Origin of the sequence: Kineosporia sp. NBRC 101731 (genome assembly GCF_030269305.1) — a bacterium.
Taxonomy (GTDB): Bacteria; Actinomycetota; Actinomycetes; order Actinomycetales; family Kineosporiaceae; genus Kineosporia.
In genome coordinates this window covers 1-57,671 of record NZ_BSTC01000006.1, presented here as the reverse complement: position 1 = coordinate 57,671, position 57,671 = coordinate 1, and the positions used below count along the sequence as shown (strand labels likewise).

49 protein-coding genes and 1 pseudogene (1 of these 50 running past the window's edge) are annotated in these 57,671 nt (G+C 70.7%); 26 read left to right on the top strand and 24 right to left on the bottom strand.

The genetic code is table 11. The annotated features are described in order from the left end of the window. Together glgX and treY are read left to right on the top strand one after the other, a co-directional pair. A protein-coding gene (gene glgX, locus QSK05_RS18120; RefSeq protein WP_285598419.1) for a glycogen debranching protein GlgX crosses the window boundary here: on the top strand, positions 1-187 show its end. The gene continues 2,123 nt to the left of window position 1, outside the view; 187 of the gene's 2,310 nt are visible here — the last part of the coding sequence; its start codon lies beyond the left edge, outside the window; it ends in the stop codon at positions 185-187. 9 nt (positions 188-196) lie between these two features. Beyond that, positions 197-2,599, top strand: a complete 2,403-nt coding sequence (treY, locus tag QSK05_RS18115; protein WP_285598418.1) for a malto-oligosyltrehalose synthase — start codon at positions 197-199, stop codon at positions 2,597-2,599. A 108-nt stretch (positions 2,600-2,707) separates the two neighbouring features. Here the strand turns inward: treY and QSK05_RS18110 are convergent, their stop codons facing one another. Next, complete coding sequence (locus QSK05_RS18110) at positions 2,708-3,586, bottom strand: PPK2 family polyphosphate kinase (protein ID WP_285598417.1); 879 nt, start codon at positions 3,584-3,586, stop codon at positions 2,708-2,710. Positions 3,587-3,599: 13 nt separating this feature from the next. Beyond that, positions 3,600-4,361: an SDR family NAD(P)-dependent oxidoreductase gene (locus tag QSK05_RS18105; protein WP_285598416.1), complete on the bottom strand. Its 762-nt coding sequence runs from the start codon at positions 4,359-4,361 to the stop codon at positions 3,600-3,602. A gap of 56 nt (positions 4,362-4,417) precedes the next feature. Between QSK05_RS18105 and treZ the strand changes: the two genes are divergently transcribed. After that, positions 4,418-6,202 (top strand): malto-oligosyltrehalose trehalohydrolase, encoded by a 1,785-nt coding sequence (gene treZ, locus QSK05_RS18100; RefSeq protein ID WP_285598415.1) that lies wholly within the window; start codon positions 4,418-4,420, stop codon positions 6,200-6,202. 2 nt (positions 6,203-6,204) lie between these two features. Next, positions 6,205-6,645 carry a DUF4231 domain-containing protein gene (locus tag QSK05_RS18095; RefSeq protein WP_285598414.1) on the top strand — a complete coding sequence of 147 codons (441 nt, stop codon included), beginning with the start codon at positions 6,205-6,207 and terminating at the stop codon, positions 6,643-6,645. Between the two features lie 21 nt (positions 6,646-6,666). Here QSK05_RS18095 and QSK05_RS18090 read toward each other — a convergent pair whose 3' ends face one another. From QSK05_RS18090 to QSK05_RS18070, 5 genes are all read right to left on the bottom strand, one after another. Next, a complete protein-coding gene (locus QSK05_RS18090; RefSeq protein ID WP_285598413.1) occupies positions 6,667-7,494 on the bottom strand; it encodes a class II fructose-bisphosphate aldolase in 828 nt (275 codons plus the stop codon). Positions 7,495-7,504: 10 nt separating this feature from the next. Continuing rightward, positions 7,505-8,533, bottom strand: coding sequence for a 1-phosphofructokinase family hexose kinase (locus tag QSK05_RS18085; protein ID WP_285598412.1), 1,029 nt, complete (start codon positions 8,531-8,533; stop codon positions 7,505-7,507). Next, a complete protein-coding gene (locus tag QSK05_RS18080) occupies positions 8,521-9,642 on the bottom strand; it encodes an N-acetylglucosamine-6-phosphate deacetylase (RefSeq protein ID WP_285598411.1) in 1,122 nt (373 codons plus the stop codon). Before QSK05_RS18080 ends, QSK05_RS18085 begins: the two co-directional genes overlap by 13 nt. Then, the gene (locus QSK05_RS18075; protein ID WP_285598410.1) at positions 9,639-10,523 is read right to left on the bottom strand and encodes an ROK family protein; all 885 of its coding nucleotides are present in this window, start codon (positions 10,521-10,523) and stop codon (positions 9,639-9,641) included. Before QSK05_RS18075 ends, QSK05_RS18080 begins: the two co-directional genes overlap by 4 nt. Before the next feature lie 72 nt (positions 10,524-10,595). Further along, positions 10,596-11,483: an SIS domain-containing protein gene (locus QSK05_RS18070; RefSeq protein ID WP_285598409.1), complete on the bottom strand. Its 888-nt coding sequence runs from the start codon at positions 11,481-11,483 to the stop codon at positions 10,596-10,598. Between the two features lie 133 nt (positions 11,484-11,616). On the opposite strand from QSK05_RS18070, the gene QSK05_RS18065 reads away from it, so the two are divergent. The 5 genes from QSK05_RS18065 to QSK05_RS18045 all read left to right on the top strand — a co-directional run bounded on the left by QSK05_RS18065 (position 11,617) and on the right by QSK05_RS18045 (position 17,521). Next, the gene (locus QSK05_RS18065) at positions 11,617-12,405 is read left to right on the top strand and encodes a DeoR/GlpR family DNA-binding transcription regulator (protein WP_285598408.1); all 789 of its coding nucleotides are present in this window, start codon (positions 11,617-11,619) and stop codon (positions 12,403-12,405) included. Between the two features lie 813 nt (positions 12,406-13,218). Continuing rightward, complete coding sequence (locus tag QSK05_RS18060) at positions 13,219-14,406, top strand: Gfo/Idh/MocA family protein (protein ID WP_285598407.1); 1,188 nt, start codon at positions 13,219-13,221, stop codon at positions 14,404-14,406. Then, positions 14,403-15,707: an ABC transporter substrate-binding protein gene (locus QSK05_RS18055; protein WP_285598406.1), complete on the top strand. Its 1,305-nt coding sequence runs from the start codon at positions 14,403-14,405 to the stop codon at positions 15,705-15,707. The genes QSK05_RS18060 and QSK05_RS18055 overlap by 4 nt, the downstream gene beginning before the upstream one ends. A gap of 7 nt (positions 15,708-15,714) precedes the next feature. After that, entirely contained in the window at positions 15,715-16,656 is a 942-nt protein-coding gene (locus tag QSK05_RS18050) for a carbohydrate ABC transporter permease (RefSeq protein ID WP_285598405.1), read from the top strand. Further along, positions 16,649-17,521, top strand: a complete 873-nt coding sequence (locus tag QSK05_RS18045) for a carbohydrate ABC transporter permease (RefSeq protein ID WP_285598404.1) — start codon at positions 16,649-16,651, stop codon at positions 17,519-17,521. The genes QSK05_RS18050 and QSK05_RS18045 overlap by 8 nt, the downstream gene beginning before the upstream one ends. Before the next feature lie 42 nt (positions 17,522-17,563). Here the strand turns inward: QSK05_RS18045 and QSK05_RS18040 are convergent, their stop codons facing one another. Continuing rightward, positions 17,564-19,762, bottom strand: coding sequence for a TerD family protein (locus QSK05_RS18040; protein WP_285598403.1), 2,199 nt, complete (start codon positions 19,760-19,762; stop codon positions 17,564-17,566). Between the two features lie 294 nt (positions 19,763-20,056). Continuing rightward, a complete protein-coding gene (locus QSK05_RS18035; protein WP_285598402.1) occupies positions 20,057-22,906 on the bottom strand; it encodes a glycoside hydrolase family 2 TIM barrel-domain containing protein in 2,850 nt (949 codons plus the stop codon). A gap of 82 nt (positions 22,907-22,988) precedes the next feature. On the opposite strand from QSK05_RS18035, the gene QSK05_RS18030 reads away from it, so the two are divergent. Together QSK05_RS18030 and QSK05_RS18025 are read left to right on the top strand one after the other, a co-directional pair. Further along, entirely contained in the window at positions 22,989-23,456 is a 468-nt protein-coding gene (locus tag QSK05_RS18030; protein ID WP_285598401.1) for a SufE family protein, read from the top strand. Further along, entirely contained in the window at positions 23,453-24,238 is a 786-nt protein-coding gene (locus QSK05_RS18025; RefSeq protein WP_285598400.1) for a pyrimidine reductase family protein, read from the top strand. Before QSK05_RS18030 ends, QSK05_RS18025 begins: the two co-directional genes overlap by 4 nt. A 25-nt stretch (positions 24,239-24,263) precedes the next feature. On the opposite strand, the gene QSK05_RS18020 is transcribed toward QSK05_RS18025, so the two are convergent. Beyond that, a complete protein-coding gene (locus QSK05_RS18020; protein ID WP_285598399.1) occupies positions 24,264-25,556 on the bottom strand; it encodes an alpha/beta hydrolase family protein in 1,293 nt (430 codons plus the stop codon). Between the two features lie 200 nt (positions 25,557-25,756). Between QSK05_RS18020 and QSK05_RS18015 the strand changes: the two genes are divergently transcribed. Continuing rightward, the gene (locus QSK05_RS18015; RefSeq protein ID WP_285598398.1) at positions 25,757-26,242 is read left to right on the top strand and encodes a hypothetical protein; all 486 of its coding nucleotides are present in this window, start codon (positions 25,757-25,759) and stop codon (positions 26,240-26,242) included. 83 nt (positions 26,243-26,325) lie between these two features. Here QSK05_RS18015 and QSK05_RS18010 read toward each other — a convergent pair whose 3' ends face one another. Together QSK05_RS18010 and QSK05_RS18005 are read right to left on the bottom strand one after the other, a co-directional pair. Continuing rightward, entirely contained in the window at positions 26,326-27,117 is a 792-nt protein-coding gene (locus tag QSK05_RS18010; protein ID WP_285598397.1) for a hypothetical protein, read from the bottom strand. A 100-nt stretch (positions 27,118-27,217) separates the two neighbouring features. Continuing rightward, complete coding sequence (locus tag QSK05_RS18005) at positions 27,218-27,808, bottom strand: CGNR zinc finger domain-containing protein (RefSeq protein WP_285598396.1); 591 nt, start codon at positions 27,806-27,808, stop codon at positions 27,218-27,220. Between the two features lie 44 nt (positions 27,809-27,852). Between QSK05_RS18005 and QSK05_RS18000 the strand changes: the two genes are divergently transcribed. From QSK05_RS18000 to QSK05_RS17985, 4 genes are read left to right on the top strand one after another with little or no spacing between them, the layout of a single operon-like run. Continuing rightward, positions 27,853-28,536: an AzlC family ABC transporter permease gene (locus QSK05_RS18000; RefSeq protein ID WP_285598395.1), complete on the top strand. Its 684-nt coding sequence runs from the start codon at positions 27,853-27,855 to the stop codon at positions 28,534-28,536. Beyond that, positions 28,533-28,838, top strand: coding sequence for an AzlD domain-containing protein (locus tag QSK05_RS17995; RefSeq protein ID WP_285598394.1), 306 nt, complete (start codon positions 28,533-28,535; stop codon positions 28,836-28,838). Before QSK05_RS18000 ends, QSK05_RS17995 begins: the two co-directional genes overlap by 4 nt. A 40-nt stretch (positions 28,839-28,878) precedes the next feature. Then, on the top strand, positions 28,879-29,307 hold the full coding sequence (gene msrB, locus QSK05_RS17990) for a peptide-methionine (R)-S-oxide reductase MsrB (RefSeq protein WP_285598393.1): 429 nt from the start codon (positions 28,879-28,881) through the stop codon (positions 29,305-29,307). A gap of 49 nt (positions 29,308-29,356) precedes the next feature. Further along, positions 29,357-29,839, top strand: a complete 483-nt coding sequence (locus QSK05_RS17985) for a GNAT family N-acetyltransferase (protein ID WP_285598392.1) — start codon at positions 29,357-29,359, stop codon at positions 29,837-29,839. Here the strand turns inward: QSK05_RS17985 and hemQ are convergent. The 3 genes from hemQ to hemE form a co-directional block, all read right to left on the bottom strand. Next, positions 29,823-30,542 (bottom strand): hydrogen peroxide-dependent heme synthase, encoded by a 720-nt coding sequence (gene hemQ, locus QSK05_RS17980; protein WP_285598391.1) that lies wholly within the window; start codon positions 30,540-30,542, stop codon positions 29,823-29,825. The two genes, QSK05_RS17985 and hemQ, sit on opposite strands and share 17 nt — an antisense overlap. Positions 30,543-30,559: 17 nt before the next feature. Further along, positions 30,560-32,047, bottom strand: a complete 1,488-nt coding sequence (gene hemG / locus QSK05_RS17975; protein WP_285598390.1) for a protoporphyrinogen oxidase — start codon at positions 32,045-32,047, stop codon at positions 30,560-30,562. Positions 32,048-32,186: 139 nt separating this feature from the next. Continuing rightward, positions 32,187-33,272, bottom strand: coding sequence for a uroporphyrinogen decarboxylase (gene hemE, locus QSK05_RS17970; protein ID WP_285598389.1), 1,086 nt, complete (start codon positions 33,270-33,272; stop codon positions 32,187-32,189). 176 nt (positions 33,273-33,448) lie between these two features. Here hemE and QSK05_RS17965 point away from each other — a divergent pair, with 176 nt between their 5' ends. The 6 genes from QSK05_RS17965 to QSK05_RS17940 all read left to right on the top strand — a co-directional run bounded on the left by QSK05_RS17965 (position 33,449) and on the right by QSK05_RS17940 (position 41,173). Then, complete coding sequence (locus QSK05_RS17965) at positions 33,449-34,018, top strand: DUF3000 domain-containing protein (RefSeq protein ID WP_285598782.1); 570 nt, start codon at positions 33,449-33,451, stop codon at positions 34,016-34,018. Between the two features lie 224 nt (positions 34,019-34,242). Beyond that, positions 34,243-34,842: a response regulator transcription factor gene (locus QSK05_RS17960; protein ID WP_214155468.1), complete on the top strand. Its 600-nt coding sequence runs from the start codon at positions 34,243-34,245 to the stop codon at positions 34,840-34,842. A gap of 472 nt (positions 34,843-35,314) precedes the next feature. Further along, positions 35,315-36,523: an HRDC domain-containing protein gene (locus QSK05_RS17955; RefSeq protein WP_352301878.1), complete on the top strand. Its 1,209-nt coding sequence runs from the start codon at positions 35,315-35,317 to the stop codon at positions 36,521-36,523. Between the two features lie 253 nt (positions 36,524-36,776). Continuing rightward, positions 36,777-37,994: a thiolase family protein gene (locus QSK05_RS17950; protein WP_285598387.1), complete on the top strand. Its 1,218-nt coding sequence runs from the start codon at positions 36,777-36,779 to the stop codon at positions 37,992-37,994. After that, positions 37,991-40,114, top strand: coding sequence for a 3-hydroxyacyl-CoA dehydrogenase NAD-binding domain-containing protein (locus QSK05_RS17945; RefSeq protein WP_285598386.1), 2,124 nt, complete (start codon positions 37,991-37,993; stop codon positions 40,112-40,114). Before QSK05_RS17950 ends, QSK05_RS17945 begins: the two co-directional genes overlap by 4 nt. Before the next feature lie 240 nt (positions 40,115-40,354). Further along, a complete protein-coding gene (locus QSK05_RS17940) occupies positions 40,355-41,173 on the top strand; it encodes a hypothetical protein (RefSeq protein ID WP_285598385.1) in 819 nt (272 codons plus the stop codon). Positions 41,174-41,304: 131 nt separating this feature from the next. On the opposite strand, the gene dxs is transcribed toward QSK05_RS17940, so the two are convergent. The 9 genes from dxs to QSK05_RS17895 all read right to left on the bottom strand — a co-directional run bounded on the left by dxs (position 41,305) and on the right by QSK05_RS17895 (position 55,194). Beyond that, positions 41,305-43,209 (bottom strand): 1-deoxy-D-xylulose-5-phosphate synthase, encoded by a 1,905-nt coding sequence (dxs, locus tag QSK05_RS17935; protein ID WP_285598384.1) that lies wholly within the window; start codon positions 43,207-43,209, stop codon positions 41,305-41,307. A 202-nt stretch (positions 43,210-43,411) separates the two neighbouring features. After that, positions 43,412-43,777, bottom strand: a complete 366-nt coding sequence (locus tag QSK05_RS17930; RefSeq protein ID WP_285598383.1) for a hypothetical protein — start codon at positions 43,775-43,777, stop codon at positions 43,412-43,414. Further along, positions 43,774-44,979, bottom strand: a complete 1,206-nt coding sequence (locus QSK05_RS17925; RefSeq protein WP_285598382.1) for an ROK family protein — start codon at positions 44,977-44,979, stop codon at positions 43,774-43,776. The genes QSK05_RS17930 and QSK05_RS17925 overlap by 4 nt, the downstream gene beginning before the upstream one ends. Continuing rightward, positions 44,976-46,238 carry a sugar ABC transporter permease gene (locus QSK05_RS17920; protein ID WP_285598381.1) on the bottom strand — a complete coding sequence of 421 codons (1,263 nt, stop codon included), beginning with the start codon at positions 46,236-46,238 and terminating at the stop codon, positions 44,976-44,978. The genes QSK05_RS17925 and QSK05_RS17920 overlap by 4 nt, the downstream gene beginning before the upstream one ends. Further along, positions 46,235-47,038 carry an ATP-binding cassette domain-containing protein gene (locus QSK05_RS17915; RefSeq protein WP_285598380.1) on the bottom strand — a complete coding sequence of 268 codons (804 nt, stop codon included), beginning with the start codon at positions 47,036-47,038 and terminating at the stop codon, positions 46,235-46,237. The genes QSK05_RS17920 and QSK05_RS17915 overlap by 4 nt, the downstream gene beginning before the upstream one ends. A gap of 82 nt (positions 47,039-47,120) precedes the next feature. Further along, positions 47,121-48,242, bottom strand: a complete 1,122-nt coding sequence (locus QSK05_RS17910; protein WP_285598379.1) for a sugar ABC transporter substrate-binding protein — start codon at positions 48,240-48,242, stop codon at positions 47,121-47,123. A 393-nt stretch (positions 48,243-48,635) separates the two neighbouring features. Next, positions 48,636-51,416: an aconitate hydratase AcnA gene (gene acnA / locus QSK05_RS17905; RefSeq protein ID WP_285598378.1), complete on the bottom strand. Its 2,781-nt coding sequence runs from the start codon at positions 51,414-51,416 to the stop codon at positions 48,636-48,638. 213 nt (positions 51,417-51,629) lie between these two features. Then, on the bottom strand, positions 51,630-53,147 hold the full coding sequence (locus QSK05_RS17900) for a class I SAM-dependent RNA methyltransferase (RefSeq protein WP_285598377.1): 1,518 nt from the start codon (positions 53,145-53,147) through the stop codon (positions 51,630-51,632). Beyond that, the gene (locus QSK05_RS17895; protein WP_285598376.1) at positions 53,140-55,194 is read right to left on the bottom strand and encodes an APC family permease; all 2,055 of its coding nucleotides are present in this window, start codon (positions 55,192-55,194) and stop codon (positions 53,140-53,142) included. The genes QSK05_RS17900 and QSK05_RS17895 overlap by 8 nt, the downstream gene beginning before the upstream one ends. 191 nt (positions 55,195-55,385) lie before the next feature. On the opposite strand from QSK05_RS17895, the gene QSK05_RS17890 reads away from it, so the two are divergent. From QSK05_RS17890 to QSK05_RS17875, 4 genes and pseudogenes are all read left to right on the top strand, one after another. Further along, on the top strand, positions 55,386-56,054 hold the full coding sequence (locus QSK05_RS17890) for a potassium channel family protein (RefSeq protein ID WP_285598375.1): 669 nt from the start codon (positions 55,386-55,388) through the stop codon (positions 56,052-56,054). Beyond that, positions 56,054-56,716 (top strand): potassium channel family protein, encoded by a 663-nt coding sequence (locus tag QSK05_RS17885; protein WP_285598374.1) that lies wholly within the window; start codon positions 56,054-56,056, stop codon positions 56,714-56,716. The genes QSK05_RS17890 and QSK05_RS17885 overlap by 1 nt, the downstream gene beginning before the upstream one ends. Further along, positions 56,713-57,006, top strand: a pseudogene (locus tag QSK05_RS36390) (GNAT family N-acetyltransferase); the annotation flags it as partial. The gene QSK05_RS17885 and the pseudogene QSK05_RS36390, both read left to right, overlap by 4 nt. 145 nt (positions 57,007-57,151) lie before the next feature. Then, positions 57,152-57,532, top strand: a complete 381-nt coding sequence (locus tag QSK05_RS17875) for a GNAT family N-acetyltransferase (RefSeq protein ID WP_285598372.1) — start codon at positions 57,152-57,154, stop codon at positions 57,530-57,532. The last annotated feature ends 139 nt before the right edge of the window (positions 57,533-57,671 follow it).

The window sequence follows — 57,671 nt, the reverse complement described above, 5'->3', positions numbered from 1 at the left end:
CCCGACGATCGACGTGAACACCGCCGGGCACCAGATGGCCACCTCGAGGCGCGGTTCCGGCGCCGGCGGCAATACTGTGTCGGCGAACAGCGAACAGTCCGCCGGATTCGGGCAGCGGCCGATCGACATGGTGCCAAGGGCGGCGCCCCGGCTGACCCCGACCCCGGCCCCCCGCGTTGGAAGGTAGACGACCCGAGTGAGCGTGCCCGTCAGCACTTATCGTTTTCAGGTCCGCGACTCCTTCGGGTTCGCGGACGTGGGTGACCGGGCGGCCTATCTGGAGCGGCTCGGGGTGACCCACGCGTACCTGTCCCCGATCCTGCGGGCCACCCCCGGCTCGGCCCACGGGTACGACGTGGTGTCACACGCCGAACTGAGTGAGGACGCGGGTGGGCGCCCGGCTTTCGACGCGATGGTCGCGTCGTTGCGGGCCGCCGGGCTGGCGGCCGTCGCCGACGTGGTGCCCAACCACATGGCCGTGCCCACCCCGGCCCGGCTGAACGCACCGTACTGGTCGCTGCTGCAGCACGGCCCGGAGTCGGAGTTCGCCTCCTGGTTCGACGTGAACTGGGCGCCCGGGCGGATCATCGTGCCGGTGCTCGGCGACCGGCTGCCGAAGGTGCTCGCAGCGGGCGAGATCGCGGTGGACGGTTCGGTGGTGCGCTACTTCGACCACGAGTTCCCGATCCGGCCCGGCACCGAGAACCTGCCGCTGGAGGAGCTTCTCGAGGCGCAGTGGTACCGGCTGGCGTTCTGGCGCACGGCCGACGAGGAGCTGAACTACCGCCGCTTCTTCGACGTCACCACGCTGATCGCGGTGCGGGTCGAAGACCGCTCGGTGTTCGACGCCACGCACGAGCTGATCGCCTCCCTGATCAAGGACGGCTCGCTGGCCGGTCTGCGGATCGACCACCCGGACGGTCTGGCCGACCCGCGGGGCTACCTGCGCGACCTGGCCGAGGCCACGGACGGCGCCTGGGTGGTCGTGGAGAAGATCCTCGAGGGCGAGGAGACCCTGCCGTCGGACTGGCCCTGCGCCGGCACCACCGGGTACGACGCCCTCAACCGGATCGGTGGCCTGTTCGTCGACCCGGCCGGCGCGGCCCCGCTGTCCGACCTGCTGACCGAGTTCACCGGCGACGAGCGCACCCTCGAGGAGATCGTCGGGGCCTCCAAGCGGCAGATCACCGACTCCAGCCTGAACACCGAGGTGCGGCGGCTGGTCGACCTGCTCGAGGAGATCTGCGACGCCGACCGCGATCTGGCCGACTTCACCCGCCGCGGGCTGCACGCGGCCGTGGTCGAGCTGCTCGTGGCGATGGACCGCTACCGGGCCTACGTGGTGCCGGGCGAGGCCGCCCCGGCCGAGGCCGTCGCGACCGTCGACCGGGCCTACGCGATCGCCGCCCAGCGGGTCGCCCCAGAGCTCGTACCCGCCCTGGACCTGGTGAAAGACCTTCTGCTGGAAGGCGTCGCGGCCGGTTCGGATCCGGTGCGGGCCGAGCTGGTGGCGCGGTTCCAGCAGACCTGCGGCCCGGTGATGGCCAAGGGCATCGAAGACACCACGTTCTACCGCTACCACCGGCTGATCGCCCTGAACGAGGTCGGCGGCGAGCCCGCCCACTTCGGGGTGAGCACCGACGAGTTCCACGCCTTCAGCGCCCGCCTGGCCCGCGACTGGCCCGGCACGATGACGACGCTCTCGACGCACGACACCAAGCGCTCCGAAGACGCCCGGGCCACTCTGGCCCCGCTCAGCGAGATCCCGGCGGAATGGGCGCAGGCCGTGCGGGAATGGTCGGCGTCGGCCGCGAAGTACCGGTCGTCCGGCGGCTACCCCGACGCCTCCACCGAATACCTCTTCTGGCAGACGCTGCTCGCGGTGCCGGGCATCTCGCCCGAGCGCCTGACCGACTACCTGTCCAAGGCCACCCGCGAGGCCAAGCAGCTCACCACGTGGACCAGCCCGAACACCGAGTTCGACGAGGCCGTGGCCGCGTACGCGCGCTCGGTGCTGGCCGACACCTCGATCCTGGAGGCGGTCGCGCGGTTCAGCGCCCGCACCGCCCCGGCCGTGCGGGCGACCGTGCTGGGCCAGAAGCTGGTGCAGCTGACCATGCCCGGCGTGCCCGACGTGTACCAGGGCACCGAGGTCGTCGACCACTCCCTCGTCGACCCGGACAACCGTCGCCCGATCGACTACACCTACCGGGAGCGGCTTCTGGACCTGGTCGAGTCCGGCTCGCTGGGCCGGCTCACCGGTGAGGAACTGGCCGACGCGGAGAAGCTCCTCGTCACCCGCGCCGCCCTGCACCTGCGCCGCGAGCACCCGGACTGGTTCACGGGCGGCTCGTACACCCCGATCCCCACCTCCTCGTCGCACGCCGTGGCCTTCGGCCGGGGTCCCGACGCGACGGTGAAGGCGGTCACCGTCGCCACCCGCCTGGCGTTGTCCCTGGGCGAATGGGGCGACGCGGTGGTGGTGCTCCCGGAGGGCACCTGGACGAACAAGCTGACCGGACAGGAGTTCCCGGGCGGTTCGGTGAAGCTGGCCGAGCTCCTGGGCACCTACCCGGTGGCCCTCCTCACCACCCCCTAAAACCTTCCGTGATCATGCACAGTGTCCCCGGAGTTCTAGAACTGTCGAGCGAAGAGCTCTAGAACGCTGGGGACACTGTGCATGATCACGAACGAGGTTTGCCGAGCTTCAGTCGGCCGCCAGCAGCGCCTTCAGGCGCGCCCGCTCCGCCTCGACGTCGAACTTCGCGGCCGGCCACTGCGGGTCCAGTGCGGTCAGGGCGTTGACCAGCAGACTCTGAACAGCCCAGCGGGCGTACCACTTCCGGTCGGCGGGCACCACGTGCCAGGGCGCCACCGCGGTCGAGCAGCGGGTCAGGGCCGCCTGGTACGCCTCCTGGTACGAGTCCCAGTAGGCGTGCTCGTCCAGGTCGGCCGTGCTGTACTTCCAGTACTTGTCCGGCCGGTACAGCCGCTTCTCCAGCAGGCGCAGCTGCTCGGCCGGGGAGATGTGCAGCATCACCTTGACGATCGCCGTGCCCTGGGCCGCCAGCTCGGCCTCGAACGCGTTGATCGTGTCGTAGCGGGTCTCCCACTCGCGGGCGGGCACCAGGTCGTGCACGCGCACGATCAGTACGTCCTCGTAGTGCGAGCGGTCGAAGACGCCGATCAGGCCCGGCTCCGGCACCCGGGGGCGTACCCGCCAGAGGAAGTCGTGGGCCAGTTCTTCCGGGGTGGGCGACTTGAACGCCGTGTGCCGCACCCCCTGCGGGTCGACCGCCCCGACGACGTGACGCACGATGCCACCCTTGCCGGAGGTGTCCATGCCCTGGATGATCAGCAGCACCCGGTCGGCCCTGGTGCCACTGAAACCCTCGGCGAAGAGCCGTTCCTGCAACTGCGAGAGGACCTGCGCCCCAGACTCCAACGCAGCCTCCCCCTCGACCTTCGATCCGGAGAATCCGGGCGTGCCCGAAGAATCCGTCGAGGCAAGGTCGAAACCCTCACCCACCCGCAATAACTCGGAAAGCTGGGCCGGCTCGTGCGTCTGTTGCTCGTTCTTCGCCATGGAACCGATCCTCTCAGGTACGCGACCGGCCACCCGGCCGGGCCGCGACGAAACGCGTGACGGACCGGGGCACCAACCGGGAGACCGTGACCAGCGCCCGGTAGCGCCGACTGGGGATCGAGACCACCGCGTCCCTCTGCAGATCGCGCAGCCCCTGGTCGACCACGTAGTCGGCGTCGAGCCAGAGCAGGTCGGGGACCCAGGCGATGTCGATACCCGCGCGGGCGTGGAACTCGGTGTGGGTGAGCCCGGGGCACAGGGCCAGCACCCGCACGCCGGTGCCCTGCAGGCTGTTGGCCAGGCCCTCGCTCAGCGCGATCACCCACGCCTTGCTCGCGGTGTAGGTGGAACCCCGCCCGGGAGTCAGCCCGACCACACTGGCCACGTTGATCACTCCCCCTGCGCCCCGCTGCTTCATGCCGGGCAGCACCGCGTGGGTCAGCTCCATCACCGCGGTGACGTTGAGCTCGAGCTGGTGGTGCAGCTTCTCGAAGGGCGTGGTCCAGAACTCGCCCTGCCCGCCGATCCCCGCGTTGTTGACCAGCAGATCGACCGGGCGAGTGGCGTCACCCAGTCGTTCCACCACGGCCCGGCGCTGCTGCGGATCGCCGAGATCGGCGACGATCACCTCCGCGTCACCCAGTTCCGCGCGCAGGGCCTCCAGCCGGCCGGCGTCGCGCGCGACCAGAACGAGGTGGTAGCCGTCCCGCGCGAGGCGACGTGCGAAGGCGGTACCGATACCGGCGGTGGGGCCGGTGACGAGTGCGGTGGGCATGCGCCACCGTAACCTTTGGGCGGGTGTTGCGGCCGATCTTCTGAGAGGCTGACCCCGTGCACGAGTTCACCCTCTGGGCCCCCGGCGCCAGTCGCGTCATGTTGCACCTGCCCGGCCTCGATCGGCGTGAGCCTCTACGGCTCGTGGCCGACCCGGCTCTGGGGCAGGAGGCGACTCCCGAAACCGCCGGTCTCTGGCACGCATCCGTAGCGGAGGCGGGGCACGGCACGGACTACGCGTTCGCCCTCGACGGCGGTGACCCCCGTCCCGACCCGCGCAGTGCCTGGCAGCCGGAGGGCGTACACGCCGCCAGCCGGGTGTTCGACGCCGAGCGCCACGCCTGGTCGGACGGATCCTGGCCGGGCCTGGACAGCCGCGGAGCCGTGTTCTACGAGCTGCACATCGGCACCTTCACGCCCGAGGGCACCCTCGACGCCGCGATCGGCCGGCTCGACCACCTCGTCGACCTCGGCGTGCAGATGATCGAGCTGCTGCCGGTCGCCGAGTTCTCCGGAGTGCGGGGATGGGGGTACGACGGGGTCGGCCTGTACGCCGTGCACCACTCCTACGGCGGGCCGGAGGCGCTGCAGCGGTTCGTCGACGCGGCGCACGGGAAGGGCCTGGGCGTCTGCCTCGACGTCGTCTACAACCATCTCGGTCCCGACGGTAACTACCTGCGCGAGTTCGGCCCGTACTTCACCGACGCCCACACCACGCCCTGGGGCGAGGCCGTCAACCTCGACGACGAGGGCTCGCACGGTGTGCGCTCCTGGATCGTCGACAACGTGCTGCGCTGGTTCCGCGACTTCCACATCGACTGCCTGCGGCTCGACGCCGTGCACGCGCTGGTCGACTCCTCGCCCCGGCACATCCTGGCCGAGATCTCCGAGCGCACCGCCGACCTGTCGAAAGAGCTTGCCCGCCCGCTGGGCCTGATCGCCGAGAGCGACCTGAACGACCCGTTCATGATCGAGCCGGTCGCCGGGGGCGGGCGGGGCCTGACCGGGCAGTGGGACGACGACGTGCACCACTCGATCCACTCCTTCGTCACCGGTGAGACCCAGGGCTATTACGTCGACTTCGGCACCGCGTCGGTGCTCGCCCGGGTGCTGAAAGAGGCCTTCCGGCACGCCGGCGACTACTCCACCTTCCGCGGGAAGCACTGGGGCAAGCCCATTTCCCCGGACAAGCACCGCGGGCACCAGTTCGTGATCGCCACCCAGAACCACGACCAGGTGGGCAACCGCGCCACCGGCGACCGGCCCAGCGCCACGATCGCCCCCGGCCGGCTGGCGGCCTCGGCCGCGATCATGCTGACCAGTGTCTACACGCCGATGCTCTTCATGGGTGAAGAGTGGGGCGCGCTCACCCCCTGGCAGTTCTTCACCGCGTTCGAGAGTCCCGAACTGGCCGACGCGGTGCGCCAGGGCCGGCGCGCGGAGTTCGGCTCCCACGGGTGGGCCCCCGAAGAGGTCCCCGACCCGCAGGCCCTCTCGACCCGCGACGCGTCCGTGCTCGACTGGTCCGAGATCGGCCGGGTGGACGGCGAACTCGACCATGGCGCGATGCTGCGCTGGTACCGCGACCTGATCGCCCTGCGCGCCGCCTCGCCCGACCTGCTGAACGACTCGTTCGACGCGGTGACGGTGACCCACGGGGAGGGCTGGATCGCCATGCGGCGCGGCTCGTTCACCACCGTGGTGAACATCGGCCCGGAGGCCGACATCGTGGTGGCGGCCGGTTCGGTGCCGCGGCTCACCTGGGGTTCCATCGAAACAGTGGACGAGGAAACCGTGCGGCTCCAGCCGGATTCTGTGGCCGTGCTGCAGGTTCAGGGCTGATCTTGGACGGCGCCTCCTACGCGGCCGCGCTCGCCGATGAGTCGTACGAGCGGTACCGGCGGCACGCTGACCGCTCCCGCAACCGGTACCGCCTGACCGAGATCCTGTTCGTGGTGCTCTCGGCGGCGATCCCGGTGGCGGCCGTGATCGTGCCCGGCGTGCCGGTCGTGCCCGCGGTGCTCGGCGCCTGCCTGGTGCTGCTGACCGGGCTGCGCAACCTGTTCCAGTGGCACGAGAACTACGTGCGCTTCAGCCGGGCGCGTGAGGCTGTGAACGCCGAACGCCGTCTCTACGCCATCGGTTCCGCGCCGTACGACTACGACTCCAGCCGCGACCGGTTGCTGGTCGAGACGATCAACCGCATCGAGCAGGAAGAGATGGGGCAGTGGGTCCGGGTGATCACGCAGCGCGCCCCCGACCCGGTGCGCGATACCCCGTCTTGACGAAAAAGCGGGAAACCTACCTCACCGGCCGGCCAGGAGCTTGAGCAGACGTTCCACCTCGTGGGCCACGGCCTCACGGCCCGGGGCGATGTACTTGCGCGGGTCGACGAGCTTCTCGTCGGCCTCCAGACGCTGCCGGATCGCCCGGGTGAACAGGCCGTTCAGGTGCGTGGAGATGTTCACCTTCACCAGCCCGGCCCGCACCGCCCCGGCCAGCTGGTCGTCGGAGACCCCGGACGAACCGTGCAGCACCAGCGGCACCGGCACGGCCTTCGCCAGGTCGGCGATCAGGTCGAGGTCGAGCTGGGCCGTGCGCTCGGTCATCGCGTGGGAGCTGCCGACCGCCACGGCCAGGCTGTCCACGCCGGTCGCGGCGACGAACGACACCGCATCGGCCGGGTCGGTGCGGGCGCCGGGGGCGTGCACGCCGTCCTTGCCCCCGACCTCGCCGAGCTCCGCCTCGATGTGGACACCGGCCGCGTGGCAGAACTGCGCCATGGCGGCGGTGCGGCGCACGTTCACGTCGTAGTCGTCGTGCGAGGCGTCGAACATGACGCTGTGAACGCCCAGCTCGACGGCCTCCCGCACCAGGTCCTCGCTCTCGGCGTGGTCCAGGTGCACGACCGCGTCGACCCCGGCCCGGCGGGCCACCGCGAGGGTGCCGGCCAGGATCGGCTCGAGCGCGCCGTGGTAGCTGACGCAGTTCTCGCTGATCTGCAGGATCACCGGAAGGCCGGCCGCCTGCGCCCCGGCCACGATCGCCTCGGCGTGCTCCAGCAGGATCACGTTGAAAGCGCCGACACCGACCCCGTTCTTCCGGGCCTGCTCCAGCACCACGGGCTTGCTCATCTGAAATCCTCTAGTCCGCTGACAGTTGCTGGTCGAACGCCCGTACATCGGCGAGATCGACCTCGCCCGCCGTGGGCTGCTTGACGGCGGCCGCGCCGAGCACGGCGGCCTGCCGCAACGCCGTTTCCATCGATTCGCCCCGGGCCCAGGCCAGGGCCAGCCCGGCGGTGGCGGCATCGCCCGCGCCGGTGGGGTTCCCGGTGACGCCCCGCACGGCCCGCTGGGTGATCAGGTCATGATCCGGGCTGAACGCGATCAGGCCGTCAGCTCCCTGGGAGACGACAACTGTTGAGGCACCGAGACTCTGAAGGTACTGAACAGCCTGCCGCAGGCGAGTCCCGCCGGACCGGCCGTCCACGTTCCTCACCGGTTTCGGCGGGAGCCTGTTATCGCCAATATCCGGGGAAGCAGGCGGAGCAGGCACCGGCTCGTGCCCGGGCGTGCCCAGCTCCGCCTCCATCGCCTCGATGGCCTCCGCCGCATTGGGTTTGAGGAGGTCGGCCCCGGCCCGGGCAGCCGCGACCAGCGCCGGTCCGGAGGTGTCGACCAGCACCCGGGCGCCCGCCCCGCGCACGGCCCTCACCAGTCGCCCGACCCAGTCCGCATCCACGCCCCGCGGCAGCGATCCGGAGACCACCACCACGCAACCCGGCTCACAGTGCTTCACGGTGGCCTCGATCAGGCGGTCACCCTCGGCCGGTGACAGCGCCGGGCCGGGTTCGCTGAACAGCGTGGGATGCCCGACCGGATCGACGATCGCCACCGTGCTGCGGGTCTCCCCGTCCACGGTGACGACCTCACAGGCGTGGTGTTCCTCGTCCATCATCGACGCGACCCACCGCCCCGCGGACCCGCCCAGCGGGAGCACCGCGACGGCCTCCTCGCCCAGCGTGCGCAGCACGCGCACCACGTTGAGCCCCTTGCCGCCGGGACGCCGCTGCACCTGCGAGACCCGCACGGTGGCACCGACGTCGAAGGCCGGAACGCGATACGTCACGTCCACGGCCGGATTCGGCGTGAGCACGATCAGCTGAGCCATATACCCCTCCGGGCCACCCGGGCGACCTCCGCGACACCGTCGGGGAAGTGCAGTTCGATCAGGTCAGCGGGCTCACCGGGCAGCAGGGAGTGTCCGCCGAGCCCGAAGACCCCGGCCGCGGTGGCGCTGGACACCGCGACCACCTCGGGCAGCGGCACGCCCCGGTTCAGCAGCGAGACCGCCGCCCGCACCAGCTCGGTCGTGCTGCCCGCCAAGGAATTTCCTTCTTTCAGCACCGCGACGCCACCCGCCACGACGACCTCCGAGCCGGCCAGGTCGTACGACCCGTCACCGAGACCGGTCGCGGACATCGCGTCGGACACCAGCACCATGCGCCCGGTCGCGGCCCGGCGGGCGACGTCGATGACCTCGGCACTGACGTGCTCACCGTCGCCGATCAGCTCGACGGTGACACGGTCGTCGCTCAGGGAGACGCCGACCGTACCGGCCTGGCGGTGATGCATCGGCGCCATGCCGTTGAACAGGTGGGTGGTGACGCGGGCCCCGGCGTCGACGGCGCGGTGCACGGTGTCGGTGTCCGCGTCGGTGTGCCCGATCGCGACCACCACCCCGGCGCGGACCAGTTCGTCGATGGCGTCGAAAGCGCCGGGCAGCTCGGGCGCGATCGTCACCATCCGCACGGCACCGTCACCCGCGGCGAGCAGGTCGGCCACGTCGGCGCGGCTGGGTTCCCGCAGCAGCGCCGGGTTGTGGGCACCCCGCCGGGCCTGGGAGATCCACGGCCCCTCCAGATGCAGCCCGGCGAGCCGGCCTTCGCCGACGAGGGGGGCGAGTTCCCGCACCCGGGAACGGGTGTCGTCGATCCGGCCGGTCGCCAGCGAGGCGATGAGCGTGGTGCTGCCCGCCCGGTGATGGTGGTCGAGAGCCGGCTGCGGATCGACGCCGGGTGTGGCCAGGTCGATACCGACGGCCCCGTGCATGTGCGTGTCGACGGCACCGGGGACGACCACGTCGAGCGTCTCCACCGGTGCCGACGGCGGCTCGCCGTCGCCACGTTCGGTGACCACCCCGTCCTCAATGCGCAGCCAGCCCGGACCGTCGTGGCTGACCGCGTCGACGAGCCGACGGATCGCGAAAATGCCGTTCATGCGGCCACCTCCAGGCCCAGCAGGGCCGCGCCGACAGCCGCGGCGGCATCGCCGTGCGCGGCTGCGACCAGCTCGGGCACGCGCAGACCGGGCAGCAGCCGGGCGAGTTCTTCGCCGAGCGGGCCGATCAGCTGGCGTCCGGCCAGGGCCAGACCGCCCCCGATCACGATCACCGACGGCGCGACCGTGGCGCTCAGACCGGCCAGGGCCTGGGCGAGCACCTCGATCGTCTCGTTCCAGACCTGCTGCGACACCGCACTTCCGCGAGCGGCGGCACTGGCCACCTCCCGGGCGCTGGCCACCCCGGCGCGCAGGGCCGTGGCCCGGGCCGAAGCCACCTCCTCCACCCGCCGGCCGGCGAAGTCGCCGTGGGTGATCAGCAACTGACCGATCTCCCCGGCCCAGCCACCGGACACCACGGGACGGCCGTCGACGAGAACGGCAGCCGCGATGCCGGTACCGATGGGCACGAACGCCACCACGCCGGGGACGTCGCGCGCAGCCCCGGTACGGGCCTCCGCGACCCCGCCGGCGCGCACGTCGTGCGACAGCGCGACCGGGGTGCCGAGCCGCTTGACCAGCAGGTCGTGCATCGGCAGGTCCTGCCAGCCGAGGTTGACGCTGAACACGGCCAAACCGTGCTCCTCGTCCACCACACCCGGCAGGGCGACACCGACCGGCACCCCCAGATCGCCGGTCAGGGCGTCGCGCACCTGCGCCACGGTCTCGACCACGCCTTCACCGGTGGGGTCGGGGCTCGGGGTGGGCAGCCGGTGGACGGCGAGGATCGAGCCGTCCTTCCCCAGCAGCACCCCCTTGATCGAGGTGCCCCCGACATCGATGCCGACGGACTGCCCGTCACTGCTGGCGTCACTGCTCATGCCATTCATGCCATTCATGTCGCTGATCGTTCCACCTGCGCGCCGGACGCCCTCAGCCGATCCCGAACACTCTCAGCCGAGGATCACCGAGCGGGTCAGCGACCGCGGGTTGTCGGGGTCCAGACCCCGCGCGTGCGCGAGCCCGATCGCGAACCGCTGGGCCACCACCAGGGCGGCCAGCGGGTCGATGTCGTGGTGCACGAAGGTCGCGCCGGTGGCGGCGACGTCGTCGGCCAGCCCGTCGGGCACCTCACCGAACGCCCAGACCAGGCGGCCGGGCTGGGCGATCGCGATCGGGCCGTGCCGGTAGTCCATCGCCGGGTACGACTCGGCCCAGAACTGGGCGGCCTCGCGGGTCTTCAGTGCCGCCTCGCTGGACAGGCCGACCGTCCAGCCCCGGCCCAGGAAGGTGACCTGGCTCGCGCCGAGCAGCTCGTCGATCGGCACCGCCAGCGCCTTGGCCCCGTCCGCGGCGAGCGCCGTCAGGTCGGGACCGGCGGTGCTGCCGCTCAGCGAGCTGCGCAGCAGCACCAGCGCGCTGGTGGCGAACCGGGTCTGCACCACTGACTGCTCGTCGGCGAAGGGCATCCCGATCACGGCGCCGGCGTACTGGGCGGCAGGAGCGTCGGGCACGGCGGTGATCAGGGTGCTCGGGGTACTGAGCCCCTGCAGCAGCTCGATGATCTCGGTCGTGGTGCCGGAGCGGGAGATCGCGATCACCCGGTCGTACCGGCGGCTCGCGGGGTACTCGGAGCCGGCGAAGGCGTCGGTGACGCCCTCCCCCGCGCTCTCACGCAGGACGGCGTAGCTCGCGGCGATGAACCAGCTGGTTCCGCATCCGACGACAGCCACCCGCTCGCCGCTCTTCGGCAGGTCGTTCGTGACGGTGGAGGCGAGTGCGCCCGCGAGCTGCCAGACGTCCGGCTGCGAGGCGATCTCGGCATCGACGAAGGTGGTCATGCCCTCTTCCCAGGTGTCGGGGGAATTGATATCAGACTAGTTCTGATCAATATTGAGCCATACGATCAGAAGTGAACAGAGCGAGTCAACCCCTCTCCGCGTGAGAGCATGGACGACCCCCGGATGGAGAGAGATGACGGCCCAGCAACGGCTCAACAAGGTTCTCGAGTTCGTCACCGAACGCGGCAACGTCTCGATCGCCGACGTGGCGCAGGCGCTCGACGTCTCCCCCGCGACTGTCCGCCGCGACCTGAATCTGCTCGCGCAGCAACGACTTGTCACCCGTACCCACGGTGGCGCGTCGGCGCTCGGCTCGGGGTACGAACTGCCGCTGCAGTACAAGCTGGTGCGGCAGGCCGAGGGTAAGACGGCGATCGCGAAGGTCGTGGCGGCGCTGGTCTCGCCCGGCGACTCGGTGGGGCTCAACGGGGGCACCACCACCAGTGAGGTCGCCCGCGTGCTCGGTTCGAGCGAACGCCTGCTCGCCCGCGGCTCCACGCCGGGCATCACGATCGTCACGAACGCACTGAACATCGCCTACGAACTGAGCGTGCGCGAGCACGTGAAGATCGTCGTGACCGGCGGCGTGCCCCGGGCCCAGTCGTACGAGCTGGTCGGCCCTCTGGTCGCGGCGTCGCTGCGGGAATTCAGCCTCGATCTGGCCGTTCTCGGCGTCGACGGACTGACCGGCCGCTTCGGTGCCACCACCATCCACGAGGGCGAGGGCGAGGCCAGCCGGCAGATCGCCGCCGTCGCCCGCCGCGTGGTGGTCGCCGCCGACTCGACCAAGCTCGGCAAGACCACCTTCGCCCGTATCTGCCCCCTGGAGCAGATCGACACCCTGGTCACCGACCTCCCCCTGACCCCGGAACTCGCCGCCGCGATGGAGACCGCCGGCGTGGAGGTCCTGGTAGCAGGCTGACCTGCGGCTCAACGGTCAACCCGCCATGGTGGACGCCCATCACGGGCCCTGCCCGCCGGTCCCGTCAGCGGGGCAACCCACCACCCCTTCCGTGATCATGCAAAACCTCCCCGGAGTTCTAGAACTCGCGCGCCCTCAGCTGGGGCAATTGCCTGGCAACGAGGGGAAGGCCAGGGTTTCGCAGCCGCACCTCGCCGCATGGTGTGGTGGCCACGAACCTTCACTGGTTCCGCTGTGTTCGCGATCAGAGCATCCCCCAGTTCCGGCCGGGAGGTGACCCCCGTTCGCCGGGGAAGGTTTGCCTGATCACGATCAAGAAGGTGGTCACCGCAGGGGCGGACAAGCCCTGCACCTCTCGTAGCGTCCGTCCCCCCGCGCAGGCACTCGAGCGCGGCATCACTTTCCCCCGCGTGGACACCACCCTCCCCGCGTTGCCGCTGCTCCCTCCGCGTCGCCGAGGCCCCATCCGCGTTGTCGCCGCCCCATCCGCGTTGCGCCCCTCTTTCCCCGTGATCATGCACATGCTCCCCAGTCCTCTAGAACTCTCACCCTCACAGTTCTAGAACTCCGGGGAGGTTTTGCATGATCACGGGGAAGAGGGGGCGATCCAGAGCTGACGAGCACCCCACGCGCCCCTTTCGTACTGCTTGCGTGCCCCCTTCGCCCCGTTCAAGCCCTCTTATGTTGCGCGCGCGTTACTTCTGCGGATCCAGCACGGGAACACCCCTAGGCGGACCAGAGATTCGCCGCTACTGTCTATTCACGCTCATTCGGAGCCATGATCAGTCAAAATCGCTCAGGAGCTTGCGCAGGATGATCACATCAGGCCTCTCGGTAGCAGTCATCGGCTGTGGCGCTCGCTCGGTCATCGGGCTGCACGTGCCCGACGTGCGACCCGGCTCGCGGGTCACGGCCGTGGTGGACACCGAGCCGGAGGGGCGGCGCCGGGGTGCGGAGATCTTCCCCGGGGCCCAGGTGCTCGACAGCGTCGAGGCCCTGATCGCGCTGGGGGTGGACGCGGCGGTCGTCACCACGCCGGACCACACGCACGCGGACATCGCGGTGGAACTGCTGCGCGCGAAGATCGCCGTGTACCTCGAGAAGCCGCTCGCCACCACGCTGCCCGACGCCGACCGGGTGCTCGCGGCGGCGGCCGCGACGAACACACCGCTCTACGTGGGCCACAACTTCCGGCACGCGGGCGTGGTCCAGGGACTGCGCCAGGTGGTCGAGCGCGGTGAGATCGGCGAGGTGAAGGCCGTGTGGGTGCGGCATTTCGTCGGTAACGGCGGTGACTACTATTTCAAGGACTGGCACGCCGACCGCTCGAAGACCAACACCCTGCTGCTGCAGAAGGCCAGTCACGACATCGACGTGGTGCACTACCTGGCCGGCGGTTACACCCGCCAGGTGTCCGGGATGGGCGGACTGGTGATGTTCGGGGGGATCACCGACCGCCGGGAACGGCCGGGAGAGACCATGCCCGACTGGTTCTCGTTCGACAACTGGCCGCCGGCCAGCCACACCGGGCTGAACCCCGTGGTCGACGTCGAAGACGTCTCGATGATGCTCATGACCCTGGACAACGGGGTGCTCGCGAGCTACCAGCAGTGCCACTTCACGCCGGACTACTGGCGCAACTACACGGTGATCGGCACGCACGGCCGGGTCGAGAACTTCGGTGACACGGGCGGTGGCGTGATCCGGGTCTGGAACCGCCGCCACCTGTACCAGCCGAACGGCGACGCCGAGTACCCGATCCCGGGCGTCGTCGAGGGCCACGAAGATGCCGACCGCCTGACCATGGCCGAGTTCCTCGAGCACGCCGCCACCGGCGCCCCCACTCTCGTCTCCCCGATCGCCGCCCGCGAGGCGGTGGCCGCGGGAGCCCTGGCCGCACAGTCCCTCCGCAACGGCTCCCGACCGGAAACCGTTCCCGAACTGCCCTCGCACGTCATCCAGCACTTCTCCGCCGGCGCAAGCGAAAGGTCCCCCCGATGACCACACACCTCTCCCGCCGCAACATCCTGGCCGGTGCTCTCGGCCTCGGCGTCATGATCACCACCGCGGCCTGCGGCGGCGACAGCGACTCCGGCTCCGACACCGCCGGTGCGGGCTACACCGAGCCGAGCGCCGATCTCAAGGCCAAGCTCACCTACGGCGTCTGGGACCAGACCCAGGTCGACGCGATCCAGAAGAACATCGACGCGTTCAACCAGAAGTACCCGGGCATCGAGGTGGCCATCAGCGTCACCCCGTTCGCGCAGTACTGGACCAAGCTGCAGACTCAGGCCTCCAGCGACACCCTGCCCGACCTGTTCTGGATGAACGGCCCGAACTTCCAGCTCTACGCCGGCGGTCAGAAGATCGACCCGATCACCGGCCCGGTCAAGGCCGGCGCGATCGACCCCGCGAACTACCCCGAGGCACTGACCAGCCTGTACAGCCTGGAGGGCGTGCAGTACGGCGTGCCGAAGGACATGGACACCATCGGCGTGTGGATCAACACCGAGATCTTCAAGAAGGCCAAGGTGGACGTGCCCACCGCCGACTGGACCTGGGACGACTTCCAGACCGCGGCCACGGCCATCTCCACGGCTCTCAAGAGCGATGGCATCTACGGTGGCGCGGGCGGTATGGACGGCCAGACCACCTACTACAACACGATCTTCGAGGCCGGCGGCAGCGTCGTGGCGGACGGCAAGTCCGGCTACAACTCACCGCAGTCCCAGGCCGGACTGCAGTTCTGGACCGATCTGATCGCCTCCGGCGGCTCCCCGACCATCGCCCAGCTCACCGACACCACCGCCGACCAGTGGTTCACCTCGGGCAAGCTGGGGATGTACTGGGGCGGCAGCTGGTTCCGGGCCGCGCTGGCCGGCACCGACCTGGAGAAGTCGATCCAGGCCCTGCCGCTGCCGAAGGGCGCGCAGCAGGCCACGGTCATCCACGGTGTCGCCAACATGGTCGCCGCGAACTCGCAGAACAAGCAGGCCGCCCACGCCCTCCAGGCCTACCTGGTCAGCCAGGAGGCGCAGCAGGCGCTCGGCGAGGCGGGCTCGGTGATCCCGGCGTTCACCGGCACCCAGGCCGCCTTCACCAAGTCCATGCCGGACGCGAACCTCCAGGTCTTCCTGGACGCGGTCCAGTACGCCAAACCGCTTCCGGTCAGTGCCAACACGGCTGCCTGGAACGCCTTCGAGACCAAGCTGCTGCCCGACGCGTTCTCCGGCTCCACCCCGGTGGCGAACGTGAGCGCCGACCTGGCCTCCCAGATGGACGCGGCCCTCGCGAAGGAGTAATACCGGTATGAGTTCCGTGACGTCACCCCCGCGTGGTGCCGCCCCCGCCACCACGGCCAGGAAACGCGGCCTGCGCCGCGATGGCTTCTGGCCCTGGCTTTTCGTGGCACCGCTCGTGGGTGGCGTCGCGGTGTTCTTCCTCTGGCCGATCGTCCAGACCGCCTGGTTCTCCCTGACCGAGTTCGGCGTGTTCGGCGGCACCACCTTCACCGGGCTGGACAACTACCAGGCCCTGTTCCAGAACGGCGACCTGTACAAGTCCATCGGCAACACCCTGATCTACACCGTGATCACCCTGTTCAACGTGCCGATCGCGGTGGTCGTGGCCAGCCTGCTCAACACCCCCGGACTGCGCGGCGCCGCCGTCTACCGGGTGCTGTACTTCCTTCCCTACGTGGCGATGCCGACCGCCGTGGCAATGGTCTGGCGGATCATCTTCAACGGTGACTTCGGCGTGCTGAACTACGTTCTCGGCTGGTTCGGCATCGACGGCCCGTACTGGATCAGCACGCCCGGCGCGGCGATCGTGGCGGTCTCGATCGTCGGCCTCTGGTCGCTGATCGGGTTCTCGGTGATCGTGCTGGGCGCCGGCCTGAAGCAGATCCCGCCCGACCTGTACGAGGCGGCCGAGCTGGACGGGGCCTCCCGCCTGCGGCAGTTCCGCTCGATCACCGTGCCGCTGCTGACGCCGAGCATCGCCTTCTTGTCGATCGTCAGCGTGATCCAGGGTTTCCAGATGTTCGACCTGCTCTACGCCGTGCTCGGCACCACGAACATGAACCCGACAGTGTTCGACAGCATGTCCATCGTCTACCTGTTCTACCAGGCCGGTTTCGTCACCAACGAGAAAGGCATGGCCGCCGCGATCGCCATGGTCGTTCTGGTCCTGGTGGCCCTGGCCACCGTGGTGCAGTTCCGGCTGCAGAAGAAGTGGGTGCACCTTGACTGATCTGATCACCGCTCCCACGAGGGCCAAGGCCCCCCGGCGCCGGCCGGTCGGCCCCCGCCGCAACAACGTCTGGATCCACCTGGTGCTCTCGATCGGCGCCGTGGTGATGATGTTCCCGTTCGTCTGGCAGATCCTGATGAGCCTGTCGACGAACGCCGAGGTGCAGTCGGTGACGCCGCACCTGTGGCCGGAGAAGATCCAGTGGGGCAACTACGCCGAGGTGTTCCGCCAGCTGCCCTTCCTCGACCAGCTGCGCACCTCCGTCGTCATCACCGTGATCCGGGTGCTGGGCCAGATCGCGTTCTGCACGCTGGCCGGGTACGCGTTCGCCCGCATGCACTTCCGGGGCAAGAACCTGGTGCTCGGTGCGGTGCTGTCGATCCTGATGGTGCCCTCGCAGGTCTACCTGCTGCCGCAGTACCAGATCATCAAAGACCTGGGCCTGCTGGGCACCATGACCGGTCTGCTGCTGCCCGGCCTGTTCAGCGCCTTCGGCACGTTCCTGATGCGCACGGCGTTCCTGGCGCTGCCGTCCGAGCTGGAAGAGGCCGCCCGCCTCGACGGCGCGAACCCGTTCCAGGTGTTCTGGCACGTGATGCTGCCGCTGATCCGGCCCAGCATCAGCGTTCTCGCGATCACCTCGACCCTGTGGTCGTGGAACGAGCTGCTCTGGCCCCTGGTGGTCACCACCAACAGCGACGACATGCCGCTGTCGGCGGGCCTGGCCACCCTGATCAACGACCGCACGGTGAACTACCCGATCGTGCTCGCGGCCAGCCTGCTCGCCACCGCCCCGGTGCTGATCCTCTTCATCGTGCTGCAGCGCCGGGTGATCGACGGGCTGGCGACATCGGGCCTGAAATAGGGGACGTCCCCGGTGGGCCGGGTCTCCGGCCCACCGGGGCGTTCACACCAGTTCGGTGAGCAGTTCCTGCGGCGACCGCGCGTCGAACGTACAGTCGTCGTCCAGGCCGAAGGTCACCGTGGCCTGCTCTCTTTCACCGACGACGACACCGCCCCGAGCCGCCACCGCGTGCCGCACCGCCGAGGCCGTGGACACCTTCACCGCCGCCCGCGCGACCACCCCGGCCACCAGCTCCCCGGTCGGGATCGCCGTGTTCTCCACGCTGTTCCGGAACCCCCGCGCGGTGTACAGATCCAGCTGGACGACCTCGTCGTTCGCCAGGTCGACCAGCATGGGCAGGGCCTGCGGCTGCCGGCCGGCCAGCGCGAACGCGTTGACCACCGTGGACGGGTCGAACGTGGCGTGGTCGGCCGAGCACTGCTCCCGCAGCATCCAGCCCAGCACCGCCTCCGGCAGTTCACCGAACACCGGACCGGAGTAGCGGTAGACGGCCGGCACCAGGTACCGCCAGCCGCTGCGTGCCCGGGCCGCGTCGAGCCGCACGTCGATGAACTCCTGCGCCCCCACCGGAGCACTGGTCAGATCACCGGAGTGCGTCATCGCGCCGTTGCCCAGGTTCGTCCAGGACACCTGCTCGACCAGCCGGAAGTTCTCGTCCAGCGCCAGCAGCGAGAGGTCGAGGTCGGACCGGGCCCCCGCCGGCTCGCGCCAGTGCAGGAACAGCCGCAGCACCGGAGCCTGCCCCAGGGCCAGCCGGGAACCCCGCTCCACCTGCACCAGACCGGGCGCCGTGGACCGCAGCTGATCGGGCAGGAGCACATTCTCCAGCGCCGGGTCGATCCACACCCTGGCGCCGGCCAGCTTGAGCTCCGACGTGGTCTCGCGGGCCTCCTGGTGCGCGGTCAGCGCACCTTCCAGCAGGGCCAGAACCTGCTTCTGGACGTCGGTCCCGACGGCCAGGTGCCCTTCCGGGCCGGGAACCCGCAGCGCACCGCCGGACTTGTTGATCGCCAGCCGGGGGTAGGTGGCGCCGTTGTCGCGGAACTGGCCGTGGGCCGCCCAGAGCACCCGGGGCGGGACCGGCCCCAGCGCCGTCGCCACCGTCCCGAGCACCGGCGCCACCTGGTCGTGCTCGACCGCCAGGTGCACGAGCCGCCGCAGCTGACGGACCAGCAGACCCGGTGCCTGCCCCGCGAGAAGGTCCACGGCAGCGGTGATCTCGGATGCGGCCAGCCGGGCCTCGACCCGTGAGGGCAGACTGGTCGCGTCCCGCCGGGTCGAGCGCAACCGCCCGAACACCTCCTGTACGCGGGGCGCGTCGAACTCTTTCAGGTGCAGCCCCCGGGCCACCGCGAGCCAGAGCCCGCGGCGCCGGAACACATCGCCCAGCCGCGGCGAGGCCTCCAGCGCCGCGACCACGGCCCGCCGCTGGGCCCGGGTGAACCGGGGGTAGGTCATGGTGGTGCCCAGCGAGACGTCGCTGCCGGTCAGGTCGGCGAACAGGCGCAGCAGGTCGTCGGGCGTGGCGCCGAGACCGGGCAGGCGCCGCGGGTCGGCGGCGAACACCCGGCGCATCACCAGGGTCCGGGTCTCCAGGAACGGAATCTCTTCCAGGGCCGGGAGCGCCGGCAGAAGGCCGTCGAGCACCGCGTCGAGATCAGCCCGCACGTCGTCCCGCAGCGATCCCGGTGAAGCCAGGCAGCCCAGCGCGAAATCCTGCAGCAGACGCCGCATTTCGTCGTCGGACACCAGCCGCACGACCGTGAGCTGCTGGAGCTCGTCACCCGGCAGCGTGCGCCGGAACTCCCGGTCCAGCAGCGCCCGGTCGGGATCCTGCGGCACGGACGACGCGGGCCACCAGCCGATCCTGGAGAAGTCCGTCGCCGCGCGCACGTCCGCGTCGTTCACCGCCCCGCCGCCGCGCAGGGCCCGGACGGCCAGGCGCACCCATCCCAGGCCGAACCGCAGCCGGCTCCGGTCGAAGGTGGGCAGCTGCTCCGGGAAGCCGGCGAAGAGCGGCGAATAATCCCCTTTCTGGCCGCGTTCCGCCCGCGACCAGGCCGCCCACTGCTTCACCCGGTCGGCGCAGCCGGCGGTGAGGTCTTCCGGGTCGGAGACCACCAGTCCGGCGTTGCGCAGCTCGTCGAGGGTGGCCACGGCGAGCTCGGCCGACGGCTGCGGGCCGCCCGGGGCGAGCAGCACGCGGCACCGCCGGAAAGCGATGTGCTCGTGCGTGGTCATGTCCGGCCTCCGGTGCTGGTTCGGGACGAGGAGATCGCCGGGACAGGGGGTTTTGCAGACCGGGCCTCACGGCCCACGAAGGATGTCCCGGCCAGGCCTCGTCATCACGGTGCCAGTGCCTGATCCCCGGCGGCAAACGAAATACGGACCGGTCCGAGGGACCGGTCCGTAGGTCGTGAGGAGATCGCCGGGGCAGGCAAACTCCGAAGGTTTGAGCCCGAAGGCTCACGAAGGATGCCCCGACCAGGCCTCGGGCCTACCGTGCCAGAACGACCGGCACGGCAGCAACCGGTTTCAGGCCTCTTCGAGCAGCAGCGTCACCCGGCCGGGCCGCGGGGCGAGCCGGTAGCGCGGCAGCACGCCCGGCCCGCAGGTGGCCGTGCCGACGCCGGACTGGAACACGTCGAGCGACAGGTACGTGCGCCCGTCGGCCTCCAGCTCGTGATGGTGCGCGGTCGTGGCCAGGGTGTCGCGGCTCCACGGGGAGACCGTCACGGCCACGCCCTGCGCCGAGAGCACCGTGACCTTCAGCGCACCGCCCGAGGTGCGGATCACGGCCTCGCGCACATCGGCCCGGGCGCCGCTCTCCTGCGGCTTCACGTGCGGCGTGTACAGACCCTCGGCCTCCACCGAGTGCGAGCCCCAGAAGGTGCCCGCGGCCAGGTCGGGGTACGACGGGCCGGGGCCCTGACCCTGCCAGTCCAGGCCCGTCGGCGCGCCCTCGAGCACGAAGTCCAGCCCCAGTCGCGCCCAGTCGACCGGCCAGGCGCCGCCCGGGGTGAGCGTGACATCGAGGGTCAGGGCGGTCGCGGACGCCCGGCGCCAGACCAGGTCGGCGTCGATCGAGAAGTCCCGGCCGGCTGGGGTCGTGCGGGTGGCCACGCGCAGCGCGTCCTCGTCCCACGACGACGACACCACGCGGGTGCGGGCGCGGTCCAGCCCGGCCACGTGCCAGCGCTCGGCATAGGGCGGCAGGTCGCGCTCGTCCCAGCCGGGGTAGCGGTCGTTGTCGGTCGGGGCGCGCCAGACACCCACCTGCGGGCCGTCCAGCGTCAGGCCGCCCAGCGAGCGCAGGTGCAGCGTCACCGGGTCGAACGCCTCCGGGGCGGGGGCCTGCAGATCGGCGGGCGCCTCGACCGGGTTCAGCCACAGCCGCTGGCCCCGGCCGACCGGGTGCCCGGCCTGCGCCCAGGCCGTGTCGGAGGCCAGAAGAGCCTCTACCGTGAGGATCTCGGGCAGGTCGAGGTCGGGCAGCGGCACCTCGGCGCTCTGGCCGGCGGGAACGTCGCCGACCTTCAGGTCGCCGGACCCGGTGTCGGTCGACCAGACGAACCGCAACCCGCTCAGGTCGGCGAAGGCGTACCGGTTGGTGATGCGCACGGACGCCTCGAGCACCTCGATGCGCACCGGCGAGTACCAGTGGGCCAGGGCGACCAGGCCCGGCCGCACCTCGCGGTCGGCACTGACCAGGCCGTCGATGACGAAGTTGCTGTCGTGCACGTCCTCGCCGAAGTCGCCGCCGTAGGCGTAGCCGCGGCGCCCGTCCGGGCCGGTCACGGCCAGGCCGTGCTCGATCCACTCCCAGATGAAACCACCCGCCAGGCGCGGGTAACGGTCGAACAGCTCCTCGTACTCCTGGAGGCCGCCCGGGCCGTTGCCCATCGCGTGCGCGTACTCGCACTGGATGAACGGCAGCGAGCGCCGGTGGATCTGCGCCGCGGTGGCGTCGAACGGAGCCGGGACGAGCACCTCCTCGCCGATCTGCCGCACTTCCTCGAAGGAGGCGTACATCCGCGAGTAGACGTCGACGTAGGCGCTGCTCCAGTCACCTTCGTAGTGGATGAGTCGCGAGGGGTCGAAAGCCCGCGTCCAGGCGGCCATCGCCTCGAGGTTGGTGCCGGTGCCGGCCTCGTTGCCCAGCGACCACATCACGATGCTCGCGTGGTTCTTGTCGCGGTGCACGGTGCGCTGCATGCGGTCGACGTAGGCCGAGCGCCATTCCGGGTCGGCACTGGGGTTCTGCTTCCACCCGATCTCCTCGAAACCGTGCGTCTCCAGATCACACTCGAGGATCACATAGAGGCCGAGCTCGTCGGTCAGCGCCAGGAAGTCCGGGTGCGGCGGGTAGTGCGAGGTGCGCACGGCGTTGACGTTGTGCTGCTTCATCAGCAGCAGGTCCTGCTTCATCAGCTCCGGCGACATCACCCGGCCGCGTTCGGGGTCGTGCTCGTGCCGGTTGACGCCGTGGAACTGGATCGGTGCGCCGTTGACCAGCAGCACCGAGTCCTTCACCTCGATGCGGCGGAAACCCAGCTGCAGGGTCACGGTCTCACCCGGCGACTGGAGCGTGGCGGTGTACAGGCGCGGGTTCTCGGCCGACCACGGCTCGACCTCACCGACGCCGATCACCCCGCCGGACGAGGCGTCCAGGTCGACGTCCAGCTCCGGGATCAGCAGGCGCACGTCGGCCCCGGCGGCATCGATGAACAGATCGATCGTGCCCGTACCGTCGGCCGCCTCGTAGTCGGTGACCGCGAAGGCGTCCCAGATGCCGTCGGCGGGCGTGGCCAGGAGGTCGACGTCGCGGAAGATACCCGGCAGCCACCACATGTCCTGGTCTTCCAGGTAGCTGGCGTCGGAGAACTGGGCCACCCGCACGGCCAGCACGTTGCCCGTGGCGTTCAGCCGGCCGGTCACGTCGAACTCGTGGGTCAGGCGGCTGCCCCGGGTCTCACCCAGCAGCTCACCGTTCAGCCGGACCTCGGCCGCGGACTCGATGCCGTCGAAGCGCAGCACGGCGCCGGACCGGAACTCGTCCGCGGCGTCGAAGACCAGGCGGTAGTCGCCGATCGGGTTCTCGTCCGGCGGGTGGGGCGGGTCGATGGCGAACGGGAACCGGGTGTTCGTGTAGGCGGGCTGACCGTGCCCCTCGAAGACCCAGTGGGCGGGAACCGTGATGTCGGTCCAGTCGTCGCCGGGCACCCCGCCCTCCGGCTGGGTCCAGGCGTCCGCAGGAGCCACGGCGAGCCCTCGGGACCACCGGAACCGCCAGGTTCCATTCAGGCTCTGACGTGGGGCGGACGACTGCAGTCGGGCACGAGGGGACCGGGCTCCGGTACCGGGCCCCTTCCGGGCGATGTTCATGCCGGACAGATTCCCAGACGCCTGACGGCACCCGGAAGCCCGGGGTATCCCGGAGCGTCGCCCGACATGACAGGATCGCCTCGTGGCAGACACATCGAGCACGGAAGAGGGCCTTGCCCTGCCCCCCGCCTTCACCGAGATCGTGGACGACTTCCACGCGCTCACCCAGAAGGACCGTCTCGAGCTGCTCCTGGAGTTCAGCCGGGAGCTGCCCCTCCTGCCCGCGAAGTACGCCGGTGACCACGACGCGATGGAAGCCGTCAGCGAGTGCCAGTCGCCGGTGTTCGTGAAGGTCGAGACCGGCGCCACCCTGGACGAACCGGCGCACGTCTACTTCGACGCCCCGCCCGAGGCCCCCACCACGCGCGGGTTCGCGAGCATCCTCGCCGCCGGTCTGGAAGGACTGACCGGGCAGGAGATCCTCGACGTGCCCGACGACGTCCCCCATCGTCTGGGCCTGTCCGAGGCCGTCAGCCCACTGCGCCTGCGCGGTATGGCCGGGATGCTGGCGCGCATCAAGCGCCAGGTGAAGGAGGGCACGGCCCCGTGACCGTGCTGCAGCTCCTGCTGCCGGGACGGGCCGAGGTCGGCAATCTCACCACCGATCCGGAACCCACGGTGCAGGCCCTGGCCGACCTGTACGCCTACCCCGAACCGGTGTCCTCGCGCGGCTGGGTGCGGGCCAACATGGTCAGCACGCTGGACGGCTCGGCCAGCGGCCCGGACGGGGTCTCGGGTTCGCTCGGCGGGGCGGTGGACCGGGCGACCTTCAAGGTGCTGCGCGGTCTTTCCGACGTGGTGCTGGTCGGCGCCGGCACCGTGCGCGCCGAGGGTTACGGCGCCCCGCAGACCGACGAGGCGTTCGCCGACCGCCGCCGGGCGCGGGGTCAGCGGCCCGCGCCCGCGCTGGCCGTGGTGACCCGCAGCGGCCAGGTGCCCAGCGGGAACGGCCTGTTCGAGGGTTCCTCCCCCACCTTCGTGGTGACCACCGCCCAGGCCGATCTGGCCCGGCTGCGCGATCTGGCCGGGCGCGACCAGGTGATCGTGGCCGGTGACGACGACGTGGACCTGGACGACGCGGTGCGCGTACTCGCCGGGCGCGGGTTCCGGCGCATCCTGCTGGAGGGCGGCCCGTCCCTGCTCGGGCAGGCCCTGGCCCAGGGCAAGGTCGACGAGCTCTGCCTCACCTGGGCCCCGCTGATGGTGGCCGGTGACGGCCCGCGCATCGCCGTCGGCCCGCCGGCCATGGTGCGGGCGCGTCCCGCCCACCTGATCGCGGCCGAGGACGTCCTGCTGGGGCGCTGGCTCGTGCAACACGTCCCCAACAACTGACGTCCTCACGTCAGTGGTCGGGCTTCTACAGCCGCAACAGGAACCGGGCCACGGCCGCCTCCCAGGCGGTCTGGTCGACGTTCCACTCCTTGCAGTGCCGCGCCCCGTCGATCGACAGGTAGGTGGCCAGGTCGGGACGGGCCTGGGCGAACTTCTGCGAGGGGCCAGCGGGCACGTACTCGTCGTCCTTGCTGTGGATCAGCAGGATCGGGTGACGCACCTCGGCCGCGCGCGTGACCCAGTCCAGCCGGTCCAGGTCGACGGGTGCCTCGGTGCCGGCCAGACGCCACGCCGAGCGGTGCGACAGCACGCTCTGCCCGAGCCGGCCCACGACCGACGGAAGCTTGTTCATCCGGGCCTGGTGGGCGAGCGTGTCCCGCCAGTCCATCACCGGGGCGTCCAGCACGATCCCCTTGACCCGGTCGGCCGTCCACGAGCGGGCCACGGTCTGCATGACGATCGCCCCGCCCATCGACCAGCCGACCAGCACGACCTCCTGCGCGCCGTGCTCGGCGGCGTAGACGATCGCCGCCTCCACGTCGCGCCACTCGGTGTCGCCGAGGTGGTAGCGCGCGGTCTGCAGCGGCGCGGTCAGCGGCAGCCCGGCGGTCGAGCGGTAGCCCGCGACCAGCGAGGTCACGCCCAGCCGGTGCAGCACCGGCAGGGCCCGCAGGCACTCCTCCCGGGTGGCGCCGCGGCCGTGCACGAGGATCGCCCAGGTGCTCCCGGTCGGCGGCAGGGACGCCAGGTCGGCCTTGCGCCCCTCGGTGACGGCCGCGCGGTCCACCACGGCTGTCGTGCCCACCGACGCGGGCGCCGAGGTGTTCAGCTGTGCACCCGGCACCACCCAGCTGGGCAGCAGTGAGTCGCCCTCCACGGTCACGTCGGCGAACGGCAGACCCAGCGCGGTGAACGGGTCACCGGAGTAGTAGTAGTGGTTCAGGCGGGCCCGCCCGGGCCGCAGCCTTCCCGCGTCCACCCCGATCAGGGGACGCGTGAGGGTGCCGGCCGCGGTGTCGTGGCGGGTCACCTCCCCCACGCGCACGTGGGTCTTCCCGCCGTTCTGCCAGACCCCGTACCGGCCCGCCATCATGGTCTCGTCGCCGGCCCGGAACGTCACCGCCTCGTCCGTCACCGCGACGACCTCGACATTGTCCGGCCGGTTCGCGTCGGGCGTGACCACCCGGCGGGCGAACACGGTAGCCGCCGCGGCCGCCGCGACCCCTGCCGCCACCGCGGACGAAGCGCCCGCGACCGCCGCGGCCAGGGCGATCCTGCGCACGCCGTCCGGCACCTGCTGACCTCCGAGCGGGCTCATCGAGCAACTCCAGCCGTCTCCGCAACGCTCATGCCCCCCATACTGCCGACCTCCCGGCCGCACAGCGATGTCGGGCACCCCCGCACCGTCCGGAGACGGGGACACTTTGCATGATCACGAACAAGAAAGAGATCGTTCGTGATCAGTGGTGGCGCCGCCCGGACCGGTGGTCGAGGGCCCGGCCCCATTAGGCTGGGTCCGTGACCGAGACATCGTCGATCCTGGTTCTGACCGAAGAGGCACTGAGCGAGGAGGACGCGCTCCGCCTGACCTCGGTGCACGCGGACGAGCAGCTCACCTACCACCTGCTGGTCCCCGCCGACGTCGAGCGCAATCTGCTCGCCGACGTGCTCGACCACCTGAGTCTGTTCCAGCTGCGCGAGGCCCTGGAGGCCGTGCGCCGTGACGACGAGCCCACCCGCACCGAGGCCGCCGCGGCCCTGGCCCGGTCGCTGACCGCGTTCGCCGCCGCCGGCACCCCCGCCACGGGCGAGGTCGTCGAGGGAGACCCGGTGGCCGTGCTGGAGAAGAAGGTCGGGGCCGGTGACACCGTGCGTGAGGTGATGATCGTGACCCGCCCGCACGCGGTGGAAGACACGTTCCACACCGACTGGGCCTCCCGCGCCCGCGAGGCTCTCGGCGTGCCCGTGCTCCACGTGTACGCGGGCAGCAGCTTCCTCGGCTGACCCCCACACCCCACGCCGTGAGAAGGCCCGCCTCCCCTCGGGGACGGCGGGCCTTCTCACGGGGTGGACGGGCTACGGCCGGCCTACTGCCGGCGCGGCGGGATCATCGTCCAGCCGAGCGCGAACAGCACGAACGCCGACAGCATCGAGAGACTGCTGAACGACGACGAGGCGTCGGTGACGCGCAGGTCGGCCAGACCCAGCCAGACGGCCAGGACGATCACCAGGGCGGGCAGGCCCAGCGAACCCGGGTCGGTGCGCAGGGCGGCCATCCCGGCCCAGGGGCGGGGGCGCACCGAGGTGTGGGCGTGCGAGGGGTCGGAGTCGTCCATCACCTCGACCACCTCGACCTCGGTCTCGCGCGGCAGCCCGCGCAGGATCAGCTGAATGCCCTGCGCCACCATGATCAGTGCCGCCAGCAGGGCCGGCACGCGTAGCAGCATGCCGGTGCTGTCGGCCTGCTGGGCGGAGATGCCGAGCAGTACACCGAGCACGAGAACCCCGATGCCGAAACCCATCCGGCCCGGTGAGGAGACGCTGGCGGTCCGGGTCACCGGGGCGGCCGGCGGCGGCGTGGTGGCCACGCGCGGAGCGTCGGATGCGTAACCGGGCTCGTAACCGGGCTCCACGTAGTCAGGATCCGCGTAGGCCGGAGCCGTGCGGGTGGGCGCGTCGTACCCGCGCGGCGGAGCGGTGCGGGCGGTCGAGGCCGGCTGGGCCTGGGCCGTGCCTCCCGGATCGGCCACGGCCGCCGGGGCTTCCTGCTCGTGCCACGACTCCTCGACGGGCGCCCCCTTGACCGGCTGCTGGAGTGAATCTCTGGTCGGCCGGTCGTGAGGGGGAATCGGCAGGCGGGAATTCGTGTCACTGGTCATGGGTGTCATCTCCCCGAAGCATGCGCAATGGGACGAGCGCTCTGTACTCACCGTGACGGTACGTCCGAACGGGTGACCCCGAAACTTGAGAAGGCCTACGTCAGGCATCCGTGCCGGAGCGCCGTCGCTGCGCGTAGGCCCGCACCCGCACCCGGTTGCCGCAGTCGGCCGGGTCGCACCAGCGCCGGCTGTGATTGCGCGTCGTGTCCAGGAAGAACCACCCACAACCGGGACCCTCGCAGCGGCGCACGCGGCGCACGGCGTCCGAGAACAGCAGCTCCCCCACCGAGAGAGCCAGAAAATGGTGGACGCCCATCCCCTCTGGGCGGGTCCTGCCAGCCAGGGTCAAAGGCAGGGAAAAAGCTTCTGTCTCAACCAGTTCGGCCGCGGCCAGAGCCGCCCGCCAGGCACCGAGCACGATGCCGAGAGCGGCCCCGGCCCGCCCGTCCCCGGTCGTGCCCTCGACGTGGGCGTCGAGCACCTCGCCCAGGGCGTCCCTCAGCGACCGGGTGCCCACCGGATCGTCCGGTGTCCCCGGGTGCCCGGTGGCGTGGGCGAACCAGCCCGCGAACCCGCCCGGGGCGGCGATCCGGTCCACCCGCCGGGCCGGGTCGGACCGCCAGGCCACCGTGTTGCACAGGTCCAGGGCGAGGTGACCGCCGATCAGCTGCCACTCGCGCTCCCGGTCCACAACTGGAAATGCTACATGACCTAAATGGGTTTAGACCATGTGGCATGAGGATGCGGGAAGGCTGGCGCGGCGGATTCGCCGTCGGTGTGGGCCTCGCGGCCGGGTCGTTCGCCCTGGCCGTGAGCTTCGGGGCGTTCGCCGTCCAGCACGGCTGGCCGCCCTGGCTGGCGGTACTGGCCTCGGTGGTGACGTTCTCCGGATCGGCCCAGTTCGCGCTGGCCACGGCCCTCGACGGGGGCGCCGGGGCGGTCACGGCGGTGGCGAGCGCGACGCTGATCAACCTGCGGTTCGTACCGATGGGCGCGGCCACGGCCCGGTACCTGCACGGCGGGGCGCTGCGGCGGGCACTGGAGGGACAGGCGGTGGTCGACGGCTCGTGGGTCGCCGCCCAGCGCGACGAGGGCACGACCGACCGCCCGAAACTGTTCGGCGCCACGCTCGTGCAGTGGCCGGCCTGGATCGCCGGAACGGCGTGCGGGGCGCTGCTCGTGCCCTCGACCGACGTCGCGCGCGCCTGGGGCCTGGACATGGTCTTCCCCGCCTTCTTCGCGCTGCTGCTGCTCGACACCGTGCGGTCGCGTCCGGGCTGCCTGCCCCACGCCGCCCTGGCCGGGGTCCTGGCCGGCGCCGCCTGTCTGGTGGTGCCGCCCGGCGTGGCTCTGCTGACGGCCGCGCTCGCCGCGGCCCCCGCAGTACTGAGGCCCCCGCGGCGGGAGGGACCGGCATGATCCTGACCGCCGTCATCGCCCTGGCGCTGATCAACGTGGCCTTCAAGGGCATCGGCCCGGCCGTGCTCGGCGACCGGACATTCCCAGCGCCGTTGGAGGCGATGATCACCACGCTGCCGGCCGTGCTGCTGGCTGCCCTGCTCGTGGTCGACCTGACCGGCCCGGGGTGGCAGGCGGCGGACTGGACGCTCCTGCCGGGGCTGGGCGCGGCACTGCTGCTGCGGGCACTGCGGGGCAGTGGGCACCTGCTCTGCCTGGTGGTCGCGGTGCTGGTCACCGCGGCTGCGAGAGCCTTCGTCTAGGCTCGGGAACTACCCGGCGGACAACCTTGTTGAGGCGTTCATGGCAACCGACAACACCCAGAAGATCTACCCGCTGCAGCTCACGAACGACCAGTGGCGCGAGAAGCTCACCGCGCAGGAGTACCAGGTGCTCCGCGAGGCGGGCACCGAGCGGGCCTTCACCGGCGAGTACTGGGACGACCACAGCGAGGGTGTCTACACCTGCCGTGCCTGTGGTGTGGAACTGTTCCGCAGCACCGAGAAGTTCGACAGCAACTGTGGCTGGCCGTCGTTCTTCGCCCCCGCGGCCGAGGGCAAGGTCGAGTACATCGAAGACCGGTCCCTGGGCTCCGTGCGCACCGAGGTGCGCTGCCTGAACTGTGGTTCGCACCTGGGCCACGTGTTCGAGGGTGAGGGCTTCGCCACGCCGACCGACAAGCGGTACTGCATCAACTCGATCAGCATCCGGCGGGAGCCGGCCCAGGGCTGAATCACGGCCGGATTACGCCGAAGGGGCGCCCGGGTGGCACCATCCGGGCGTGACCGAACCGCGCCCCGCCCTGCACCGTGCCCCCTGGACCGGCATCGACCCGCTCACGGCCTACGCCCTGATCAAGCTGCGGGTCGACGTGTTCGTGGTGGAACAGGAATGCCCGTACCCCGAGCTCGATGGTCGTGACGTCGAGCCGGGCACGGAGCATCTGTGGCTGGACGACGAGATCGGGCCGACGGCGTACCTACGGGTGCTCCGGGACCCGGAGGACGCCCTGCGCATCGGCCGCGTCTGCACCCGCGCCGACGCCCGGGGCCGGTCGCTGGCCGGGCGCCTGATGACCGCGGCCCTCGACCGCGCGAAGGGCCCGGTCGTGCTCGACGCTCAGGCCCACCTGGTCGGCTGGTACGCGCGGTTCGGTTTCGCCGCCGCCGGGCCGGAGTACCTCGAGGACGGCATCCCGCACGTCCCGATGCGCCGGCCCGCGGCAGTCGAATCACAGCCGAAAGCTGTTACGGCAGAGCGTTGACCAGGTCGCCGATGCTCATCCTCAGGCCGGTGAAGAACGGGATCTCCTCGCGCACGTGCTTGCGCGCGTCGGTGGCGCGCAGGTCACGCATCAGGTCGACGATGCGGTGCAGCTCGTCGGCCTCGAAGGCCAGCAGCCACTCGTAGTCGCCCAGGGCGAACGACGCCACGGTGTTCGCGCGCACGTCGGCGTAGCCGCGGGCCGCCTTGCCGTGCTCGATCAGCATGTCGCGGCGTTCCTGCTCGGGCAGGATGTACCACTCGTAGCTGCGCACGAACGGGTACACGCAGATGAACGGCTTGGGGTCCTCACCCGACATGAACGCGGGCACGTGGCCGCGGTTGAACTCGGCCGGGCGGTGCAGGCCGGCGTTCGACCAGACACCCTCCAGGTACGAGCCCAGCTCGGTGCGCAGCAGCGCCTTGTAGGCGGCCTGGAGCGCGGTGATGTCGTCCGAGTGCCACCACACCATGATGTCGGCGTCGGCGCGCATACCCGAGAGGTCGTAGACGCCGCGCACCTCGACGCCCTTGGCCTCCAGGCCGGCGAAGAAGGCCTCGACCTCCTCGATCAGGAGGTTGCGGTCCTCGGCGTCGCCCGGCAGCCGGTTCGCGGCGAAGACCGACCACATCGTGTAGCGAATGGTGCCGTTGATCTTCTCCGCGTCGGGTGCGGCGTGCGATGCAGTTTCAGTCTGGCTCATTCTTCGATTCTCTCGTGTCAGACCCGTGGCCCGCTGGCCAGGGTGCGCAGATCGATTCGCACGGTGGTGCCCAGGTCGTGCACGGCCCGGTCGGCGGCGGCGATGCAGGCCGGGATGCCCACGCCGTCGAACACCGCGCCGCACACCGCCAGACCCCGCACCCCGGCCACAGCCTCGCGGATCCGCTGCACCCGGTCCAGGTGCCCGACCGCGTACTGCGGCAACGCGCCGCCCCAGCGCACCACCTGGGTGTCGACCGGCCGCACCGCACGGCGCAGCACGTCGCTCAGCTCGGCCACGGCCAGGTCGGACAGCTCGGTGTCGTCACGCTGCAGCACCGTCTCCTCACGGGCCCGGCCCAGCGACAGCCGCACGATCAGGTTCTCGGACCGCTGCTCGTCGCTGACCCAGCGCCACTTGTTCGAGGAGAAGGTGGCGGCCTTGATCAACCGGTTCTCGATCGGCGGGATCAGCAGGCCGGTCCCGGTGACGCCGTCCAGCTGCTCACGGGGCACGGCGGCGGCGACCACGGCCACGCTGGCCGTCTCCACCGCGCCGAGATCGGCGGCCGCGGCAGGCACCTCGGCCGCCAGCAGCCGGGCGGCCGCGGCCGGTGGGACCGCCAGGATCACGCCGTCGGCATCGAGGAACTCCGGGGCGCTCGCCGGACCGGTCTCCAGGCGCCAGCCCTGCTCGGTACGGGTGAGCCCCCGCACGGTGACTCCCGTACGCACCTCACCGCCCGCGTCCTCAATTCTGCGGGCCAGCACCAGCGGTAGCTGACCGACACCCCCACGCAGCCCGGCGAAAACGGGCCCGCCGGGGCCGGCCGTCTCGGGCTGGGTGTAGGTGTCCAGCAGAGGACGACCCGCCCGGGCCCGCTGCCACAGTTGCGGAACGGTGGCGCGCAGGGACAACCGGTCGGCGTTCCCGGCGTAGACACCACCCAGCAGCGGTTCGACCAGGCGGTCGACCACGGCCCGGCCCATCCGCCAGGTCACCCACGACGCCACGTCGATGTCCTCGGTGACGCGCAGCACCTCACGCCGGCTCTCGTGCCCGACGCGGGCCACTTCCTCCTCGTCGAGGATCCCGGCCAGCCCGCGCAGGCGGGTGCGGTCGACGGGAACACCCATCACCGTGCCGGGGGGCAGGGGGTAGAGGCTGCCGCGGGAGAGCACCGAGGCCGACGCGGCGCGGGGATGCACCACCTCGTCGTCGAGGCCGAGCTCACTCAGCAGGCCGACGCCCTCGGGACGGCGCGCGAGCATCGACTCGGCGCCGACGTCCGCCGTCACACCGCCCACCTCGGCGACCGCGAGCTTGCCACCGATCGTGGGCGACGACTCCAGCACGACGATCTCGGTGCGGCTCTGCGGCTGCCCTGCCGCGTCGGCCCGGGTCGCCAGCCGATAGGCCGCGACCAGCCCCGAGATGCCTCCACCGACCACGACGAACCGCCGCACCGCGGTGGTCTGCTCCATGGCGTCCAGTCCCTTCCTCATGCCTCGATCCTTCCCGGTCACCGGGTACACCCGGCCAGGGCCGAACGGCCCTTCCGGAGGGATCACTACGCCTGACGGTACGAGGTGTCCCCGGGCGCTCCGAAGGCGGGTACTACACGAGGTAGTACGTGGAAGATCTTTACGTCCGTGCGGGCTTCCAGGCGTGCACGGTGTCGACGACGAACTTCACCGCGTCCGGGTCGGTACCGGGCATCACCCCGTGCCCCAGGTTGAAGATGTGCCCGGGCGCGGCGCGGCCGGCCTCCAGGATCGCGTGCACCCGCTCGCGGAGCACCTCGCGCGGGGCGAACAGCAGCGCCGGGTCGAGGTTTCCCTGCACGGCCCGGTCCGGCCCGATCCGCGTGACGGCCTCGTCGAGCGGCACCCGGAAGTCCACCCCGACCACGTCGGCCCCGGCCTCACCGATCGCCCCGAGCAGCTCGCCGGTCTGCACCCCGAAGTGGATGCGGGGAACGCCGGGGTCGAGCTCGCGCACAGCGCTCAGCACGCTCGCGGACGCCGGCTGCACCTGGGCGAGGTAGTCGGCCAGCGGCAGGGCACCCACCCAGGAGTCGAACAACTGCACGGCACTGACCCCCGCCGCGACCTGCACCCGCAGGAACTCGCCGGAGATCTGCGCGAGCCGGGCCAGCAGGTCGGCCCACAGCTGGGGGTCGGAGTACATCAGGGCCTTGGTCTTGGCCAGGTCGCGGCTCGGGCCGCCCTCGACCAGGTAGGAGGCCAGGGTGAAGGGCGCCCCGGCGAACCCGATCAGGGGGGTGGCACCGAGCTCGGCGGTGAGCAGACGCACCGACTCGGCGATGTCGTCGATCATGCCCGGGTGCAGTTCGGGGATGCGCTCGAGGTCGGCGCGGGTACGGAACGGCTGCTCGATCACCGGGCCGACGCCCGGCTTGATGTCGAGCCCGACCCCGACGGCCTTCAGCGGCACCACGATGTCGGAGAAGAAGATCGCCGCGTCGACCCCGTACCGCCGCACGGGCTGCAGGGTGATCTCGGTGACCAGCTCCGGCCGGCGGCAGCTCTCCAGCATCGGGATGCCCTCGCGCACCTTCAGGTACTCCGGCAGGGAGCGCCCGGCCTGCCGCATGAACCACACCGGGGTCACCGGGGGCTGCCGGCGACGCGCCGCGGACAGGAGCAGCGCATCGTTCAGACGGGGATCACGGGCGGCGACGGAGAGGGCCGGGGACTCGGTGGGCACCGGCCGATTCTCTCAGGTCTTTCCCGGTGGACGGGCACCGCAGCGCACACCCCGGGCCTCGGATCCGGCGGGTGTCGTCACACGGTGTGCGCGAAAAGGCTGGGGCCGGCCCCGGGATTGGGCGCGTCGTCCCCGATAGTGGCGATCCGTCACCGTACGCTGCGAGCGTGGCTGCCATGAGGATGTCCGACGAAGCCCCCGAGGATTTCCTCGACGTGGTCTCGCGGTTGCGCGCCGCCAAGCTGCGCCCGGAAGTAGTGGTGGAAGAGGTTCCCGCACCCCAGCGGATCGCACCCTTCGCCCTGGCGCTCTCGGCGGACGTGGTCTCCGAGGACGACGAGGACCTGGCCACCGGACGGTTCGTCCTGCTGCACGACCCGTCGTCGCCGGAACCCTGGGAGGGCCCCTACCGCGTGGTCAGTTTCATCCGCGCGGCACTGGAGAGCGACCTGGCCACCGACCCGCTGATGGGCCAGGTCGGCTGGGCCTGGCTGCAGGAGTCACTGTCCGCCGCCGGTGCCGAGCACCGGGCCTCCGGCGGCACGATCACCCGCGTGGTGTCGGAGTCGTTCGGCGCGCTGGCCGGGCAGACCCCCACGGTCGACATCGAACTGCGGGCCTCCTGGACCCCGGTCGACGACGTTGTGGTGCACCTCACCGCCTGGTCGGAACTGCTCTGCACGGTAGGTGGCCTCCCACCCCTGACCCCGGGCGTGACCACCCTCCCCCGCAAGCGCAAGGCCTGACCCATCCCATCCCAGCCCCGGCCCACCTCCGCCCCTTTCTCTTCCGTGATCATGGACAGGGGCGAACGCCGCCACCGCGAGAACTAGCCGTACGGGCTCTGGACGGTGCACACCGGCGGGTCCGGCCGTTCTCAAGTCGACACCGGGCGGTGCCGACCCTCTTGGGGAGCATTCACTCCGGCAGCTGATGTCCAGCCTGGCCGGGCCAACCCTGGGAGGCTGAGGTGACCACACTCGTGGAGCGAACTGGAGTGGCGGTGCCGCGGCCGGGCCGGTTCGCCGCGATGGTCGTGGTCAACAGTCCTGCCGTGCGCGAGACCGTGGCGCACACGTTGCGGGCCATGGGCGCCCGTCACGTTCTCGAGATCAGCACCGTCGCGGAGGCCCGTCAGCGCGCCGCCGCCGGCATCGCCGACCTGGTGGTGGCCGAGGCCGGCCTGCCCGACGGCTCCGGCATCGCTCTCGTGCGGGAACTGCGCCAGGCCGGCTGGCAGCGCGGCATGGTGGTCGCGACCAGCGACGACCCGTACAGCGTGCGCGCCGCCGTGGGTGCCGGCATCCGTTGCTATGTGGTCTCCGCCGCGGGCACCGGCACACCGCGTCCATCGGCCGACCGCGGCGAGGGCGTCGACTCGCTCTCGGCCCGCGAGATCCAGGTGCTCCAGCTGGTCGCGGAGGGCAAGTCGAACAAGGACATCGGCGTGGCCCTGGGCCTGTCGGCCCTGACCGTGAAGAGCCACCTGGCCCGGATCGCCCGCAAACTCGGTACCGGTGACCGTGCGGAGATGGTGGCGACCTCGCTGCGCTCCGGCGTCATCGCCTGACCCGGCCGCCTCCGGCCACTCGCTGTCACCCACTGAGGTGCCCCGGGCGCCGGAAGGACAACCTCGTCATCAATTTCGGCTTCCGCGAGAAAAGGCTCGATTTCTGCGCCTTGATCGGGTGATATGGGGACAGCAACGCCGGACGGGGCGGGAGAGTGACACGGGTCACGCTCTGGCAACGGCCCGGCGCTGCCCCGGACACGGACCCCGATCGGTGGCACCCTGACAAGGTCGGTCGGACTCCCGTCCGGCCTGCGTGGCAGGGCCCAGACGGCCCCATCCGTCACTGGCGAGTCGCATCGCACACTGCACGTGACGCAGTAGAACAGGCGACACCGGCAGGCGGCAGGCTACGGTGGGGTTTGTGTCGATTGACGAAGGGAGGAGCGATTCATTGACCCCGGACGGCGCCCCGGCAGCCGGTAGCCCCGACAGCGAGCGTGCGGCAGAGCGCGTGCTGGAGCGTCTCGACATGCCCCGGGACGGTGTTCCGCCGGTTGTCAGCGACATCGCGACCCTGAACCAGGTCATCGACGCTTTCGCGTCCGGTACCGGTCCGGTGGCGGTGGATGCCGAGCGAGCCTCCGGCCATCGGTACGGCCAGCGCGCCTTCCTGGTGCAGCTGCGGCGCGAGGGCGCGGGAACCGCGCTCATCGACCCGGTGGCCCTGCCCGACCTGAGTGGGCTGAACGCCGCGATCGTCGACGCCGAATGGGTGTTGCACGCGGCTTCCCAAGATCTGCCCTGCCTCTACGACGTGGGCCTGCGCCCCCGCCTGATCTTCGACACCGAGCTCGGTGCCCGCCTGGCCGGCTACCCCCGGGTGGGCCTGGCCGCGATGGTCGAGGAGATGCTCGGCCTGAGCCTGGCCAAGGAACACTCGGCCGTCGACTGGAGCACCCGCCCCCTGCCCGAGCCCTGGCTGCGCTACGCCGCGCTCGACGTGGAGGTGCTGGTCGACCTGCGCGACGCCGTCTGCGCCGAGCTGACCCGCCAGAACAAGCTGGACTGGGCGATGGAGGAGTTCGCGGCCGTCGCCGCCACCCCGCCGCCGGCCCCGCGCGTCGACCCCTGGCGCCGTACGTCGGGCATGCACCGGGTGCGGGACCGCCGGCGCCTGGCCGCCGTGCGCGAGCTCTGGCAGACCCGTGACGCGATCGCCCGCCAGCGCGACCTCTCCCCCGGCCGGGTGCTCGGCGACGCCGCGATCATCGAGGCCGCCCTGGCCATGCCCACGACGCAGAGCGGCCTGATCGCCCTGCCCGCCTTCAACGGTCGCGGTGCCCGCCGCTACGCCCGTCAGTGGACCGAGGCCGTGACCCACGCCAAGTCCCTGGCCGACTCCGACCTGCCGCCGCAGCACCTTCCCAGCGAGGGCCCGCCCCCGCCGCGGGTGTGGGCCGAGCGCGACGCCGCCGCGGCCGCACGGCTGGCGGCCTGCCGGGCCTCGATGAGCGAGCTGGCCGGTGAGCTGGGCATGCCGGTGGAGAACCTGATCTCGCCCGACACCGTGCGGCGCCTGAGCTGGACGCCGCCCCCGGAGATCACCCCGGGCGCGGTGCGCGCCCGCCTGGAGACCGCCGGCGCCCGCGCCTGGCAGATCGGCCTGATCACCGACCGCCTGGTCCAGGCCCTGCAGACACCGGCCCCGGAACCCACCGAGGACTCCCCCGAGGCGTAACTCCCGGGCGCCCACGGGCGTCCTCGATTCTCCCGTTCGTGATCATGCGAAGTGTCCCCGGACCGGCGATTCGGTCTGGGGACACTTGGCATGATCACGAACGGGTGGGCGCGTAACGTCTCCCCCTACGGGGCAATCTCTTCACAACGGGTGACGGAGAGGTTTCACGCCTACTGTTACTAGCGAGTAGCATCCAGGTGGTTACGCCAACGCCGGCGGCAGCTGAGCCGGCTCATGATTCTGGGGAGGTCACGTGCCCGGCACTTCCAGAGATGTCGTCTTCGTCGACGGCGTCCGCACCCCTTTCGGCAAGGCCGGTGAAAAGGGGATCTACGCCCAGACCCGCGCCGACGACCTGGTCGTGCGCTGCATCCGGGAACTACTGAGAAGACATCCCGAACTGCCCCCGGAGAAGGTCGACGAGGTGGCCGTCGCGGCCACCACGCAGACCGGTGACCAGGGGCTGACCATCGGCCGCACCGCGGCGCTGCTGTCCGGGCTGCCCAAGAGCGTGCCCGGCTACGCGATCGACCGGATGTGCGCGGGGGCCATGACCGCCGTCACCACCTCCGCCTCGGGCATCGCCTTCGGCGCGTACGACGTGGTGATCGCGGGTGGGGTGGAGCACATGGGGCACCACCCGATGGGCGAGGGCGTCGACCCGAACCCGCGTTTCCTGTCGGAGAAGATCGTCGACCCGGCCTCGCTGGTGATGGGTGAGACGGCGGAGAACCTGCACGACCGGTTCCCGCACCTGAGCAAGGAGCGCGCCGACGCGTTCGCCGCGGCCAGCCAGGCCAAGGTGCAGGCGGCGTACGAGGCCGGGCGGATCCAGCGCGACCTGGTGCCGATGGCCACCCGCAGCGCCGAACAGGGCTGGGGCCTGGCCGTGGCCGACGAGCCACCGCGTCCGGGCACCACCGTCGAGGGACTCGCGAGCCTCAAGACGCCGTTCCGCCCGCACGGGCGCATCACCGCGGGCAACGCGGCCGGCCTGAACGACGGCGCCACGGCCTGCCTGCTGGCCGACGCCGAGACCGCGGCCGAGCTGGGCCTGCCGGTGAAGATGCGACTGGTGAGCTACGGGTTCAAGGGCGTCGAGCCCGAGGTGATGGGGTACGGCCCGGTGCCGGCCACCGAAAGAGCCCTGAAGCTGGCCGGTCTCACGATCGACGACATCGGCCTGTTCGAGATCAACGAGGCCTTCGCGGTCCAGGTACTGAGTTTCCTCGACTTCTACGGCATCAAGGACGACGACCCGCGGGTCAACCCGGACGGCGGCGCGATCGCCCTGGGCCACCCGCTCGCGGCCTCCGGCGTGCGGCTGATGACGCAGCTGGCCAGGCATTTCGAGGATCATCCGGAGGTGCGGTACGGCCTCACCACGATGTGCATCGGGATCGGCATGGGTGGTTCGGTGATCTGGGAGAACCCGCACCACTCCGATTACGGCAAGGGGGCCGCGGCGTGACCACTCTTCGCGAAAAGGCCGAGGCGGCAACCCCGGACGAGGTGGTGACGCAGGCGCTGGCCCGCGACATCAGCCTGCCCGGCGACGCCGGCACCCTCGTCCTCATCACGCTCGACAACGGACTCGACCACACGCGTCCCACCTCGTTCGGGTTGCGGGGGCTGCGCAGCCTCGAGGAAGCCCTCACGACCGTCGCCTCCAGAGCCGGGAACGGCGAGATCGTGGCGGTAGCCGTCACCGGCAAGCCGTTCTTCCTGGCCGCCGGCGCCGACCTGAACCTGATGAAAGGCTCCGGGTCACGCGACGAGGCCCTGATGGTGGCCCGGCTCGGGCACGACGTGTTCCGTCGCCTGGGCGAACTGCCGGTCCCTTCGTTCGCCTTCGTGAACGGCGCGGCGCTGGGCGGTGGGCTGGAGATCGCCCTGCACTGCACCTACCGCACGATCTCGGGCGGCGTGCCGGCCATCGCCCTGCCGGAGTGCTTCCTCGGGCTGATCCCGGGCTGGGGCGGCACCTACCTGCTGCCGAACCTGATCGGCCCGGCGGCCGCGCTCGAGGTGATCATCAAGAACCCGCTCAGTAACAACCGCATGCTGAACGGGCCCAAGGCTTACAAGGCCGGGATCGCCGACGCGATCTTCGAGCCCGCCGACTTCCTGGAGCAGTCGCTGTTCTGGGCGTCGGCGGTGCTGCGGGGTGAGATCGCGGTTGTTCGAGAGCCTCTGGACCGTTCCGAGGAGACCTGGACCGCGGCCTGTGACGAGGCCAGGGCGTTCGCCGACTCCAAGATCGGCGGTGCGGCCCCCGCGCCGTACCGGGCGATCGAGCTGGTCGCCGGGGCCCGCACCGGGAGCCGCGACGAGGCCTTCGCGGCCGAGGACGAGGCGCTGGCCGACATGGCCACCAGCCCGGAGCTGCGGGCCGGCCTGTACGCGTTCGACCTGGTGAACAAGCGCGCCAAGCGGCCTTTCGGGGCCCCGGACAAGTCGCTGGCCCGCAAGGTCGGGTCGGTCGGCGTGGTCGGCGCCGGGTTGATGGCCAGCCAGCTCGCGTTGCTGTTCGTGCGCCGGCTGAAGGTGCCCGTCACCCTCACCGACCTCGACCAGGCCCGCGTCGACCAAGGCGTGAAGTACGTCCACGACGAGATCGACAAGCTGCTGCTGAAGGGCCGCCTGAGCCCCGACGCGGGCAACCGGCTGAAGGCCCTGGTGCGGGGCAGCACCGACAAGGCCGCGTTCGCCGGGGCCGACGTGGTGATCGAGGCGGTGTTCGAGGATCTCGCCGTGAAGAAGCAGGTACTCGCCGAGCTCGAGGCCGTGGTACCCGATACCTGTGTGCTGCTCACCAACACCTCGTCCCTGTCGGTGTCGGACATGGCCGCCGACCTCGAGCACCCCGAGCGGGTGGCGGGCTTCCACTTCTTCAACCCGGTCTCGGTGCTGCCGCTGGTCGAGGTGGTGAAGGCGAGCAAGACCGACGACGCCACGCTGGCCACGGTGTTCCAGCTCGGCAAGGCCCTGAAGAAGACCTGCGTGCTGGCCGAGGACGCCCCGGCGTTCATCGTCAACCGGCTGCTGACCCGGATGATGGGCGAGGTGGTCACGGCCGTCGACGAGGGCAGCGACCTGCACGTGGCCGACGACGCCCTGGCCCCGCTCGGCCTGCCGATGTCGCCGTTCCTGCTGCTCAACCTGGTGGGCCCGGCGATCGCCCTGCACGTGTCACAGACCCTGCACGGCGCCTTCCCCGACCGGTTCGGGGTGTCGGAGAACCTCGGCCGGCTGGTCGCGGCGGGCAAGCCGGCGATCTGGTCCTACGACGCTTCCGGACAGCCTTGGGTGGACGAGGAGACGGCCGCGCTGTTCGAGACCGGTTCGCGGGCCTCGAGCGGGGAGGAGATCCGCGAGCGCACCCTGGTCGCGATCACCCAGGAGATCGGGCTCATGCTCGACGAGGGCGTGGTCCGGCACCCGCAGGACCTCGACCTGTGCATGATCATGGGCGCCGGCTGGCCGTTCCACCTGGGCGGCATCACGCCGTACCTGGACCGCGAGGGCTACAGCGAGCGGGTGCTGGGCCGGCGCTTCCTGCCGGCGGGCGAGTCGACGCTGCCGGTCTAGGCCCGCTGGGCCGCCCTCCTCCGTTCGTGATCAGGCAAAGTGTCCCCGGAGTTCTAGAACGCTGGGGACACTTTGCCTGATCACGGTTGAGGGGATGCACGACAGGGGACGCACGGTCGGTCACCTTGGGTGTGCGGTTGGTGAGGATTCCCCGGCGGATGGGTACACAGCGTTTACGATTGGGCCTCAGACCGGGCTCTGGTGGCTTCAAAGGCACTCTCCGCTATTACGGTGGGCTTCATGCCCGACGTCATCGGAACAGACGGAACCTCGCTGCGCCGCTGCGTACTCGCCGTGAGCGTCATCGACGACATTGACCTGACCCCCGGCAACGACGGGGTGTTCGTGCCCGACGCCGACGGCGTGCTGGTCACCTGGTCGATGATTCGCCAGGTCATCGGCGGCCAGGCCCCCGAGGGGGCGACCGCCCGGCATCGCGTGGCCGCCCTGCTGCGGTTGCACCGGGTCGCCGCCGATCTGGGGGCCGACGCCCCGGCCGCCTTCCGCGACGCCCTGCGCCTGATCGCCCTGCCGCCCGGCCATGTCGACCACCTGGGCCCGGACTGGGCGGTGCAGGCACTGCCCGGCGGCGCCCTGGAACTCGGGTACGGCGTCTACGGCCTGCTCGACGAGCCCGACCGGTGCGTGCCGCTCGCGCCGTCCCTGGCCGAGCGGGTCGAGGTCTCGGGCCGTGAGACCTGGGCCTCCCTGCGCGAGTACACCGAGCGCATGGGTGCTCTCGCGGCGGCCCGGCTCTCGCGGGACGGTCGCCAGGGGGTGATCCGCCCGGTCGGCGGCTGTGACGTGCTGGCCCTGCTGACCTCCCGCACCCTGCGCCGGCACCTGGCCGAGGGCGACGGGGTGGGTATGCGGGCCGTGGCCTCCCCCACCCGCCAGCGGGCCTGGTACGACCTGCGGCACATGGACCCGGGTTTCGTGCAGGCCGCCTGGCACCTCACCGACGAGCCCGACCGGGGCCTGGAGATTCCCCTGCTGGTGACGGCGGACGAGGTGGCGGTGCCCAGACAGCACCGCCGGGGCCGGCACGCGTCCCTGTAGGGAAGCCCCCTCCTCCGCGAATCTCCCTTGCCGTGATCATGCAAAACCTCCCCGGCGTTCTAGAACTCTTGGCTTTACAGTTCTAGAACTCCGGGGAGGTTTTGCATGATCACGAGGGATTTTGGGCGTGCTCAGGCGCGGGGGACGTCTTCCATGGCTGTCTCGGACTGCCGGGAGAAGTGCTCCACGACCTCGCGGGAGACCTCCTGCGCGGTGAGGCCGACCTGCTCGAGCACCTGGGCGCGGCTGGCGTGGTCGAGGAACTCCTGCGGAATGCCGAAACTGCGCACCGCGGTGGGCACCCGGGCCTGGGCGAGCGCGGCGGCGACCTGGGCCCCGATCCCTCCGGCCACCCCGTTGTCCTCCACCACGACCACCAGCTGGTGACGCGCAGCCAGGGCAGGCAGTGCCTCGTCGACCGGCACCACCCAGCGCGGGTCGACCACGGTGACGCCGATGCCCTGCTGGTTCAGCCCCTCGGCCACGGACAGAGCGAGGGCGGTCATCGAGCCGACGGCCACGACCAGCACATCCTCGTCGCCCTCCCGGTGCAGCAGGTCCATGCCGCCGATCCGTTCGGTGGTGGGCACCTCGTCCACCATTTGACCCTTCTGGAACCGCAGCACCGTCGGGCCGTCCTCGACGGCGACGGCCTCGCGCAGGAGCTCTCGCAGCCGCACGGCGTCGCGCGGGGCAGCGATCCGGATGCCCGGCACCAGGCTCATCAGCGACAGGTCCCACATGCCGTTGTGGCTGGCACCGTCGTCACCGGTGATGCCGGCCCGGTCGAGCACGAAGGTGACGCCCTCGCGGTGCAGCGCGACGTCCATCAGCACCTGGTCGAAGGCGCGGTTGAGGAACGTGGCGTAGACCGCGACGACCGGGTGCAGACCGCCCCGGGCCATACCGGCGGCACTGGTGACGGCGTGCTGCTCGGCGATGCCGACGTCGAAGACCCGCTTCGGGTACTTCTCCGCGAAGCGGTGCAGGCCGACCGGGATGAGCATGGCGGCGGTGATGCCGACCACGTCGGGCCGCTCGTCGGCGATCTGCACGATCTCGTCAGCGAACACGCTGGTCCAGCTCTGGCCGGACTTGCTGCTGACCGGCTTGCCGGTCTCCGGGTCGATGATGCCGATGGCGTGGAACTGGTCGGCCTCGTCGTTACGGGCGGGCGCGTAGCCGCGGCCCTTCTCGGTGATCGCGTGCACGATGACCGGGCCGCCGAACCCCTTGGCCCGCTGCAGGGCGAACTCCATCGCCTCCAGGTCGTGGCCGTCGACCGGGCCGACGTACTTGATGCCGAGATCCTCGAACAGGCCCTGCGGGGCCACGATGTCCTTGATCCCCTTCTTCATGCCGTGCAGCGTGCCGTAGGCCAGCCGGCCCGGCGTGCCCCCGCGCTGCAGCACCGACTTGCCCAGGTCGAGGACCTTCTCGTAGCTGTTCAGGGTGCGCAGCGTGGCCAGCCGCTCGGACAGGCCGCCGATGGTCGGCGCGTAGGAACGCTCGTTGTCGTTCACCACGATCACCAGGTTGCGCTCCTGGCCGACGGCGATGTTGTTCAGCGCCTCCCAGGCCATGCCGCCCGTCAGCGCGCCGTCACCGATGATCGCGACCACGTGCCGGTCGCCGCGGCCGGTCAGCTGGTTGGCCTTGGCCAGGCCGTCGGCCCAGGACAGCGACGAGGAGGCGTGGCTGCTCTCGACGATGTCGTGCCCGGACTCCGCGCGTGAGGGATAGCCGGACAGGCCACCCCGGCGCTTCAGCGCGCTGAAGTCGTGCCGGCCGGTGATCAGCTTGTGCACGTACGACTGGTGCCCGGTGTCGAACACGATCGCATCGCTCGGGGAGTCGAACACCCGGTGCACGGCCATGGTCAGCTCGACGACGCCCAGGTTCGGGCCCAGGTGACCGCCGGTACGGGAGACCTCGCGGATCAGGAACGTCCGGATCTGCTGCGCCAGGTCGGTGAGCTGGGTCGCGTCGAGCGCTCGCAGGTCGTCCGGGCCGTGGATGTCCGTGAGCGCCACCATCGACTACGCATCTCCTCAGCTGCCGGGAATCCAGAACGTGCAGATGGACGGCGAAAACCGCTGACGAGTTCGCCGTCCCGACCACGATTCTAGGGTCGCCCGGCGGGACGCGCTGCGTACCTGTGTCCGTAATGGATTAGATCCACGAAACTTTCGTAATTCAGAGAGATCACATGATTACTCTCCGCACTGATAAGAACACTCACAGGCGCGGAATGTACCTCTCGCCGCGCAGCGCCCGCGCGATCAGCTCGACGCCGCGCGAGGCCGACATCAGCCGGGCCTGCTCGTGCTCGACGGCCTGGATCATGTCTTCCAGCGCGGCCGGCGGGAGGTCGCGAGCCAGGTCGGTGCGGATCCGGCCCAGCCCCCGGGCCAGGGCCTGCCGCTGCGCCCCCACGTGCTGGTAGGCGAGCCAGGCCAGACCGAGGGGCTGACGGCGCAGCACGCCGTAACCGCGGAAGTCGGCGGGGCACAGGTCGAGCAGCCAGGCCGAGGCGGTCTGCTCCCAGTCGGCCGTGTCCGGGGGCCGCACGGCGTCCGGCCAGCCCGGGGGCCGGGGTTTCATGACAGGGCCGCCACCGGGTCGGCGAGGATCGCCTGCCAGGCGTACTCCCCCGCGCCGAGCAGCACCGCGTCGGGGCCGAGCTCGGGCAGCACCAGCCGCACCTGCTCCATCGGTGCCCGCAGGGCGGTCTCCCCGAGCACATCGGTCACCCGGTCCGCCACCAGCGGATAGAGGTCCTGCAGCAGACCGCCGAGCACGACGAGCTGCGGGTTGAACACGTTCACCACATTGCCCAGGCCGATGCCGAGGTAGTCGGCCACCTCGTCCAGCCGGGAGGCCAGCGCCGCACCCCCGGAGCGCAGCAGCACCCCCACCTCACCCTCGTCCGCGTCCTCCCGCAGACCCAGGGCGCGGGCCATCGAACCGGCCCCGATCTCGGTCTCCCAGCACCCCCGCGCACCGCAGCGACACCGCCGGCCACCACGCCGGACCGTGATGTGGCCGAGCTCACCGGCGTAGCCGCCGGATCCGGCCAGCGGCAGGCCGCCGCTGATCACGCCGCACCCGACACCGGTCTCCCCCTCGACGAACACCACGTCGTCGTAACCGCGGGCCACCCCGCGCTGGTGCTCGGCGAGCACGCCCAGGTCACCGTCGTTGGCGAGGCCCACCCGCAGGCCGTCGACACCCTTCTCGGCGAGCGCCTCGTCCAGCAGTTCGCCCAGGGGCTGGTCCGCCCAGCCGAGGTTGGGCGCGAACCTCACGTTGCCGTCCTGCCCCCGCACCACCCCGGGCACCGCGACGCCCAGGGAGAGCACGTGCCGGCCCGCCCGGGGGCCGGACAGCAGCTCGCGGGCCAGGGAGGCGAGCAGCCGGGCCACCGTCCGGGCGGATCCGTCGGAGAACTGCCGGCTGCGCCGGGCCATCACCACGCCGCCCAGACCGATCAGGGCCATCGAGACCCGGCCGATCGCGATGTCCGCGGCCAGCACCTGCACCGTCTCCGGTCGGGTACGCACCACCGCGGACGGCCGGCCGGCCTTGCTCTTGCGGCCGTCGCCGGGTTCCTCCAGCACGGCGCCGAGGGTGGCCAGCTCGGCCACCAGCCCGGCCACCGTGCTGCGATTGAGCCCGGTCAGGTCGGTGAGCCGGGCCCGTCGCATCGGGCCGCCCAGGTGCAGCAGCCGCAGTAACTGCGACAGGTTGTGCCGACGGACGTCCGGGGCCTCCCCCGTCAGGCCGACAGGAAGGCGCGTCGTCACCTGCCGGTCGCGGCTGACCGCCGTCGGGACAGGGCATCGACGCTGGCGGCGAGAAGAAGAACGGCTCCGGTCACGATGAACTGAATACCAGACTTCTGGGTAATCAGTGGAAGGCCGTTCTGGATCACCGCGACCACCAGGCCACCGAGGATGGCGTCGATGATCCGGCCCTTGCCGCCGAACAGCGAGGTACCGCCGATGACCGCGGCACCGACCGCGTACAGCAACGTCGAGGAACCACCGGTGGTGGGCGAGACACCGTTGTTGTACGAGGCGAACAGCACACCGCCGAAGGCGGCGAGGATCGAGCCGATGGCGAAGCAGACGATCTTGATCATCGGCACGTTGATACCCGCGCGCCGGGCGGCCTCGGCGTTGCCGCCGACCGCGTAGACGTGCCGGCCGAACGCGGTGCGGCCCAGCAGGAAGGTCAGCACCAGCAGGAACACCAGGGTGACCGGGACGATCAGCGGCAGGCCCTTGAGCGACTTGATCGCCGGGTTCACCGCCCGTTCCTGGTTGAACAGGATCGTCACCGCGACCATGATCACCGCGAGCGCGCCGATCTTCGCCGCGATCACCGAGGAGCTGATGACGGGCAGGTCGGCCTTGCGGCGGGAGACGGACCCGAACAGCGTGATCGCGGCGTACCCGCCGACCACGAGCACGGTGAGCACCCAGCCCAGGGCCGGACTGAGGTTCTTGTTCATGATCGCGAGGATGGTCTCGTTGGTGAGGCTGATCGTGCCGCCCTCACCGACCACGAGCAGCAGCACACCCTGCAGGGCCAGGAAGAAGGCCAGGGTGACCACGAACGAGGGGATGCTGAGCTGGGCCACCAGGGCGCCCATCACGGTGCCGATGACCAGACCGGTGGCCACGCAGGCGAGCACGGCGACCGGCCAGGCCACGCCGTGGTTGGTCATCAGCACCACGAGCACGGCGGCGCCGACGCCGGAGGTGAAGCCGGCGGCCAGGTCGATCTCGCCCAGCAGCAGGACGAAGATCAGGCCCATCGCGATGAAGATGACCGGGGCGGCCTGGTTGAGCAGGTTCGCGGCGTTACGGGTGGAGGCGAAGCTGTCGGGCCGCATCGCGGAGAAGAAGATCACCAGCGCGACGAACCCGAGAATGGCCGGGAGAGAACCGACGTCGCCGCCACGAAGCTTGTCGATGTACGCCTGGACGGTTCCGCCGATGCTGTCCTCCGGCCGCCGGGGCGCGGACGGCCGGCTCGGGACTGCGGTTCCGGTGGTCATGCGACGGCCTCCTGGGCGAGCGCGGGCGGCAGCCCGAGGTCGCCACTGCGACCGGATGTGATGAGCTCGACGATCTGGGTGGTGCTCGTGGACCTGGCGTCGACCTGGGCGGCGGTGCGGCCCAGGTACAGGGCGCAGACACTGTCGGCGACGCGCAGCACGTCATTCATGTTGTGCGAGATCAGGATCACGGCCAGACCGTTGTCGGCCAGCCGGCGCACCAGCTGCAGCACCTGCTCGGTCTGCGCCACGCCGAGGGCCGCGGTCGGCTCGTCGAGGATCACCAGCTTGCTGTTCCACAGCACGGACTTGGCGATCGCGACGGTCTGCCGCTGACCTCCGGAGAGGCTGGAGACCTTCTGCCGCACCGACTTCAGCGTGCGCACGGACAGGCCGGCCAGGGTCTCCTGGGCCCGTCGCTCCATCGCCGTCTCGTTCAGGGTGAGCCCTGAACGCATCTCCCGGCCGAGGAACATGTTCTGCACCACGTCAAGGTTGTCGCACAGCGCGAGGTCCTGGTAAACGACCTCGATACCCAGCGCCGCGGACTGCTTCGGGTGGTTGACCGTCACGGTCTTCCCCTCGAAACGGTATTCACCGGAGTCAAAAGCGTAAATGCCGGCAATGCCCTTGACGAAGGTGGACTTGCCCGCACCATTGTCACCCACCAGCGCAGTCACCTTGCCCGCCCAGGCGTCCAGGCCGACATCCTTGAGCACGTGCACCGCGCCGAAACTCTTGTTGATTCCCCGCAGGCTGAGTATCGGCTCCCCGCCCGCGTTCTGGGTGTTCTCTGTCATCTGCTCGCTCCTGCCGCAGCCGGGTGATGAAGGCGGGTCCCGGGCCGGATACCCGGCCCGGGAACCCGTGGAACCGAAGACGTCAGGAGACGCCGTACTCCTCGCAGGCCTTCTTCAGCTCATCGGTGGTGCAGAGCTTCTCGGCGGTGGTCTGACCGGCCGAGACCACGTCCATCACCTTGTCCGCGGTGATCGCCTCGGGCACCAGCAGCACCGACTTCACGTCGGTGTTGAGCTTGGTGTCCTTGGTGGTGCCGGTGGCCAGGGCGTCGGCGGCCGCGGTGTCACCCTTGGTCAGCGCCACGGCGAGGTCGGCGGCCGAGACGGCCTCCTGGTTCTTGATGTCCTTGAAGATCGTCACGCACTGCGTGCCGAGCAGCACGCGCTGCAGACCCTCGTCGGTGGCGTCCTGACCGGTGACCGGGATCTTGCCGGCCTCACCGGCGGTGTCCAGACGGGCCACGACCGCACCGGCGAGACCGTCGTTGGCGGCCGCGACGCCGACGAAGTCACCCTTCTGCTGGGTGTAGATCTGCTCGAAGAGCGTGCCGGCCTTCTGGTTGTCCCAGTCCGGCACCGCCTGCGAGTCGGTGACCGTGTAACCGGCGTCGGTGATGACCTTGTCGTAGCCCTGCTTGAACAGGGTGGCGTTGTTGTCGGTCGGTGCGCCGTTGAGCTCGACGACGTTGCCGGTCTTGTCGCCGTTGTCCTGCATGCACTTGACCAGGGCGGTGCCCATGGCGGTGCCGACCGCGACGTTGTCGAACGAGACGTAGTACGAGGCGCCGCCGCCCAGCGTGAGGCGGTCGTAATCGATCACCGGAACGCCTGCGTCCGTGGCCTTCTTGATCGCCGCGGTGCCGCTGGCGTCGTCGAGGCTGTCGATGAGCAGGACCGTCACACCGCTGGAGAGCATGCCCTCGGCGATGGACTGGAACTTGTTCTTGTCGCCGCCGGCGTTCTGGATGTCGTAGTCGACACCGGCCTTCTCGAAGGCGGCCTTGAGGGCGGGACGGTCGATGCTCTCGTAGCGGGCCGAGGACGCGGCATCGGGCAGGATCACGCCGACCTTGCCCGCGGTGGTGGTGCTGTCACTGCCTGAACCACCCGAACCCGACGAGTCCGACGAACCGCCGCCACAGGCCGAGAGGGCCAGGGCGCCGGCGGCGCCGATCGAAAGGGCCGCAAAGAGGTGCTTGCGCATGTGCTGTGGTCCTCCTTCGCACCGGCAACTCTGCCGGTACTAGTTGGGGACCCCGCAGGTCAGCGGGATCCCGACGGCGACTCCTCACGCGTCAGAACCCCATCGTCGGCACTGACGCGAATATGTTGCCGCTCACAACATATGCACGTCGGTCCCCGATGCGCCAGCGCCGGGTGTGGCCTGCGTCATTACAGGTCGGTAACGCCAGAGCCACTGATCGCTCGAAGTCATCTGCGATCGCCACATCGGCAGTCCGGGCGCGGGACTTGCGGCCAAAACACGCGGGGCCCGCCCGGGTTCCCCCACATGGAGGGAACCCGGGCGGGCCCGGTGGCTCTGCGTTACCGAATGTTACTGCACCTTACTGCACGGTCGTACCGTCGTACGAACGACCTATGCCACCAGCGACCGCAGCACGTACTGGAGGATGCCGCCGTTGCGGTAATAGTCGGCCTCACCGGGCGTGTCGATCCGCACGACCGCGTCGAACTCGACCGTGGAGCCGTTCTCCCGGGTGGCGGTGACCTTGACGGTGGACGGGGTGGTGCCGTTGTTCAGCTCGGTCACCCCGGCGATCGCGAAGGTCTCGGTGCCGTCCAGGCCCAGCGAATCGGCGTTCTCCCCGGCCGGGAACTGCAGCGGCAGAACACCCATGCCGATCAGGTTCGAGCGGTGGATGCGCTCGAAGCTCTCGGTGATGACGGCGCGGACACCCAGCAGGCTGGTGCCCTTCGCGGCCCAGTCCCGGCTGGAACCCGAGCCGTACTCCTTGCCCGCCAGCACGACCAGTGGCACCCCGGCGGCCGCGTAGGCCTGGGCCGCGTCGTAGATCGTGGTCTGCTCGCCACCGGCCAGGAAGTTCCGGGTGAAGCCGCCCTCGACGCCGTCCAGGAGCTGGTTGCGCAGCCGGATGTTCGCGAACGTGCCGCGGATCATCACCTCGTGGTTACCGCGACGGGAACCGTAGGAGTTGAAGTCCTTCCGGGCCACACCGTGCTCGGCCAGGTAGATGCCCGCGGGCGAGTCCACCTTGATCGAGCTGGCCGGGCTGATGTGGTCGGTGGTCACCGAGTCACCCAGTTTGGCCAGCACGCGGGCGTTCTCGATGTCCGTCACCGGCGAGGGCGTGCTCTGCATACCCTCGAAGTACGGGGGTTTACGCACGTAGGTCGACTCGGAGTCCCAGGCGAACGTTCCACCCTCGGGCGTGGGCAGCGACTTCCAGCGCTCGTCCCCGGCGAACACGTCGGCGTAGTCACCGACGAACATGTCCTTGGTGATGGAGTTCTCGACCACCGAGGCAACGTCCTGCGCGCTCGGCCAGATGTCGGCCATGAACACGTCTTCACCGTTGCTGCCGGTACCGATCGGGTCGGTCGCCGGGTCCCAGTCCATGGTGCCGGCCAGCGCGTACGCGATCACCAGCGGCGGTGAGGCCAGGTAGTTCATCTTGATGTCCGGGTTGATCCGGCCCTCGAAGTTCCGGTTGCCCGAGAGCACCGAAACCACCGACAGGTCGTTCTCCTGCACCGCGGCCGAGACCTCCTCGGGCAGCGGGCCCGAGTTGCCGATGCAGGTGACGCAGCCGTAGCCGACCAGGTGGTAGCCGAGCTTCTCCAGGTACGGCGTCAGTCCGGCCTTGGCGTAGTAGTCCATGACCACCTTGGACCCCGGCGCCATCGTGGTCTTCACCCACGGCTTCACCGAGAGACCACGCTCCACGGCGTTCTTCGCCAGCAGCGCGGCCGCCACCATGACCGAGGGGTTCGAGGTGTTGGTGCAGGAGGTGATGGCCGCGATGGCCACGTGACCGTGGTCCAGCTCGGTCTTCGTACCGTCGGCCATGGTGATCGGAACCCGCTGGTGCGGGCGGCCGTTCGACTCGTGCGGAGCCTTCGGCTCGTCGGCCGCGTTCGACCCGGAGGCCGTCGGCGAGTCACTGGCCGGGAACGACTCCTCCAGGGCCTCGTCCTGCGGGCCCTCCTGCTTCACGTAGTCGAGAATTGTTCCGCGGAAAGACTTCTTCGCGTGCGACAGCTCGATGCGGTCCTGCGGGCGCTTCGGCCCGGCGATGCTGGGCACCACCGTGGACAGGTCGAGCTCGAGGTACTCGGAGTACTTGGCCTCGGTCGACGGGTCGTGCCACAGACCCTGCTCCTTGGTGTACGCCTCGACCAGCGCCACCTGCTGGTCGCTGCGGCCGGTCAGGCGCAGGTAGTCGAGCGTGACCTCGTCGATCGGGAAGATCGCGCAGGTGGAGCCGAACTCGGGGCTCATGTTGCCGATCGTGGCCCGGTTGGCCAGCGGCACCGCGCCGACACCCTCGCCGTAGAACTCGACGAACTTGCCCACCACGCCGTGCTTGCGCAGCTGCTCGGTGATCGTCAGCACCACGTCGGTGGCGGTCACGCCGGCCGGGATCTCGCCGCTCAGCTTGAAACCGACCACGCGCGGGATCAGCATGCTCACCGGCTGGCCCAGCATCGCGGCCTCGGCCTCGATCCCGCCCACGCCCCAGCCCAGCACACCGATGCCGTTGACCATCGTGGTGTGCGAGTCGGTGCCCACGCAGGTGTCGGGGTAGGCGATACCGTCGCGTTCGAAGATGACCCGGGCCAGGTGCTCGATGTTGACCTGGTGCACGATTCCGGTGCCCGGGGGCACCACCTTGAAGTCGTCGAAGGCGGTCTGCCCCCAGCGCAGGAACTGGTAGCGCTCACCGTTGCGCTGGTACTCCAGGTCGACGTTCCGCTCGAACGCGTCCGGGCGGCCGAACACGTCGGCGATCACCGAGTGGTCGATCACCATCTCGGCCGGGGCCAGCGGGTTGATCTTCGCCGGGTCGCCGCCCAGATCGGCGACAGCCTCACGCATCGTGGCCAGGTCGACGATGCAGGGCACACCGGTGAAGTCCTGCATGATCACGCGGGCCGGGGTGAACTGGATCTCGGTGTCCGGGTTCGCCTTCGGGTCCCAGCCGGCCAGGGCCCGGATGTGGTCCGCGGTGATGTTCGCGCCGTCCTCGGTCCGCAGGAGGTTCTCCAGCAGGACCTTCAGGCTGAACGGCAGCTCGGCGGCGCCGGGCACGGCCGAGAGCCGGAAGATGTCGTAGCTCGCGTCCCCGGCCGAGAGCTCGCCGCGGGCGCCAAAGCTGTCGAGGCTGTCACTGCTCAACGAGAACTCCTTAGATCGTCGTAGATCGTCGTGTCACAGGAACCATACTAAAGTATCTCGACGTCAAGATAGTTAGCCGAGCCTAACTCGAGAGTGCCCCGTCAAGGGCCTGGGTGCAGGTTGACGCGCTGGAGCATTCCGGACCACCCCGGCCACCCCCGTGAGCCGAGGCGCTCCGCGTTCCCTCTCGAACCGAAAAATGGGGGACGCCGGTCAGCTCCGGCGCTCGGGTCGCCGGCCCGGTCGTTCGGGGCGGCGGTTCGGTCGGTCGGGACGGCCCGGGCGCGCCGGTCGCTCGACCGCCACCGGCAGGTCCTTGGCTGCCGGACGCCCACCCTTCGGCACCAGCACGGCCACGCACTCCACGTGATGGGTCATCGGGAACAGGTCGAACGCCCGGATGCCCTGCAGTTCGTACCCGGCAGCGGCGGCCGTGGCCAGGTCCCGGGCGAGCGCGGCCGGGTCGCAGGCCACGTAGACGACCACTCTCGGGGCCAGGGCCACGATCTGGGCGATCACTTCCTTGCCCGCACCCGACCGGGGCGGGTCGAGCACCACGACGTCGGCGCCCCCACGCGCCCCCTGCTCCCCCTCGGGCGCCAAGGGGCCACCCTCGGCGGCCAGGCGGGGCAGCACCCGGGACACCGAACCGGCCTCCACGCGCACCTGCCCGAGGTCGTGCAGTCCGCGGCGGGCGTCGGACGCGGCGCGGGTGTCGCCCTCCACGAGGATCACGCTGCCCGTGACACCGACCTGCTCGGCCAGCCCGGCGGCGAACAGGCCGACACCGCCGTACAGGTCCAGCGTCCGCTCGCCGGGCTGGGCCTGGGCAGCCTCCAGCACGGCATCGAGCAGGGTCTGCGCGGCGGCCGGGTGTACCTGCCAGAAGCCGGTGCCGGTGACCCGGAACGGGCGTACCTCGCCCCCGATCAGCACCTCCTCGGTGACCCAGGTACGACCCTTGACCTGGTGCAGGCCCTCGGCGTCGCGGGTGGCCAGGTTGGTGCCGGCCGGTAGCTTCGGCAGGCGCAGCTTGTCCCCGGCCCGCCCGGCGACCGCCTCGGCCACGACCAGCGGAGTGCCGGTGGTGGGGGCGATCACCTCGACGGCCAGGGTGTTCGGCCAGCGGGCGCCGGTGACGCCGAGCTCAGCGGCGGCCGGGTGCGCGATCAGGCACTCCTTGACCGCGATCACGTCGTGCGAGCGGTGCTTGCGCAGGCCGGGACGGCCCTCGGTGTCGGAGGTGAAGCGCACCCGGGTGCGCCAGCCCAGACCGTCACCCTCCGGCCCCTCGACCACCACGGCGGGCGCCGGGTCGAGCTTGGCGATGCGGCGCAGCTGCTCGGCGACCACGTCACCCTTCATCCGGCGCTGGGCGCCCAGGTCGGCGTGCTGCCAGTCGCAGCCGCCGCACAGACCGGGCCCGGACACCGGGCACGGTGGCGTCACCCGGTCGGGCGAGGGCTCGATCGCCTCGACCGCGTCGGCCCGCCAGAACTTGGCGTCGGCGGCGGACTCGGTCAGCCGGGCCAGCACCACCTCACCAGGTAGCGCGTGGCGCACGAACACCACCCGTCCGTCGTAGCGCGCCACGCAGTGGCCGCCGTGGGCGACCGGACCGATCTCGAGCTGGATCAGCTCGTCGGTGACCAGTCCGGGACCGTTCTGGTCCCGAGTGGTGTCCGGTGTGGCGGGGCGGCGTTCGCCGTCCCCCGTCGGGCCCTCAGGCATCCTGCTCCTTCGTGTTCGGTTCAAGCGGTTCCCCGTGCGGCGGCACCGCGCCCCGGCGCGCGTCGCCGGGTGCGCCCCGGCGCAGTTCTCCCAGCCGGTGCCGCGACGACCTCAGCTGCCACGGCACGCTGGCCACGATCACGCCGGGCATGAAGTGCAGCCCGCCCTTCAGCCGCAGCGCGCTCTGGTTGTGCAGCAACTGCTCCCACCAGCGCCCGACCACGTACTCCGGCACGTAGACGACCACCAGGTCGCGCGGGCTCTCCCGGCGCACGCTGCGCACATAGTTCAGCACCGGCCGGGTGATCTCACGGTACGGCGAGTCCAGGGCCCGCAGTGGCACCGGGATGTCGCGGCGCTCCCAATCGTCCTGCAGCCGCCGGGTCTCGTCCCCGTCGACGTTGACGGTCACCGCCTCCAGCACCGACGGCCGCGAGGCCCGGGCGTAGGCCAGGGCCCGCATGGTCGGCTTGTGCAGCTTGGAGACCAGCACGATGGCGTGCACCCGGGAGGGCAGCATGCGGCCGCGGGCGTCGTCCTCCTCGGCCAGTTCCACGCTCACCGAACGGTAGTGCCGGCGGATCGCGATCATCAGCACGAAGAGCAGGGCCATGAAGATCAGGGCCAGGTAGGCGCCGCGGGTGAATTTGGTGATCAACACCACCACCAGCACGCTGCCGGTGATGGTCAGGCCGATCGTGTTGATCACACGCGACTGCTGCATCTTGCGCCGGGCGGCCGTCTCGGTCTCCTCCCGCAACAGCCGGGTCCAGTGCCGCACCATGCCGATCTGGCTGACCGTGAAGGAGATGAAGACGCCCACGATGTAGAGCTGGATCAGCCGGGTGACCTGTGCGTCGAAGGCCAGGATGAGCAGGCAGGCGCCGACCGCGAGCGCGACGATGCCGTTGCTGTAGGCCAGCCGGTCGCCGCGGGTGTGCAGCTGGCGCGGCAGCAGGTCGTCCTTGGCCAGGATCGAGCCGAGCACCGGGAAGCCGTTGAAGGCGGTGTTCGCGGCCAGGATGAGGATCAGGCCGGTGGCGAACGTGACCAGGTAGAAGGCCGGCGGGAAACCGCCGAAGAGCGCGCCCGCGATCTGCCCGATCACCGGGTCCTGCACGTAGTCCTCGCCGACCGACCGGCCGTCGCGGAACAGCTGCTCGGCCGGGAACTCGGCGAACCGCACGTGCATCAGCCGGGCCAGGACGATCGTCGACATCAGCATGGCCACCGCGATGCCCCCGAGCAGGGCCAGCGTGCTGGCGGCGTTGCGGCTCTTGGGCTTCTTGAACGCGGGCACGCCGTTGCTGATCGCCTCGACCCCGGTGAGCGCGGCGCAGCCGGACGAGAAGGCGCGCAGCAGCAGGAAGCCGCCGCCCAGGCCGACCAGGCCCTGCTCGAACTGGGTCTCGGGCTTCAGGACCAGGTCGGCGCTCTCGGCCAGGGGCAGGTCACCGAGGAAGTAGCGGATGAAGCCCCAGGCGCTCATGCCGAGGATGGCGAACATGAACACGTAGGTGGGGATCGCGAACGCGGTGCCGGACTCCCTCACCCCGCGCAGGTTGATGGTGGTCAGCAGCACGACCACGGCCACCGCGACGAGGGCCTCGTGCCCGCGCAGGAAGGGCAGGGCCGAGGCGGCGTACTGGGCGCCGGAGGAGATCGACACGGCCACGGTGAGCACGTAGTCGACCAGCAGGGCGCTGGCCACGGTGATGCCCGCCATCGGGCCGAGGTTGACCGTGGCCACCTCGTAGTCGCCGCCGCCGGAGGGGTAGGCGTGCACGTTCTGCCGGTAGGAGGCGACCACGATCAGCATGACGAAGACGACGGAGAGCCCGACCCACGGCGAGAGTGCGTAGGACGTCAGCCCGGCGGCCGCGAGCGTGAGCAGGATTTCGTCCGGTGCGTAGGCGACGGACGACAGTGCGTCGGAGGCGAAGACCGGCAGCGCGATCCGTTTGGGCAGAAGAGTTTCGCCCAGACGTTCGCTGCGCACCGGCCGCCCGACGAGCAGCCGTTTGACGGCACCGGGATAGTTGGGCACGACGGGTCATGGTAGGCCTGTTCGCGGTCGGGGCGTCACCGGGTGGGCCGCCTCTGGCGTCCCGCCGCACAGGCTTGACCCGCCTTGACCCGCCCTGGGGCGAAGCCGGGCGCGAGACCGTGTACCTTCGCTGGCGGGCAGCGCCGAGTGGGCTGGCCACGACGAAGGTCATCTGAGAGGGCCGGGCGAACGTGCACTTCGTGATCATGGGCTGCGGCCGGACCGGTTCGACGCTGGCCCAGATGGTCGAGGACCGGGGCCACACCGTCGCGGTGGTGGATCAGAACGCGAACGCCTTCCGCCGCCTGGGGCCGCACTTCGAGGGCCGCCGCGTGGTCGGGCCGGGTTTCGACCGGGACACCCTGACCGAGGCCGGCATCGAGGACGCGTACGCGTTCGCGGCCGTCAGCAACGGTGACAACTCCAACATCCTGGCGGCCCGGGTGGCCCGCGAGACGTTCGGCATCAGCAACGTGGTCGCCCGGATCTACGACCCGGGCCGCGCCGAGGTCTACCAGCGCCTGGGCATACCCACCGTCGCCACGGTGCGCTGGACCGCCGACCAGATGGCCCGCCGTCTGCTGCCGGCCGGCGCGATCTCCGAGTTCCGCGACCCCTCCGGGGCCGTGATCCTCGCCGAGGTGCAGGTGCACACCGGCTGGGTGGGCCGGCGGATGCTCGCGCTGGAGGCTGCCTCCCAGGCCCGCGTGGCCTTCCTCACCCGGCTCGGCGAGGGCCTCGTGCCCGGCGTCGACACTGTTTTCCAGGAGGGCGACCTGGTGCACTTCGTGCTCCGCCACGACCAGCTGGCCTCGGTGGAGCAGCGCATGGCCGCCCCGCCCTCGAAGGATGAGCACTGATGCGGATCGTCATCGTCGGCGCCGGCAGCGTCGGCCGCTCCATCGCGCGGGAACTGCTCACCAACGGGCACCGCGTGCTGCTGATCGACAAGGACCCGAACGCCATCCGGGTCACCAGCGTCCCCGAGGCCGAGTGGCTGCTCGCCGACGCCTGCGAGATCAGCTCGCTGGCCGACGCCGGTCTGGCCGACTGCGACGTGGTGGTGGCCGCCAGCGGTGACGACAAGGCGAACCTGGTGGTCTCGCTGCTGTCGAAGACCGAGTACGGCGTGCCCCGCACCGTGGCCCGGGTCAACACCCCGGCCAACGAGTGGATGTTCGACGAGGCCTGGGGCGTCGACGTGGCCGTGTCCACCCCGCGCATCATGACGGCGCTGGTCGAGGAGGCCGTGTCGATCGGTGAGCTGGTGCGGATCTTCACGTTCCAGCAGGGACAGGCCGCGATGGTCGAGCTCACCCTGCCCGACGCGTCGCCCCTGGCCGGCACCACGGTCGGCGAGATCGCCTGGCCCGACGACACCGTGCTGGTCGGCATCATCCGCGGCGAGCGCCCCATCGCCCCGAGCCGGGACGACGCCCTCGAGGCCGGTGACGAACTGATGTTCATCACGGTGCCCGAGAGCGAGGACGCCCTCCAGGAGCTGCTGAACCCCCGTCAGTGATCCGCCCGCTCACCCCCGCCGACATCCCGGCCGGCCAGGCGCTGGCCACCGCCCACGGCTGGACGGCCGAGGCGCACAAGTGGCGTCTGCTGCTCGAGGTCGGCGACGGTTGCGGCTGGCAGGACGCGGACGGGACCCTGTGCGGCTGTGTCGCGATCACCCGGTTCGGCGGTGTCGCGGTCGTGGGCACGCTGCTGGTCGCCCCCGGCCGGGGCGGGCAGGGCATCGGCGGCGCGTTGATGCGGCACGCGCTGAAGGCGGTCCCCGCCGCGGACAGTGTCTTTCTCCACGCCACGGCCGCGGGGCGGCCGCTCTACGAGAAGCTCGGCTTCCGGTCCGTGGACGAACTGGTGACGTACGCGGGCCCCTGGTCGCCCGCCCGCCAGGGGACGACGGTCAGGGTGACGTCGGTGGACGAGGAGGTCACGGCCCTGGATGCCGAGGCTGTCGGCTACTCCCGTACGGCTCTGCTGCACCGTCTTGCGGCCTTCGCGCAACAGATCCGGGTCGCGCACGACGACGCCCGGCCGGGCCGTCGGCTATGCGGCGGCCTGGGACAACACCGTCTGGACGGCGATCGGTCCGTTGGTGGCACCCGACACTGCCGTCGCCCGGGCCCTGGTGGCCGATCTGGCGCGGTCGGCCCCGGGACCGGTGCGCCTGGACATCCTGGTGAGGACCGACCCTGCGTTGTCCGCGTGGCTGACCGCGAACGGCCTGACCGAGATCATGCGGGCGACCCTGATGGTGCGCGGGGACGACCTGCCCCCGGGCAACGGAAGCTACCTGGCACCCCTCATGCAGTCCCTGGGCTGACCCCCCAGCAAACCCTTGGAGTCAAGTGGTGGTTGCACCATCGGCGAGGAGTAGGTCGTTGAAGACTTCAAGGGGGTTGGCGAAGTCGAGGACCTGTCGGGGCCGGTAGTTCAGGAGATAGGTCGCTTCCTGGAGTTCC

Coding starts and splice junctions, on each gene's coding strand:
- QSK05_RS18075 (WP_285598410.1), bottom strand. CDS start 10,523: ATGAGCAGTGACGCCAGCAGTGACGGGCAGTCCGTCGGCATCGATGTC.
- QSK05_RS18040 (WP_285598403.1), bottom strand. CDS start 19,762: ATGACCACGCACGAGCACATCGCTTTCCGGCGGTGCCGCGTGCTGCTC.
- QSK05_RS17940 (WP_285598385.1), top strand. CDS start 40,355: ATGCCCGACGTCATCGGAACAGACGGAACCTCGCTGCGCCGCTGCGTA.
- QSK05_RS18010 (WP_285598397.1), bottom strand. CDS start 27,117: ATGACCAGTGACACGAATTCCCGCCTGCCGATTCCCCCTCACGACCGG.
- QSK05_RS17915 (WP_285598380.1), bottom strand. CDS start 47,038: ATGACAGAGAACACCCAGAACGCGGGCGGGGAGCCGATACTCAGCCTG.
- msrB (WP_285598393.1), top strand. CDS start 28,879: ATGGCAACCGACAACACCCAGAAGATCTACCCGCTGCAGCTCACGAAC.
- QSK05_RS17910 (WP_285598379.1), bottom strand. CDS start 48,242: ATGCGCAAGCACCTCTTTGCGGCCCTTTCGATCGGCGCCGCCGGCGCC.
- QSK05_RS18105 (WP_285598416.1), bottom strand. CDS start 4,361: ATGCCCACCGCACTCGTCACCGGCCCCACCGCCGGTATCGGTACCGCC.
- QSK05_RS18050 (WP_285598405.1), top strand. CDS start 15,715: ATGAGTTCCGTGACGTCACCCCCGCGTGGTGCCGCCCCCGCCACCACG.
- QSK05_RS18060 (WP_285598407.1), top strand. CDS start 13,219: ATGATCACATCAGGCCTCTCGGTAGCAGTCATCGGCTGTGGCGCTCGC.
- QSK05_RS18055 (WP_285598406.1), top strand. CDS start 14,403: ATGACCACACACCTCTCCCGCCGCAACATCCTGGCCGGTGCTCTCGGC.
- QSK05_RS18090 (WP_285598413.1), bottom strand. CDS start 7,494: ATGAGCAAGCCCGTGGTGCTGGAGCAGGCCCGGAAGAACGGGGTCGGT.
- dxs (WP_285598384.1), bottom strand. CDS start 43,209: ATGGTGGCGCTCACGGACATCCACGGCCCGGACGACCTGCGAGCGCTC.
- QSK05_RS17965 (WP_285598782.1), top strand. CDS start 33,449: ATGAGGATGTCCGACGAAGCCCCCGAGGATTTCCTCGACGTGGTCTCG.
- QSK05_RS18085 (WP_285598412.1), bottom strand. CDS start 8,533: ATGGCTCAGCTGATCGTGCTCACGCCGAATCCGGCCGTGGACGTGACG.
- hemQ (WP_285598391.1), bottom strand. CDS start 30,542: ATGAGCCAGACTGAAACTGCATCGCACGCCGCACCCGACGCGGAGAAG.
- QSK05_RS18035 (WP_285598402.1), bottom strand. CDS start 22,906: ATGAACATCGCCCGGAAGGGGCCCGGTACCGGAGCCCGGTCCCCTCGT.
- QSK05_RS17920 (WP_285598381.1), bottom strand. CDS start 46,238: ATGACCACCGGAACCGCAGTCCCGAGCCGGCCGTCCGCGCCCCGGCGG.
- QSK05_RS17885 (WP_285598374.1), top strand. CDS start 56,054: ATGCGGATCGTCATCGTCGGCGCCGGCAGCGTCGGCCGCTCCATCGCG.
- QSK05_RS17930 (WP_285598383.1), bottom strand. CDS start 43,777: ATGAAACCCCGGCCCCCGGGCTGGCCGGACGCCGTGCGGCCCCCGGAC.
- QSK05_RS18110 (WP_285598417.1), bottom strand. CDS start 3,586: ATGGCGAAGAACGAGCAACAGACGCACGAGCCGGCCCAGCTTTCCGAG.
- QSK05_RS18080 (WP_285598411.1), bottom strand. CDS start 9,642: ATGAACGGCATTTTCGCGATCCGTCGGCTCGTCGACGCGGTCAGCCAC.
- QSK05_RS18000 (WP_285598395.1), top strand. CDS start 27,853: ATGAGGATGCGGGAAGGCTGGCGCGGCGGATTCGCCGTCGGTGTGGGC.
- QSK05_RS17900 (WP_285598377.1), bottom strand. CDS start 53,147: ATGCCTGAGGGCCCGACGGGGGACGGCGAACGCCGCCCCGCCACACCG.
- QSK05_RS18065 (WP_285598408.1), top strand. CDS start 11,617: ATGACGGCCCAGCAACGGCTCAACAAGGTTCTCGAGTTCGTCACCGAA.
- QSK05_RS17955 (WP_352301878.1), top strand. CDS start 35,315: ATGCCCCGGGACGGTGTTCCGCCGGTTGTCAGCGACATCGCGACCCTG.
- QSK05_RS17995 (WP_285598394.1), top strand. CDS start 28,533: ATGATCCTGACCGCCGTCATCGCCCTGGCGCTGATCAACGTGGCCTTC.
- QSK05_RS17875 (WP_285598372.1), top strand. CDS start 57,152: ATGCCGAGGCTGTCGGCTACTCCCGTACGGCTCTGCTGCACCGTCTTG.
- QSK05_RS18070 (WP_285598409.1), bottom strand. CDS start 11,483: ATGACCACCTTCGTCGATGCCGAGATCGCCTCGCAGCCGGACGTCTGG.
- QSK05_RS18020 (WP_285598399.1), bottom strand. CDS start 25,556: ATGAGCCCGCTCGGAGGTCAGCAGGTGCCGGACGGCGTGCGCAGGATC.
- hemG (WP_285598390.1), bottom strand. CDS start 32,047: ATGAGGAAGGGACTGGACGCCATGGAGCAGACCACCGCGGTGCGGCGG.